General features: G+C 71.9%; 57 protein-coding genes, 1 tRNA gene and 1 pseudogene (1 of these 59 running past the window's edge). 18 read left to right on the top strand and 41 right to left on the bottom strand.

From position 1 onward, the window contains the following. The 16 genes from ACWAUO_RS14135 to prmC form a co-directional block, all read right to left on the bottom strand. Positions 1-471 carry the beginning of an FtsK/SpoIIIE domain-containing protein gene (locus ACWAUO_RS14135; RefSeq protein ID WP_460776324.1) on the bottom strand. It extends 2178 nt beyond the left edge of the window, so only the first 471 of its 2649 coding nucleotides appear in the window; it begins with the start codon at positions 469-471; its stop codon lies off the left edge, out of view. 154 nt (positions 472-625) lie between these two features. Then, a complete protein-coding gene (locus ACWAUO_RS14130) occupies positions 626-1396 on the bottom strand; it encodes a PP2C family protein-serine/threonine phosphatase (protein WP_460776322.1) in 771 nt (256 codons plus the stop codon). Positions 1397-1531: 135 nt separating this feature from the next. Next, positions 1532-2236 (bottom strand): large exoprotein, encoded by a 705-nt coding sequence (locus tag ACWAUO_RS14125; protein ID WP_460776320.1) that lies wholly within the window; start codon positions 2234-2236, stop codon positions 1532-1534. Positions 2237-2340: 104 nt separating this feature from the next. Beyond that, the gene (locus ACWAUO_RS14120) at positions 2341-3093 is read right to left on the bottom strand and encodes a YaaA family protein (protein WP_460776319.1); all 753 of its coding nucleotides are present in this window, start codon (positions 3091-3093) and stop codon (positions 2341-2343) included. Between the two features lie 67 nt (positions 3094-3160). After that, entirely contained in the window at positions 3161-3421 is a 261-nt protein-coding gene (locus tag ACWAUO_RS14115; protein ID WP_460776317.1) for a F0F1 ATP synthase subunit epsilon, read from the bottom strand. Position 3422: 1 nt separating this feature from the next. Then, complete coding sequence (gene atpD, locus ACWAUO_RS14110) at positions 3423-4877, bottom strand: F0F1 ATP synthase subunit beta (RefSeq protein ID WP_460776316.1); 1455 nt, start codon at positions 4875-4877, stop codon at positions 3423-3425. Between the two features lie 18 nt (positions 4878-4895). Next, complete coding sequence (locus ACWAUO_RS14105) at positions 4896-5795, bottom strand: F0F1 ATP synthase subunit gamma (protein WP_460776314.1); 900 nt, start codon at positions 5793-5795, stop codon at positions 4896-4898. Between the two features lie 19 nt (positions 5796-5814). Further along, entirely contained in the window at positions 5815-7455 is a 1641-nt protein-coding gene (gene atpA / locus ACWAUO_RS14100) for a F0F1 ATP synthase subunit alpha (RefSeq protein WP_460776312.1), read from the bottom strand. A 63-nt stretch (positions 7456-7518) separates the two neighbouring features. Continuing rightward, on the bottom strand, positions 7519-8310 hold the full coding sequence (locus tag ACWAUO_RS14095; RefSeq protein WP_460776311.1) for a F0F1 ATP synthase subunit delta: 792 nt from the start codon (positions 8308-8310) through the stop codon (positions 7519-7521). Continuing rightward, positions 8310-8867: a F0F1 ATP synthase subunit B gene (locus ACWAUO_RS14090; RefSeq protein WP_460776310.1), complete on the bottom strand. Its 558-nt coding sequence runs from the start codon at positions 8865-8867 to the stop codon at positions 8310-8312. The genes ACWAUO_RS14095 and ACWAUO_RS14090 overlap by 1 nt, the downstream gene beginning before the upstream one ends. 28 nt (positions 8868-8895) lie before the next feature. Next, positions 8896-9132 carry a F0F1 ATP synthase subunit C gene (gene atpE, locus ACWAUO_RS14085; protein ID WP_320435482.1) on the bottom strand — a complete coding sequence of 79 codons (237 nt, stop codon included), beginning with the start codon at positions 9130-9132 and terminating at the stop codon, positions 8896-8898. Positions 9133-9172: 40 nt separating this feature from the next. Continuing rightward, complete coding sequence (gene atpB / locus ACWAUO_RS14080; protein WP_460776308.1) at positions 9173-9961, bottom strand: F0F1 ATP synthase subunit A; 789 nt, start codon at positions 9959-9961, stop codon at positions 9173-9175. A 181-nt stretch (positions 9962-10142) separates the two neighbouring features. Beyond that, on the bottom strand, positions 10143-10610 hold the full coding sequence (locus tag ACWAUO_RS14075; protein ID WP_460776307.1) for a hypothetical protein: 468 nt from the start codon (positions 10608-10610) through the stop codon (positions 10143-10145). Continuing rightward, on the bottom strand, positions 10607-11767 hold the full coding sequence (locus ACWAUO_RS14070) for an MraY family glycosyltransferase (RefSeq protein WP_460776305.1): 1161 nt from the start codon (positions 11765-11767) through the stop codon (positions 10607-10609). The genes ACWAUO_RS14075 and ACWAUO_RS14070 overlap by 4 nt, the downstream gene beginning before the upstream one ends. Beyond that, positions 11764-12447: an L-threonylcarbamoyladenylate synthase gene (locus ACWAUO_RS14065; RefSeq protein ID WP_460776303.1), complete on the bottom strand. Its 684-nt coding sequence runs from the start codon at positions 12445-12447 to the stop codon at positions 11764-11766. Before ACWAUO_RS14065 ends, ACWAUO_RS14070 begins: the two co-directional genes overlap by 4 nt. Positions 12448-12492: 45 nt before the next feature. Next, positions 12493-13377, bottom strand: coding sequence for a peptide chain release factor N(5)-glutamine methyltransferase (gene prmC / locus ACWAUO_RS14060; RefSeq protein WP_460776302.1), 885 nt, complete (start codon positions 13375-13377; stop codon positions 12493-12495). Between the two features lie 97 nt (positions 13378-13474). Here prmC and cysK point away from each other — a divergent pair, with 97 nt between their 5' ends. From cysK to ACWAUO_RS14045, 3 genes are read left to right on the top strand one after another with little or no spacing between them, the layout of a single operon-like run. Then, the gene (gene cysK / locus ACWAUO_RS14055; protein WP_460776301.1) at positions 13475-14413 is read left to right on the top strand and encodes a cysteine synthase A; all 939 of its coding nucleotides are present in this window, start codon (positions 13475-13477) and stop codon (positions 14411-14413) included. Position 14414: 1 nt separating this feature from the next. Further along, positions 14415-14984: a serine O-acetyltransferase EpsC gene (gene epsC, locus ACWAUO_RS14050; protein WP_460776299.1), complete on the top strand. Its 570-nt coding sequence runs from the start codon at positions 14415-14417 to the stop codon at positions 14982-14984. 2 nt (positions 14985-14986) lie between these two features. After that, positions 14987-16390: an amidase gene (locus ACWAUO_RS14045; RefSeq protein ID WP_460776298.1), complete on the top strand. Its 1404-nt coding sequence runs from the start codon at positions 14987-14989 to the stop codon at positions 16388-16390. A gap of 108 nt (positions 16391-16498) precedes the next feature. On the opposite strand, the gene prfA is transcribed toward ACWAUO_RS14045, so the two are convergent. The 9 genes from prfA to ACWAUO_RS14000 form a co-directional block, all read right to left on the bottom strand. Next, positions 16499-17578 carry a peptide chain release factor 1 gene (prfA, locus tag ACWAUO_RS14040; RefSeq protein ID WP_460776511.1) on the bottom strand — a complete coding sequence of 360 codons (1080 nt, stop codon included), beginning with the start codon at positions 17576-17578 and terminating at the stop codon, positions 16499-16501. Between the two features lie 22 nt (positions 17579-17600). After that, positions 17601-19616, bottom strand: a complete 2016-nt coding sequence (gene rho / locus ACWAUO_RS14035; protein WP_460776296.1) for a transcription termination factor Rho — start codon at positions 19614-19616, stop codon at positions 17601-17603. 165 nt (positions 19617-19781) lie between these two features. Continuing rightward, positions 19782-20732: a homoserine kinase gene (gene thrB, locus ACWAUO_RS14030; protein ID WP_460776295.1), complete on the bottom strand. Its 951-nt coding sequence runs from the start codon at positions 20730-20732 to the stop codon at positions 19782-19784. After that, positions 20729-21817 (bottom strand): threonine synthase, encoded by a 1089-nt coding sequence (thrC, locus tag ACWAUO_RS14025; protein ID WP_460776293.1) that lies wholly within the window; start codon positions 21815-21817, stop codon positions 20729-20731. Before thrC ends, thrB begins: the two co-directional genes overlap by 4 nt. 1 nt (position 21818) lies before the next feature. After that, a complete protein-coding gene (locus ACWAUO_RS14020) occupies positions 21819-23174 on the bottom strand; it encodes a homoserine dehydrogenase (protein ID WP_460776292.1) in 1356 nt (451 codons plus the stop codon). Further along, positions 23171-24580 (bottom strand): diaminopimelate decarboxylase, encoded by a 1410-nt coding sequence (gene lysA, locus ACWAUO_RS14015; protein ID WP_460776290.1) that lies wholly within the window; start codon positions 24578-24580, stop codon positions 23171-23173. The genes ACWAUO_RS14020 and lysA overlap by 4 nt, the downstream gene beginning before the upstream one ends. 118 nt (positions 24581-24698) lie before the next feature. Next, a complete protein-coding gene (locus tag ACWAUO_RS14010; protein WP_460776289.1) occupies positions 24699-25505 on the bottom strand; it encodes a DUF2993 domain-containing protein in 807 nt (268 codons plus the stop codon). A 5-nt stretch (positions 25506-25510) separates the two neighbouring features. Beyond that, positions 25511-27178, bottom strand: a complete 1668-nt coding sequence (gene argS, locus ACWAUO_RS14005; RefSeq protein WP_460776287.1) for an arginine--tRNA ligase — start codon at positions 27176-27178, stop codon at positions 25511-25513. Between the two features lie 49 nt (positions 27179-27227). Next, positions 27228-28028, bottom strand: a complete 801-nt coding sequence (locus ACWAUO_RS14000; protein WP_460776286.1) for a transglutaminase-like domain-containing protein — start codon at positions 28026-28028, stop codon at positions 27228-27230. Positions 28029-28144: 116 nt separating this feature from the next. Here ACWAUO_RS14000 and ACWAUO_RS13995 point away from each other — a divergent pair, with 116 nt between their 5' ends. Then, on the top strand, positions 28145-28465 hold the full coding sequence (locus ACWAUO_RS13995) for a DUF7882 family protein (protein ID WP_460776284.1): 321 nt from the start codon (positions 28145-28147) through the stop codon (positions 28463-28465). A 6-nt stretch (positions 28466-28471) separates the two neighbouring features. On the opposite strand, the gene ACWAUO_RS13990 is transcribed toward ACWAUO_RS13995, so the two are convergent. Further along, positions 28472-28927, bottom strand: a complete 456-nt coding sequence (locus ACWAUO_RS13990) for a MarR family winged helix-turn-helix transcriptional regulator (RefSeq protein ID WP_460776282.1) — start codon at positions 28925-28927, stop codon at positions 28472-28474. A 123-nt stretch (positions 28928-29050) separates the two neighbouring features. Between ACWAUO_RS13990 and ACWAUO_RS13985 the strand changes: the two genes are divergently transcribed. Then, positions 29051-29554 carry a DUF6328 family protein gene (locus tag ACWAUO_RS13985; RefSeq protein ID WP_460776280.1) on the top strand — a complete coding sequence of 168 codons (504 nt, stop codon included), beginning with the start codon at positions 29051-29053 and terminating at the stop codon, positions 29552-29554. Positions 29555-29565: 11 nt separating this feature from the next. Here the strand turns inward: ACWAUO_RS13985 and ACWAUO_RS13980 are convergent, their stop codons facing one another. The 4 genes from ACWAUO_RS13980 to ACWAUO_RS13965 form a co-directional block, all read right to left on the bottom strand. After that, positions 29566-29808 carry a hypothetical protein gene (locus ACWAUO_RS13980; protein ID WP_460776279.1) on the bottom strand — a complete coding sequence of 81 codons (243 nt, stop codon included), beginning with the start codon at positions 29806-29808 and terminating at the stop codon, positions 29566-29568. Positions 29809-29950: 142 nt separating this feature from the next. Next, positions 29951-30023, bottom strand: a tRNA-Arg gene (locus ACWAUO_RS13975). A gap of 54 nt (positions 30024-30077) precedes the next feature. Continuing rightward, entirely contained in the window at positions 30078-30806 is a 729-nt protein-coding gene (trmB, locus tag ACWAUO_RS13970) for a tRNA (guanosine(46)-N7)-methyltransferase TrmB (protein WP_460776277.1), read from the bottom strand. Positions 30807-30842: 36 nt separating this feature from the next. Beyond that, a complete protein-coding gene (locus tag ACWAUO_RS13965) occupies positions 30843-31682 on the bottom strand; it encodes a DUF3097 family protein (RefSeq protein WP_460776276.1) in 840 nt (279 codons plus the stop codon). 167 nt (positions 31683-31849) lie between these two features. Here ACWAUO_RS13965 and ACWAUO_RS13960 point away from each other — a divergent pair, with 167 nt between their 5' ends. Genes ACWAUO_RS13960 through ACWAUO_RS13945 form a run of 4 tightly spaced genes read left to right on the top strand, consistent with a single transcriptional unit; the run spans position 31850 to position 35867 of the window. Beyond that, complete coding sequence (locus tag ACWAUO_RS13960) at positions 31850-33799, top strand: TPM domain-containing protein (protein WP_460776275.1); 1950 nt, start codon at positions 31850-31852, stop codon at positions 33797-33799. Positions 33800-33840: 41 nt separating this feature from the next. After that, a complete protein-coding gene (locus ACWAUO_RS13955; protein WP_460776274.1) occupies positions 33841-34632 on the top strand; it encodes a PspA/IM30 family protein in 792 nt (263 codons plus the stop codon). 54 nt (positions 34633-34686) lie between these two features. Further along, entirely contained in the window at positions 34687-35508 is an 822-nt protein-coding gene (locus ACWAUO_RS13950) for an arginase family protein (RefSeq protein ID WP_460776272.1), read from the top strand. After that, positions 35505-35867: a Fe-S oxidoreductase gene (locus ACWAUO_RS13945; protein WP_460776271.1), complete on the top strand. Its 363-nt coding sequence runs from the start codon at positions 35505-35507 to the stop codon at positions 35865-35867. Before ACWAUO_RS13950 ends, ACWAUO_RS13945 begins: the two co-directional genes overlap by 4 nt. A gap of 1 nt (position 35868) precedes the next feature. On the opposite strand, the gene ACWAUO_RS13940 is transcribed toward ACWAUO_RS13945, so the two are convergent. The 3 genes from ACWAUO_RS13940 to ACWAUO_RS13930 form a co-directional block, all read right to left on the bottom strand. Then, positions 35869-36333: an SIP domain-containing protein gene (locus ACWAUO_RS13940; RefSeq protein WP_460776269.1), complete on the bottom strand. Its 465-nt coding sequence runs from the start codon at positions 36331-36333 to the stop codon at positions 35869-35871. A gap of 73 nt (positions 36334-36406) precedes the next feature. Beyond that, on the bottom strand, positions 36407-37129 hold the full coding sequence (locus ACWAUO_RS13935; RefSeq protein ID WP_460776268.1) for a tyrosine-protein phosphatase: 723 nt from the start codon (positions 37127-37129) through the stop codon (positions 36407-36409). Further along, entirely contained in the window at positions 37126-37599 is a 474-nt protein-coding gene (locus ACWAUO_RS13930) for a carboxymuconolactone decarboxylase family protein (protein ID WP_460776266.1), read from the bottom strand. The genes ACWAUO_RS13935 and ACWAUO_RS13930 overlap by 4 nt, the downstream gene beginning before the upstream one ends. Before the next feature lie 58 nt (positions 37600-37657). Here ACWAUO_RS13930 and ACWAUO_RS13925 point away from each other — a divergent pair, with 58 nt between their 5' ends. From ACWAUO_RS13925 to ACWAUO_RS13895, 7 genes are all read left to right on the top strand, one after another. Further along, the gene (locus tag ACWAUO_RS13925) at positions 37658-38590 is read left to right on the top strand and encodes an alpha/beta fold hydrolase (RefSeq protein WP_460776265.1); all 933 of its coding nucleotides are present in this window, start codon (positions 37658-37660) and stop codon (positions 38588-38590) included. Positions 38591-38713: 123 nt separating this feature from the next. After that, the gene (locus tag ACWAUO_RS13920) at positions 38714-40216 is read left to right on the top strand and encodes an ABC transporter substrate-binding protein (RefSeq protein ID WP_460776264.1); all 1503 of its coding nucleotides are present in this window, start codon (positions 38714-38716) and stop codon (positions 40214-40216) included. Further along, positions 40213-41163, top strand: a complete 951-nt coding sequence (locus tag ACWAUO_RS13915; protein WP_460776262.1) for an ABC transporter permease — start codon at positions 40213-40215, stop codon at positions 41161-41163. The genes ACWAUO_RS13920 and ACWAUO_RS13915 overlap by 4 nt, the downstream gene beginning before the upstream one ends. Beyond that, positions 41160-42047 carry an ABC transporter permease gene (locus tag ACWAUO_RS13910; protein WP_460776261.1) on the top strand — a complete coding sequence of 296 codons (888 nt, stop codon included), beginning with the start codon at positions 41160-41162 and terminating at the stop codon, positions 42045-42047. The genes ACWAUO_RS13915 and ACWAUO_RS13910 overlap by 4 nt, the downstream gene beginning before the upstream one ends. Then, a complete protein-coding gene (locus ACWAUO_RS13905; protein ID WP_460776260.1) occupies positions 42044-42844 on the top strand; it encodes an ABC transporter ATP-binding protein in 801 nt (266 codons plus the stop codon). Before ACWAUO_RS13910 ends, ACWAUO_RS13905 begins: the two co-directional genes overlap by 4 nt. Beyond that, complete coding sequence (locus ACWAUO_RS13900) at positions 42841-43644, top strand: ABC transporter ATP-binding protein (protein ID WP_460776258.1); 804 nt, start codon at positions 42841-42843, stop codon at positions 43642-43644. The genes ACWAUO_RS13905 and ACWAUO_RS13900 overlap by 4 nt, the downstream gene beginning before the upstream one ends. A 202-nt stretch (positions 43645-43846) precedes the next feature. Further along, entirely contained in the window at positions 43847-45364 is a 1518-nt protein-coding gene (locus ACWAUO_RS13895) for an HNH endonuclease signature motif containing protein (RefSeq protein ID WP_460776256.1), read from the top strand. An 89-nt stretch (positions 45365-45453) separates the two neighbouring features. Here ACWAUO_RS13895 and ACWAUO_RS13890 read toward each other — a convergent pair whose 3' ends face one another. Genes ACWAUO_RS13890 through ACWAUO_RS13875 form a run of 4 tightly spaced genes read right to left on the bottom strand, consistent with a single transcriptional unit; the run spans position 45454 to position 48102 of the window. Continuing rightward, entirely contained in the window at positions 45454-46059 is a 606-nt protein-coding gene (locus ACWAUO_RS13890) for a GNAT family N-acetyltransferase (RefSeq protein ID WP_460776255.1), read from the bottom strand. Positions 46060-46069: 10 nt separating this feature from the next. Further along, positions 46070-46759: a uracil-DNA glycosylase gene (locus ACWAUO_RS13885; RefSeq protein WP_460776253.1), complete on the bottom strand. Its 690-nt coding sequence runs from the start codon at positions 46757-46759 to the stop codon at positions 46070-46072. A gap of 4 nt (positions 46760-46763) precedes the next feature. Further along, positions 46764-47276 (bottom strand): phosphoribosyltransferase, encoded by a 513-nt coding sequence (locus ACWAUO_RS13880; protein WP_460776252.1) that lies wholly within the window; start codon positions 47274-47276, stop codon positions 46764-46766. A gap of 49 nt (positions 47277-47325) precedes the next feature. Further along, on the bottom strand, positions 47326-48102 hold the full coding sequence (locus ACWAUO_RS13875) for an SDR family oxidoreductase (protein ID WP_460776250.1): 777 nt from the start codon (positions 48100-48102) through the stop codon (positions 47326-47328). A 124-nt stretch (positions 48103-48226) separates the two neighbouring features. Here ACWAUO_RS13875 and ACWAUO_RS13870 point away from each other — a divergent pair, with 124 nt between their 5' ends. Continuing rightward, positions 48227-49549 (top strand): bifunctional o-acetylhomoserine/o-acetylserine sulfhydrylase, encoded by a 1323-nt coding sequence (locus ACWAUO_RS13870; RefSeq protein WP_460776248.1) that lies wholly within the window; start codon positions 48227-48229, stop codon positions 49547-49549. 172 nt (positions 49550-49721) lie between these two features. Then, on the top strand, positions 49722-50927 hold the full coding sequence (metX, locus tag ACWAUO_RS13865) for a homoserine O-acetyltransferase MetX (RefSeq protein WP_460776247.1): 1206 nt from the start codon (positions 49722-49724) through the stop codon (positions 50925-50927). A 283-nt stretch (positions 50928-51210) separates the two neighbouring features. Here the strand turns inward: metX and mmsB are convergent, their stop codons facing one another. The 4 genes and pseudogenes from mmsB to ACWAUO_RS13845 form a co-directional block, all read right to left on the bottom strand. Further along, positions 51211-52446, bottom strand: a complete 1236-nt coding sequence (gene mmsB / locus ACWAUO_RS13860; protein WP_460776245.1) for a multiple monosaccharide ABC transporter permease — start codon at positions 52444-52446, stop codon at positions 51211-51213. Positions 52447-52469: 23 nt separating this feature from the next. Then, positions 52470-53993 (bottom strand): multiple monosaccharide ABC transporter ATP-binding protein, encoded by a 1524-nt coding sequence (gene mmsA / locus ACWAUO_RS13855; RefSeq protein WP_460776244.1) that lies wholly within the window; start codon positions 53991-53993, stop codon positions 52470-52472. A gap of 78 nt (positions 53994-54071) precedes the next feature. Continuing rightward, the gene (chvE, locus tag ACWAUO_RS13850) at positions 54072-55208 is read right to left on the bottom strand and encodes a multiple monosaccharide ABC transporter substrate-binding protein (protein WP_460776242.1); all 1137 of its coding nucleotides are present in this window, start codon (positions 55206-55208) and stop codon (positions 54072-54074) included. A gap of 69 nt (positions 55209-55277) precedes the next feature. Further along, a pseudogene (locus ACWAUO_RS13845) lies at positions 55278-55448 on the bottom strand (L-ribulose-5-phosphate 4-epimerase); the annotation flags it as partial.

Here is a 55448-nt window from a genome sequence, read left to right as displayed (position 1 = left end):
CGACGGCCCGACGACCGCGATACCGGCCGTCATCGGCACCGCGAGCGGCGCGTCGTCGAGGGTCTCGGCCTCGGCCCGGAGGACCGACACCGCCCGGTCGTCACCGGTCAGCCGGATGCCGGCGGCGACCGTGCCGCGGCCGACGACCAGCGTCTCGACGCGGGCCGGGACGGGCCGCCAGGGCTCGGCGCGGTCGGTGGTGAGCCGGAGCAGGTCGGGTTCGGCCGCCCACCGCGATGCGCGCTCGGCGTCGCGCAGTGCCGCGAGCTCGGCACGGGCGTGGGTCAGCGTCCTCCGCCGGTGCGCGTCGTCGCGCCGCCGGGCCCGCCGGGCGGCGAACCCGGCGTCGATATAGGTGGCGGCCGCCATGACCGGCGCCAGCGCGCAGAACCACAGCGCGAAAGGCGAGCCGGTGAGGACGAACAGCAGCACACCGCCCATGACCGGGACGATCGCGGCGAGGACCGGCACGCCCGACCTGGCCGGAGCGGGCGGTGGCGGGGGAACCCGGACGGTGCGCTCGTCGTGCATGCCCTCCAGTGCACCGCGGGCCGAGGGCCGCGGGCGACGACGCCGGCGGGAGGTGGACGGCGCGGGGCGTCTCGGGCGCTGGGGAGGACGGGTGTCAGGCGGGGCGGGACACGTCGAGCACGATCACGGTGACGTTGTCGCGCCCGCCGTTCTCGAGCGCGGCGTCGAGCATCGCCTCGACGGCCTCCGCCGGGTCGCGATGCTCCCGGAGGAAGTGCTGGATGCCGTAGTCCGTGAGCTCCTTGGTCAGCCCGTCGGAGCACACCACGAAGCGGTCGCCGTCGACGACGTCGAGGCGCACGTAGTCGGGGCGCACGCTCTCGCTCGGGCCGACCGCCCGCGTGATGACGTTGCCGTACGGGTGGTTCTCCGCCTCCTCCGGGCTGAGGCGCCCGGCGGCGACGAGCTCCTGCACGACCGAGTGGTCGGTCGTGATCTGCACGAGGTTGTCGTCGCGGAGGAGGTACACGCGGGAGTCGCCGATGTTCAGGGTGACCCAGTGCGGTTCGGCGCCGCTGAGGTCGAGGAAGACGCCGGTGACGGTGGTGCCGGTGCCGTCGTCGGTCGCCTCGGGGTGCGCGGCGATGTCCTTCACCGCGCGTGCGAGGGCCTTCTCGATCGCCTTGGTGCTGACGTTGCCGCCGTCGACGACGGCCTCGAGCCGCGCGACGGTGCGGGCGCTGGCGATCTCGCCGCCGATGTGCCCGCCCATGCCGTCGGCGACGACGAACAGCGGGTAGGCGGCCAGCACGGCGTCCTGGTTGACCTCCCGGCGGCGGCCCACGTCCGTCGCGGCGGCCCAGCGCAGCTCCAGTGCCCCGGACGGCAGTGCGACGTCGTGGACGCGCGTCGTCGTGTCGGGCACGGGGGTCCTCTCGGCAGTCCTGCGGGCGCCGCAGAGCACGGCGGCGTCCTCACATCCTAGTCCGACCGCGCCGGGGCGACTTCCCTCCGACACGCGAAGGAGCCCCCTGCGCGGGCAGGGGGCTCCTGGGTCGGCTCAGGGGCGGGGCGCCTCCGGGTCGGACGGCGGTGCGGGCGGCGCCGGCGGCACGTCACCGGTGGCTGCCCCACCGGCGGGTGCGGCGGGCGGGGGCGGGTAGGCACCGGGGGCGGTGCCTGCGGCCGGCGGCGGGTAGGCGCCGGGGGCGGGCGGCGGGTACGCGCCGGGGGCGCCGGCCGCCGGCGCGGCGGATGCCTGCTGCGGGATCCCCTGCCAGACGGTCTTGTCGGCCAGGAACGTGGACGCCCACGGGGCAGGACGGATCGCGCTGTTCCAGCGCGAGGAGTCGAACGCGAGGATCGCCAGCCAGATGAGGGCGCCGAGGCCGGGGATCAGCCACAGGAGCAGGAAGTACCACTCCTTGTCCAGCTTCTGGCCCACGCGCCACGCGATCACGATGTACATCGCGTACTCGACGAGCACGAGCAGCCAGCCGATGACGGGGACCTGGCTGAGGACGGCGGCACCGAGCACGACGCCCAGCGCGACCCACGGCGAGAAGTCGCCGAGCTTCGAGAAGACGAGCCAGTTGTAGACCGGCACCCAGGCGCGCCACTTGCCCTGCACGCCCGCCTTGTCGAAGATCCGCATGAGGAGGAAGGCGCTGATGACGTAGCTGATGAGCGCGGTGATCAGGAGGATGGGGATGAGGATCAGGAGGAAGGCCAGGAAGGCCGCTCCCGAACCGTCGTCGTAATACATGCGTCGTGATCCTGTCGTCAGGGCCGGTGCCCGGCCGCGGGTCGCGAGCGCACCGCTCGCGGCCCCATGCTAGCGACCCTCACGGCGTTTGTTCAGCATTCGCGTCATACGTGCGCGAACAGTCGCCACTCCCCCGCGGCCGGTTCGACCCGCCATCCCGCCTGCTCGAGCACGGCGGCGAGGGATGCCGGGTCGGCCACGTCCGCACGGAGCCCGGCGAGGTCGCGGACGAGCCGCCCCTTCGTCGCCTTGTTGAAGTGGTTGAGCGCACGCACCGCGCCGTCGGGGCCCGCCGTGACGACACGGACGTAGACGGACGGAAGGCCGGCCGGGACCGGACCCAGCGCGGCGTAGGCCTCCGAGCGGAGGTCGAGGACGAACCGGGGTGCCGTCGCGGCGAGGGCGTCGGATACGGGCGCCGCCCAGAACCGCCGCATCGGCGGGAGCCCCGGGAGCGCCGCGTTCGCCGCGAGGCGGTAGGCCGGCACGGGGTCGAGCGCGCCGACCGGGCCGAACGGGGCGGAGTGGATCATGACGTGTGCGCCGAGCCAGGCCCGGGCCGCGGCGTCGAGACCCTCCGCCGCGAGGGCGTCGTAGAGCACACCGGTGTAGCGGTCCACGGCCGGCATCGTGCGCGACGTCCGCAGCGCCGCGTTCACCGCCACCTCGCCGCGCTGTCGTGCGCTGAGCTTCAGCACCCGCGCGGCTTCGTCCTCGTCCGCGCTGAGCGCCACGAGCGCCTCGACGGCGGCCGCGCGCTGCGGCCGGAGCGACGGCAGCGCGAGCGCGTCGAGGTCGAGCGGGGCACCGTCACCGCCGGGACGCTTCGTCTCGGACGGGGGCAGCAGGATCAGCATCCGGGTCCTTCATGAAACGACGCACGCCGCCCGTGGATCACGGGCGGCGTGCGTGCGGGTGGTGGTGTCAGGAGACGAGCGCCGCGTGTCCGGCGACGATGGTCACCTCGTCGTGCTCGACCGAGACGAAGCCGTCCCGGGCGTCGGCGACGACCTTGGAACCGCTCGTCTCGGTGATCCGGACCTGGCCGTCGGCGAGGATCGCCAGCACGGGCTCGTGACCGGTCATGAACCCGATCTCGCCCTCGACGGTCTTGGCGACGACGAGCGACGCCTCACCGGTCCAGACCTCCGCGTCCGCGGAGACCAGGCTCACCTTCAGCGGCATGTCAGCCGTTCTCCTTCTGGATCTGCGCCCACTTGGCCTCGACGTCGGAGATGCCGCCGACGTTGAAGAAGGCCTGCTCGGCGACGTGGTCGAACTCGCCCTTGACGATCGCGTCGAACGACTCGATGGTCTCCTTGATCGGGACCGTGGAGCCCTCGACGCCGGTGAACTTCTTCGCCATGTAGGTGTTCTGCGAGAGGAACTGCTGGATGCGGCGTGCACGCGACACGACGATCTTGTCCTCTTCGGAGAGCTCGTCGACACCGAGGATCGCGATGATCTCCTGCAGCTCCTTGTTCTTCTGCAGGATCTGCTTCACGGCGGTGGCCACGCGGTAGTGGTCGGCGCCGATGTAGCGCGGGTCGAGGATGCGGCTCGTCGAGGTCAGCGGGTCGACGGCGGGGTACAGACCCTTCGACGCGATCTCACGGGAGAGCTCGGTCGTGGCGTCGAGGTGCGCGAACGTGGTCGCCGGCGCCGGGTCGGTGTAGTCGTCGGCGGGCACGTAGATCGCCTGCAGCGAGGTGATCGAGTGACCGCGCGTCGAGGTGATGCGCTCCTGGAGCACACCCATCTCGTCGGCGAGGTTCGGCTGGTAGCCCACGGCGGAGGGCATGCGGCCGAGCAGCGTCGACACCTCGGAACCCGCCTGCGTGAAGCGGAAGATGTTGTCGATGAACAGCAGCACGTCCTGCTTCTGGACGTCGCGGAAGTACTCGGCCATGGTCAGGGCCGAGAGGGCGACGCGAAGACGCGTCCCCGGCGGCTCGTCCATCTGGCCGAAGACGAGGGCGGTCTTGTCGAAGACGCCCGCGTCCTCCATCTCGTGGATGAGGTCGTTGCCCTCACGGGTGCGCTCACCGACACCGGCGAACACCGACACACCACCGTGGTCCTGCGCGACGCGCTGGATCATCTCCTGGATGAGGACGGTCTTGCCGACGCCCGCACCACCGAAGAGGCCGATCTTGCCACCCTGCACGTACGGGGTGAGCAGGTCGATGACCTTGATGCCGGTCTCGAACATCTGGGTCTTCGACTCGAGCTGGTCGAAGCTGGGCGCCTTGCGGTGGATGCCCCAGCGCTCGGTGACCTCGATGGCGGCGCCGTCGGGCGCGTTCAGCACGTCACCCGTGACGTTGAACACCTTGCCCTTGGTGACGTCGCCGACGGGCACCGTGATGGGGCCGCCGGTGTCGCGCACCTCCTGGCCGCGGACGAGACCGTCGGTCGGCTTCAGCGCGATCGCACGGACGAGGTCGTCGCCGAGGTGCTGCGCGACCTCGAGCGTGATCTCCTGCGAGGACTCGCCGATGACGATGGTCGTCTTCAGGGCGTTGTAGATGTCCGGGATGGCGTCGTGCGGGAACTCGATGTCGACGACGGGGCCGGTCACGCGCGCGATGCGCCCGACGACGGCGGCTTCCGTCTGCTCGGCGGGAGCGGTGGTGGTCATGGTCTTCTTCCTTGTTCTCTACTTGCCGGACGCCAGGGCGTCGGCACCGCCGACGATCTCGGCGATCTGCTGCGTGATCTCGGCCTGACGCGCGTTGTTGCGCAGGCGGGTGTAGTCGGTGATGAGCTTGTCGGCGTTGTCGCTGGCCGACTTCATCGCCTTCTGCGTCGCCGCGTGCTTGGCCGCGGAGGACTGCAGGAGGGCGTTGAAGACGCGGCTCTGGATGTACACCGGCAGGAGCGCGTCCAGGACGGTCTCCGCATCCGGCTCGAACTCGTACAGCGGGTAGACGGCGCCCGATGCCGGCTCGTCCGAGGCCTCGACGACCTCGAGCGGGAGCAGGCGGACCGTCTCCGGCGACTGCGTCATCATGCTGACGAAGCGGTTGTACACGAGGTGGATCTCGTCCACGCCGTCGTTCTCGCCGCCGCGGTTGAAGGCCTCGAGCAGGGTGCTCGAGATCTCCTCCGCCGTGCTGAACTGCGGAGTGTCGGTGTCACCGGTCCACTCGGCGGCCGCGGCCATCTTGCGGAACTGGAAGTAGCCGACGGCCTTGCGGCCGACGAGGTAGAACACCGGCTCGCGGCCCTCCTCGCGCAGCAGCGTCGCCAGCTCCAGCGCCTCGCGCAGGATCTGCGAGTTGAACGCACCGGCGAGCCCGCGGTCCGAGGTGAAGATGACCACCGCGGAGCGGCGGATCACCTCGGGCTCGCGGGTCAGCGGGTGGTCCACGTTGGAGTACGTGGCCACCGCCGACACGGCACGCGTCACCGCGCGGGCGAACGGCGAGGACGCGCGCACGCGCGCCATCGCCTTCTGGATGCGCGAAGCCGCGATGAGTTCCATCGCCTTCGTGATCTTCTTGGTGGTCTGCGCAGAAGAGATCTTCTGCTTGTAGACCCGGAGTTGTGCGCCCATGGTTACGGTTCCCGGAGGCTCAGCCTCGGCGGCCCTTGACGATCTTCTCCTGGTTCACGTCATCCTCCGACGCGGCGGCGAACTGCTCGTTGCCGGGTGCGTCGATGGCCTGGCCGTCACCGGCCTGGAACTCCAGGATGAAGGCGTCGGTGGCCTTCTCGAGCTCGGCGACGGTGTCGTCGTCGAGCACGTTGGTCTCACGCAGCGTGTCGAGCACCTTGGTGTTGCGACGCAGGTGGTCGAGCAGCTCGCGCTCGAAGCGCAGCACGTCCTCCACCGCGATGGTGTCGAGCTTGCCGTTGGTGCCGGCCCAGATCGAGACGACCTGCTCCTCCACCGGGTACGGCGAGTACTGCGGCTGCTTGAGCAGCTCGGTGAGGCGGGCACCGCGCTCGAGCTGACGGCGCGAGGCCGCGTCGAGGTCCGAGGCGAACATCGCGAACGCCTCGAGCGAGCGGTACTGGGCCAGCTCGAGCTTGAGCGTGCCGGAGACCTTCTTGATGGACTTGACCTGCGCGTCGCCGCCGACTCGCGAGACCGAGATACCCACGTCGACCGCCGGACGCTGGTTGGCGTTGAAGAGGTCGGACTGGAGGAAGATCTGGCCGTCGGTGATCGAGATCACGTTGGTCGGAATGTAGGCCGAGACGTCGTTGGCCTTGGTCTCGATGATCGGGAGGCCGGTCATCGAACCCGCACCCAGCTCGTCGGAGAGCTTCGCGCAACGCTCGAGCAGACGCGAGTGCAGGTAGAAGACGTCACCCGGGTAGGCCTCGCGCCCCGGCGGGCGGCGGAGGAGGAGCGACACGGCACGGTAGGCCTCGGCCTGCTTCGACAGGTCGTCGAAGATGATGAGGACGTGCTTGCCGCCGTACATCCAGTGCTGGCCGATGGCCGAGCCGGTGTAGGGGGCGAGGTACTTGAAGCCGGCCGGGTCGGAGGCGGGCGCGGCGACGATGGTGGTGTACTCCATCGCGCCGGCGTCCTCGAGCGCGCCCTTCACGGACGCGATCGTGGAGCCCTTCTGTCCGATCGCGACGTAGATGCAGCGCACCTGCTTGTTGACGTCGCCGGACTCCCAGTTGGCCTTCTGGTTGATGATCGTGTCGATCGCGATGGCCGTCTTGCCGGTCTGGCGGTCGCCGATGATCAGCTGACGCTGACCGCGGCCGACGGGGATCATCGCGTCGATGGCCTTGATGCCGGTCTGCAGCGGCTCGTGGACGCTCTTGCGCTGCATGACGCCGGGCGCCTGCAGCTCGAGCGCACGACGACCCTCGGACTCGATCGGGCCGAGGCCGTCGATCGGGTTGCCGAGCGGGTCGACCACGCGGCCGAGGTACCCGTCACCGACGGCGACCGAGAGGACCTCACCCGTGCGGGTGACCTGCTGGCCCTCCTCGATCCCGGCGAAGTCGCCCAGGACGACCACGCCGATCTCGTTCTCGTCGAGGTTCTGCGCGAGGCCCAGCGTGCCGTCCGCGAACGTCACGAGCTCGTTCGCCATGACACCCGGCAGTCCCTCGACGTGCGCGATGCCGTCGGCGGCGTCGATGACGGAGCCGACCTCGGCGGCCGCGGCCCCCGTGGGCTCGTAGGCCGCGGCGAAGTCCTTCAGTGCGTCACGGATGACGTCGGGGCTGATGGAGATGTCTGCCATTGTCTTCCTTCGTTCGTGGGGCCCTCGCCCCGAAAGTCTCCGCCGTGTGGGGCGGGAAGTCGTCTAGCCGGCCAACCGCTGACGCAGGTCGGCGATCCGGGTGGAGATGCTGGCGTCGATGAGGTCGTCGGCGACCTGCACGCGCACGCCTCCGACGATGGTCGGGTCGACCACGGTGTTCAGGGTGACCGGCTTGCCGTACCGCTCGGTGAGCGCGGCGGACAGGCGCTGGGCCTGTGCGTCGCTGAGCGGCGCGGCGGCGGTCACGGTCGCGACCGTGCGGCCGCGCTGGTCGGCCACCACGTCCATCGCGTCGCTGAGCAGCTGCCGCAGCCGGCGTCCGCGGGTGTTGCGCACCAGGGAGGTGACGACGAGCGCCGTCGCCTCGCTGACGCGGCCACCGAGGATCGACGAGACGAGCGCGCCCTTGGACGCGGGGTCGCCGATCCGGCTGCCGAGCGCGAGCTCCAGGTCCGGGTTCGCGGTGACGATCCCGGCGACCTGGAAGATCTCCTGCTCGAGGTCGGTCTGCGGCGCCGCCACGGAGGCCGCACGCACGGCGAGCTCCTCGATGCCGTCGACCAGGTCGGTGGCCGAGGACCACCGCTGGTCGACGACGACACCGAGCAGCGAGAGCGTCGCCGGCGACACCGAGGCGCCGAACACGGCGTTCACGACGCCGCGTCGCGCCTCGGGCGTCGCAGCGGAGTCGGCCAGGGCCGAACGCAGGTGCGAGTTGTCGCCGAGGGCACGCGCGGCCTCGAACAGCTCCCCGGTCACACCGAGGTCGATACCGGTCGTCCGGGCGAGCGCCGCGTGAGCGCCAGCCAGAGCGTGCGTGGTCGCGCTGCCCATTACTTCGTCGCCTTCTCGGATGCTTCGAGGTCGGCCAGGAAGCGGTCGACCACGTTCTGCGCGGTCGCGTCGTCCTTCAGCTTCTCCCCGATGACACCGCCGGCGAGGTCGAGGGCGAGCGAGCCCACCTCGGCGCGCAGCGACACGAGTGCCGCCTGACGCTCCGCCTCGATCTGCGCGCTGGCCTGGGCGGTGATGCGGGCGGCCTCGGCGGCAGCCTGCTCCTTCGCCTCGGCGACGATCTTCTTGCCGTCCTCACGGGCGGCCTCACGGATCTCACCGGCCTGCGTGCGCGCCTCGGCGAGCTGCGCGGTGTACTGCTCGAGCGCGGCCTCGGCCTGCTTCTGCGCCTGGTCGGCCTTCTCGATGTTGCCCTCGATGGCGGCGGCGCGCTCGTCGAGCAGCTTCTGCATCTTCGGCAGCACGACGCGCCAGAAGACGAAGAGGATGACCACGAAGCAGACGGCCGACCACACGATGTCGTACACCGCGGGGATCAGCGGGCTGGGAGCCGCCCCACCCTCCTCGGCAGCGCGGGTGACAAGAGCGTTCAGCATCCTGTCTCCTTACTTGTATCGAAAGGGATCAGAAGCCGAAGATGAAGCCGGTCGCGATACCGATGAACGCGAGGGCCTCGGTGAAGGCGATACCGATGAACATGAGGACCTGCAGGCGGCCGGCCAGCTCGGGCTGACGGGCGACGCCCTCGATCGTCTTGCCGACGACGATGCCCACGCCGATGGCGGGGCCGATGGCGGCGAGGCCGTAACCGATCGTCGCGACGGAGCCGGTCACCTGGGCGAGAACCGTAGTTGCGTCCACGGGTGTTTTCCTTTCGTTGAGGGCGGCGGAGCCGTCCCGGTCAGTGCTCGTCCGCGATCGCGAGCTGGATGTAGACCGCGGAGAGGATGGTGAAGACGTACGCCTGGAGGAAGGCCACCAGGAGTTCGAACAGGGTGAAGACGAAGCCGAAGGCGAGGGTGCCGACGCCGAGCGCCGTCCACCAGCCGCTGAGCGTGATCACGAAGAACTGCGTGGCTGCGAAGAACAGCACCAGCATCAGGTGACCGACGATCATGTTCATCAGCAGTCGCAGGGTCAGCGTGACCGGGCGGATGATGAACGTCGAGAGGAACTCGAGCGGGATGATGATGATGTACAGCGGCCACGGCACGCCGGAGGGCATCAGCGAGTTCTTGAAGAAGTTGCCGGGGCTCTTCTTCACACCCGCGTAGATGAACATCACGTAGGAGACGACCGCGAGCAGCAGCGGGACCGCGATCACGCTCGTGCCGGCGATGTTCAGGAACGGGATGACACCGGTCAGGTTCATGAACAGCGTCATGAAGAAGATCGTCGTGAGGATCGGCAGGAAGCGGTTGCCGTCCTTGCGGCCCAGCAGGTCCTGCGCGATGTTGACGCGGACGAAGTCCAGGCCCATCTCGACGACGCTCTGGAAGCGGCCGGGCACCAGCTTCATCCGGCGCGTGCCGATGACGAAGAGGATGACCAGCACCGCGGTGGCCAGCATCTGGATGAGGTTGATTCGCGTGATGGCGAACGCGGTCCCCTCGAAGAGGACGGCGTCAGGGAAGAACTCCCAGATCGACGGGGCGTGGAAGCCGTCGGACGACTCGGCGTTCGCGATCAAAGTCGCAGCTTGAGTAAACAGCACTGGCTCCAGCTTCGGGGCATCGGTACAACCGTTGCGACGACGGGCGGTGAAACTCCGCGCAGGCGAGCAGGCGCCTGCGATCGGATGCAAGGTAACCCTATCAAACTCCCGGGGTCATCCTGGCCGTCCGAGGCGGTCTACCGTCTGACGGAAGGGGTCAGTCGGTGCGCTCCCCCTCTTCCGGATCCGTCGGGAGCTCCGTGGAGATCCGGGGAAGGCGCATGCGCAGCAGCACCACCACGTCGACCGCGAGGGAGGCGAGCACGCTCACCACGAGCGCGACGAAGAACACCGGCGGATCGATCCAGGGCTGACCGCGCAGGATGAGCATGGCGACGACGAACAGCACGATCTTCAGCAGCCAGCCGCCGAGCACGACGCCGAAGAAGATCGGCACGTACAGCGGGTCGCCGAACCACCGGTTGGCGATGAGGATGCTGCCGGCGGTGATGCCGAGGAAGACCGCTGCGACGAGCACGCCGGCGAGCGCGGACGCGAGCCCCTCCCCTCCGCCGACGAGGAGGCCGATGACGGCGCCGGCGACGGCGAGGACGACGGTCACCGCGCCCGACCACAGCAGGGTCGTACGCAGGATCGGGGTGCTCGAGGGCTTCTGGTCGGTCACGGTGCCTCCGGAACGGGGGTCGGGCGGCGCCGTGCACGACGGCGGCCGGGCAGCAGGGTCACGACCAGGCAGGCGGCGATCCCGACCAGGCCGAAGGCGACGCCGATCCAGTACTGGCCGAACCAGTCCTCACGGGTCGCGATGTACATGAGCAGGACCGCCATCGAGATGACCGCCGTCCAGGCGTAGAAGATGAGCACGGCGCCGAGGTCGGAGTGGCCCATGTCCAGCATCCGGTGGTGCAGGTGCTTGCGGTCCGGGGAGAACGGCGACTTGCCCGCACGGAGCCGGCGGACCACGGCGAGGCCGAAGTCGAGGAGGGGCAGCAGCACCACGGCGACCGGCAGCAGGATCGGGATGAACGCACCCAGCAGCTGGGAGCGGCCGAGCTGGTCGGGGTCGAGCATGGCGGGCTGGATCTGTCCGGTGATGGCCACCGCCGAGGTCGCCATGAGCAGGCCCAGCATGAGCGCGCCGGCGTCGCCCATGAACATCTTCGCGGGATGCCAGTTGAACGGGAGGAACCCGACGCACGCGCCGATGAGGACCACCGCGATGAACGAGGCGATGTTGAAGTACGTGCTCGCGCCGGTGTCGCGCACGAGCAGGTACGAGTAGACGAAGAACACGCCGTTCGAGATGAGGCAGACGCCCGCGACGAGCCCGTCGAGCCCGTCGATGAAGTTCACCGCGTTCATCACCAGCACGATGGAGAACACGGTGAGGGCGAAGCTCATCCAGCTCGACCCGACGGTCATGCCGCCGATCGGGAGCGAGGAGATCTGCAGCTGGCCGAACCAGACGATGATCCCGGCGGCGAGGAACTGCGCGCCGAGCTTGATCATCCAGTCGAGGTCCCAGAGGTCGTCGGCCACGCCGATGAGCACGATGAGCAGCGTCGCCCCGAGCACCGCCAGCATCGGCACCGGGTCGGCCCAGATGAACGCGAACCCGGGGTTCTGCGAGGAGAAGAGGAAGGCGGCGGCGACCCCGAGGAACATCGCCACCCCGCCCAGCCGCGGCGTCGGCGTCTTGTGGACGTCGCGCTCCCGGATGGGCGGATGGATCTTGTACTTCAGCGCGAAGCGCCACACCACCCACGAGAGCGCGAAGGTGATGACCGCGGTGACCGCGGCGATGATCAGGTACTGCTTCACGCGGACCCGGGGATCTCGTCCGGCGCCATCGCGTCGCCGAGGATGCCGCGGAGGGTGTCTGCGGGGATGACGCCGTGCCGGAGCACCCGCACGTGCCCGGTGCCGCCGTGGGCGATGCCGGTGGCGTCGATGATCGTGGAGGGGACGCCGGTGCTGCTCGGGCCGTCGTCGAGGTAGACGGCGACGGACTCCTTCAGCATCCCCTGCGCCTCGCCGATGCTGACAGCGGCGGGCTTGCCGGTGAGGTTGGCGCTGGAGACTGCGAGCGGGCCGGTCTCCTCGAGCAGTTCGAGCGCGAGCCGGTGCGCCGGCATGCGCACCGCGACCGTGCCGGCGGTGTCGCCGAGGTCCCAGGAGAGCGAGGGCTGCGAGGGCAGCACGATCGTGAGTCCGCCCGGCCAGTGGGCCTCGACGAGCTCCTCGATGACGGGCGGCACGTCGCTGACGAGCGCGCGCACCGTGTTCAGGCCTGCCACGAGCACCGGCGGCGGCGACTGCCGGCCCCGGCCCTTGGCCTCCAGCAGCTTCGACACGGCGTAGGGGCTGAACGCGTCGGCCGCGATGCCGTAGACGGTGTCGGTGGGCATCACGACGAGTTGGCCGCGGCCGAGCGCATGGCGGGCGGCGCGCATTCCGGTGAGCAGCTGGGCTTCGTCGCTGCAGTCGAAGAGGGAGGACATGGCCCCGTCATTCTACGCACCGCGCCTCCGCGCGCCGTGTGAGGGTCAGGGGCGGACGGCCGTCGTGGCGCGGTCGCGCAGGGTGAGGTCGCGGTGGGTCGCCGGGGCGCGCCACCCGGCCTCGGCGAGCAGCCCGCGCACCGCGGCGCCTTGGACCTCGGCGTGCTCGATGACGAGCAGTCCCCCGGGGTGCAGCAGCCGCATCCCGACGTCGCTGAGGACGCGGATCACGTCGAGGCCGTCCTCCCCGCCGTAGAGGGCCTGGGGCGGGTCGAACAGGCGCACCTCCGGGTCGCGCGGGATCGCCGCATCCGGGACGTACGGCGGATTCGAGACGACGACCGCGACCGTGCCGTCGAGTTCCGGGAACGCGTGCGCGAGATCGGTGAACGCGAGGTGCGCGTTGGGGGCGCCGACCTCGTCGAAGTTCTGCCGGGTCCACACGAACGCCTCGGGCGAGTTCTCCGCGGCGTGCACGCGGGCGTGCGGCACCTCGGTCGCGAGCGCCAGCGCGATCGCTCCGGAACCGGTACCGAGGTCGACCGCGACCGGCTCGGGCGTGGGCGAGGCGATGAGCCCGTCGATCGCGAGCTGCGCCACCATCTCGGTCTCGGGCCGCGGCACGAAGACGCCGGGCCCGACCTTGAGCTCGAGGTGGCGGAACGGCGCGACGCCGGTCAGGTGCTGCAGCGGCTCGCGGGACGCGCGCCGGACGACGAGTTCGGCGAAGCCCGCCAGCCGCTCGGGCGCCACCCGGTCGCCGCGGAGCATCGCCGCCTGGAGCCCGCCCCGGCTGAGGCCCAGGACGTGCGCGAGCAGCAGTTCCGCGTCGACCTGCGGGTCGGGGACACCCGCACGGGCGAGCTCGCCCGCCGCATCCGTGAGGATCGGTCGCAGATCGACGTCGTCGGTGGGCTCGGTGACGGACACGGTCACCCAGCCTAATCCGCTCCGTCATACAGGCCGCTCCCCCGCCCCCGCTCGCTAGGCTGGACAGGCTCTGCCCGTCATCCGAAAGGCCGCCGCCATGCCCGGGATCCACTCCGACATCACCTCCGCGTTCGGCAACACGCCGCTGGTCCGCCTGAACGCCGTCACCGAGGGCCTCGACGCCCAGGTGCTCGCGAAGCTCGAGTTCTACAACCCCGCGTCGTCGGTGAAGGACCGTCTCGGGATCGCCCTCGTCGACGCGGCCGAGGCCTCCGGCGAGCTCAAGCCCGGCGGCACGATCGTCGAGTCCACGAGCGGCAACACCGGCATCGCGCTCGCGATGGTCGGCGCCGCCCGCGGGTACCGCGTCATCCTCACGATGCCCGCCTCCATGTCCAAGGAGCGTCGCGTCCTGCTGAAGGCGTTCGGCGCCGAGCTCGTGCTCACCGACCCCACCAAGGGCATGGCGCTCGCGGTCGACGAGGCCGAGCGCATCGTCGCCGAGACCCCCGGCGCCGTGTGGGCCCGCCAGTTCGAGAACGCCGCCAACCCGGCGATCCACCGCAAGACCACCGCGGAGGAGATCATCCGCGACACCGACGGCAAGGTGGACATCTTCGTCGCCGGCATCGGCACCGGCGGCACCATCACCGGCGTCGGCCAGGTGCTCAAGGAGAAGGTCCCCGGCGTCCAGATCATCGCGGTCGAGCCCAAGGACTCCCCCATCCTCACCGAGGGCCACCCCGGCCCCCACAAGATCCAGGGCATCGGCCCGAACTTCGTCCCGGCGATCCTCGACCGCGACGTGATCGACGAGGTCGTGGACGTCGAGTTCGACGACTCGCTGCGCGTCGCACGTGAGCTCGCCGCCCGCGAGGGCCTGCTCGTCGGCATGTCGAGCGGCGCCGCCGTCTGGGCCGCCCTCGAGGTCGCCAAGCGTCCCGAGAACGCCGGCAAGAACATCGTCGTGATCGTCCCCGACACGGGCGAGCGCTACCTCAGCACCGCGCTGTTCGAAGACCTCCGCGAGGACTGACGTGGGCGCGATCGCACGCCTGCGCGAGGACATCGCCGCGGCGAAGCTCCGTGACCCCGCTGCCCGCAGCGGGGTGGAGATCGCCGTGCTGTACTCCGGCCTGCACGCGATCTGGGGCCACCGGCTCTGGAACGCGCTGTGGCGGCGCCGGATGCGGTTCCTCGCGCGGGCGGGATCGCAGCTCACCCGCTGGGTCACCGGCATCGAGATCCACCCCGGCGCGACGATCGGCCGGCGGTTCTTCATCGACCACGGCATGGGCATCGTCATCGGCGAGACCGCCGAGATCGGCGACGACGTGATGCTCTACCACGGCGTCACGCTCGGCGGTCGCACCCGCGACGGCGGCAAGCGCCACCCCACCATCGGCGACGGGGTCGTCGTCGGCGCGGGCGCCAAGGTGCTCGGACCGATCGTCATCGGCGACCGGTGCGCGATCGGCGCGAACGCCGTCGTCACCAAGGACGCGCCCGCCGACAGCGTGCTCGTCGGGGTGCCCGCCAAGGCCCGCACCCGCAAGGCCGGCGAGGACACCCGGGCGATCCTCACGGCGCCCGAATACGTCATCTGACCGTGCTGCACGAGCTCACCGCCCGCGAGCAGCTGGCGGCGCTGCGCCGCGGCGAACTTCGGCCGCACGAGCTCGTCGAGCACGCCCTCGACCGCATCCGGCGGCTCGACACCGGACCGGACGCGCTCGGCGCGTTCGTCGAGGTGACGGCGGATGCCGCAAGGGAGCGCGCGGAGTCGCTCGCCGCATCCGCCCCCACCGGTCCGCTCTGGGGACTCCCGTCGGCGGAGAAGGACCTCGTCGCGCGCGCAGGGGTGCCCACGCGGTTCGGCTCGGCCGTCCGCGCGGGCTTCGTGCCCGCCGCATCCGACGAGGCAGCGCTCCTCCTCGACGACGCCGGCGCGATCTCGCTCGGCAAGACGAACACGCCCGAGTTCGGCCTCACCGGCTACACCGAGTCCGCCGTCGCGCCGCCCGCGCGCGACCCGTGGGATCCCCGGCACGGCGCCGGCGGCTCCTCGGGCGGCGCCGCCGTCGCGGTGGCGGCGGGACTCCTGCCGGCGGCGGTCGGCTCCGACGGGGGCGGGTCGATCCGCATCCCGGCCGCCACGGTCGGCGTCGTGGGGCTGAAGCCGTCGCGCGGGCGGCTTCCGGTGGGGGCCGGCATGGACGCCACCGGCGGGCTCGCCGTGCACGGTCCGATCACCCGCGACGTCGCCGACGCCGCGATGCTCCTCGACGTGCTCGTCGGCGCACGGCCGTACCGGTTCGCGACGGCGGCCCCCGGCTCGGGGCCGTTCCTGGACGCGGCGCTTTCTGCGCCGGGCGCCCTGCGCGTCGGCGTGACGACCGTGTCCCCGTGGGACGAGGCGGCCGACATCCGCCTGCATCCGGACGCCCGGGCGGCATGGGCGCACGCGACCGAGGTGCTCGCCGGGCTCGGGCACGTCGTCGAGGACGCGGCCTGGGCGCCTCGGGGGTACGCGGACCTGTTCGCCGTGCTGTGGCGGGCGAGCGCCGCCCGGCTCCCCCTCTCCGAAGCGGAGCTCGGGCGGGTGGAGCCGATCACGGCCTGGCTCGTGCGCGAGGGCCGGGCGCTCGACGCGCCGACGCTCCTCGGCGGGCTGGCCGCGGCGACCGCGTTCGAGCGCGAGACGGTGACGGCCTTCGCGGGGTACGACGCGGTCCTGACCCCCGCGCTCGCGCTGCCACCGCAGCCGGTGGGTTCGTTCGACCCGGTGGATGCCGAGCGGAACTTCATGCAGCAGGTGGAATACGCCCCGTACTCGAGCTTCGTGAACGTCGCGGGCCTCCCCGCGATCACGGTGCCCGTCACCCTCGACCCGTCCGGGCATCCGGTGTCCGTGCAGCTCGTGGGCCGTCCGGGCGGCGAGGCCGCGATCATCGCCCTGGCCGCGCAGCTCGAGGCCGCCCGCGGCCCCCTCCCGCATCCCCCCGTCTGGTGACTCCCCTCCGCGACGGATGGCGGCGCTCGCTGTTCATCCGTCGCAAATGACGGGTCGGAACGCCGAACACCCGTCATTTGCGACGGGTGAACCGGGGCGGTGAGAGGGTCAGGCTTCGCCGGCGAGGGCGGCGAGCCGCTCCTCCTCCTCGGCGGCGATGAGGGACTCGATCACCGGGCCGAGCGCGCCGTCCATCACCTGGTCGAGGTTGTACGCCTTGTACCCGGTGCGGTGGTCGGCGATGCGGTTCTCCGGGAAGTTGTAGGTGCGGATGCGCTCGGAGCGGTCCATGCCGCGGATCTGCGACTTGCGGGCATCCGCCGCGGCGGCCGCCTGCTCCTCCTGCTGCCGCGCCAGCAGCCGGGCGCGCAGCACCCGCATCCCGGCCTCGCGGTTCTGCAGCTGCGACTTCTCGTTCTGCATCGACACGACGATCCCGGTCGGCAGGTGCGTGATGCGCACGGCCGAGTCGGTCGTGTTCACCGACTGGCCGCCGGGACCGGACGACCGGAAGACGTCGATCTTCAGGTCGTTCGGGTCGATGTGGATCTCCTCCGGCTCATCGACCTCGGGGAAGACGAGCACACCGGTCGTGGAGGTGTGGATGCGGCCCTGCGACTCGGTCGCGGGCACCCGCTGCACGCGGTGCACCCCGCCCTCGTACTTCAGGTGCGCCCAGACGCCCTGCGCCGGGTCGGACGAGGTGCCCTTGATGGCGACCTGCACGTCCTTGTAGCCCCCGAGGTCGGACTCGGTGCGCTCCAGGAGTTCGGTCTTCCACCCCATCGACGCGGCGTACTGCAGGTACATCCGCAGCAGGTCGGCGGCGAACAGCGCGCTCTCCGCGCCGCCCTCGCCGCCCTTGATCTCCATGATCACGTCGCGGGCGTCGTCCGGGTCGCGCGGGATGAGCAGGCGCCGCAGCTTCTCCTGCGCCTCGGCGACCCGTTCCTCGAGGGCCGGCACCTCCTCCGCGAACGCGGCGTCCTCGCGGGCGAGTTCGCGCGCCGCGGCGAGGTCGTCGGATGCGGTCCGCCACTCCTCGTGCGCCTTCACGATCCGCGACAGCTCGGCATAGCGCCGGTTGACGCGCTTGGCGCGTGCGGCGTCGGCGTGCACCGCGGGGTCCGAGAGTTCCTCCTGGACCGCGCGGTGCTCCTCGATCAGTGCTTCGACCGAGGCGAACATGCCGTGCTCGGACACGGCCGGATCAGCGGATGGTGTTCTCGTGCGCGTGGCCGCCGGCGGCGGGCGCCGGGATCGACTTCTGCATCTGCACGAGGAACTCGACGTTCGACTGCGTCTCCTTGAGCTTGCCGAGCACGACCTCGAGCGCCTGCTGCGGGTCGAGGCCGGCGAGTGCGCGGCGGAGCTTCCAGGTGATCTTCACCTCGTCGGCCGAGAGCAGCATCTCCTCGCGACGGGTGGAGGACGCGTTGACGTCCACCGCCGGGAAGATGCGCTTGTCGGCGAGCTGGCGCGACAGGCGCAGCTCGCTGTTGCCGGTGCCCTTGAACTCCTCGAAGATGACGTCGTCCATCTTGGAGCCGGTCTCGACGAGCGCGGTCGCGAGGATGGTGAGCGAGCCGCCGTTCTCGATGTTGCGCGCGGCGCCGAAGAAGCGCTTGGGCGGGTACAGGGCCGACGCGTCGACACCGCCGGAGAGGACGCGGCCGCTGGTGGGCGCGGACACGTTGTACGCGCGGCCGAGGCGGGTGATCGAGTCGAGCAGCACGACCACGTCGCGGCCCAGCTCCACGAGGCGCTTGGCGCGCTCGATGGCGAGCTCGGCGACCGTGGTGTGGTCCTCGGCGGGACGGTCGAAGGTGGAGGCGATGACCTCGCCCTTCACCGTGCGCTGCATGTCGGTGACCTCCTCGGGGCGCTCGTCGACGAGCACGACCATGAGGTGGACCTCGGGGTTGTTCTGCGCGATCGCGTTGGCGATCTGCTGCAGCACGATCGTCTTGCCGGCCTTGGGCGGCGCGACGATGAGACCGCGCTGGCCCTTGCCGATCGGCGCGACGAGGTCGATGATCCGCTGCGTGAGCTTCTCCGGCGCGGTCTCCAGGCGCAGGCGCTCCTGCGGGTAGAGGGGCGTGAGCTTGCCGAACTCGACACGGCCGGCGGCGTCCTCCGGGGAGAGGCCGTTGACGGCGTCGACCTTGACCAGCGCGTTGTACTTCTGCCGGCCCTGCTGCTCGCCCTCGCGGGGCTGCTTGATGGCGCCGACGACGGCGTCGCCCTTGCGGAGGTTGTACTTCTTCACCTGGCCGAGCGAGACGTAGACGTCGCTCTGGCCGGGGAGGTAGCCGCTGGTGCGCACGAACGCGTAGTTGTCCAGCACGTCGAGGATGCCCGCGATCGGGATGAGGACGTCGTCCTCGCCGATCTCCGGCTCGAACTCGTCGACGGTGCTGTTGCCGCGGCGCTTGTTGCGTCCGCGACCACGACCCTGCTGGCCCTCGTCGTCGCTGTCGGCGGCAGGCTGCTGCTGCTGCTGGCCCTGACCGTTCTGGGTGTCCTTGTTCTCGCCGCCGCGCTTGTTGCGGTTGCGGCTCCGGCTGCGGCTGCGACGGCCGCCGCCCTCCCCCTCGCCCTGCTCGCCGGTCTCGGCGGGCTGGTCGCCGGTGGCCTCGGCGGGCTGCTCGGGCGCGGTCTCGGCGGGCTTCTCGGCCGACTCCGCCTGCTCGGCGGTCTCCGGCTTCTCGGCCGACTTCGCGGCCTTCGACTTCGCGGCCCTGGGGGCCTTCTCGGCCTTGGGCGCCTGCTCCGCCTGCTCGGCGGGGGCGTCCTGCTCGGCGGCCGGGGTCTCGGTGGCGGTCGGCTCCGCGGGCTGCTCGGCGTCGGCCTTCTTCGCACGCGAGCGGGTGCCGCGAGCGCGGGTCGTCTTCGCCGGCGCCGGCTCGGCGTCGGCGGCGGGCGCCTCGGCCGTGGTGGCGGCCTCCGGCGCGGCGGCGGCGTCCGCCGTGGGCGCGGCGGCCGGCGCGGCGTCCGCTGCGGGCGAGGCGTCCGCGGCGGCAGCGGCCTCGACGTCGGCGCTCTTGGCCCGGCGCGGGGCGCGCTTGCGCGGCGCCTTCGCGGGGGCCTCGGCCGCCTCCGCCGCGGGGGCGGCGGTCTCTGCGGCGGGGGCCGCGTCCTGCGTGGTGGAACCGGCCTTCACAGTCGATGCGGCGTTGTCATCGGTGCTGGGCTGGGTGGTCTGGATCTCGGAGATGGACTCCACGAGTGCTCCCTTTGTGAACGTGTGGAAGTGCGCTGATCACCGATCGACGTCGTCGGGTTCGGGCAGAGGCCTCAACTGGATCCGAGGCAGCGTGCCGGGTTCCCTCATCAGATACGGGGATGAGCGCGGGTTCGCAGAATTGCGACGGAGGCCAGATTCACGTGGTTACGTGGCACCCTCCGTGTTGTCCCTCACTGTACCACCCTTGAAGTCGACGGCGAGCATGAGCGACTCCCACGGGGTGTCGGTGTGCTCGGCGGCGACGCGGGCGGCCTCGAGGCGTCGGCCGGGGCCGTCGGCGAGCACCAGGACGCTGGGGCCCGCACCGGAGACGACCGCGGCGAACCCGGCGGCGCGCAGGGCCCGGACGAGCCGGTCGGTCTCGGGCATCGCGGCCGCGCGGTAGTGCTGGTGCAGCTTGTCCTCGGTGGCGGCCATGAGCAGCTCCGGGCTCTGCGTGAGCGCCGCGATGAGCAGGGCCGAGCGCGACACGTTGAACACGGCGTCCTCGCGCGGCACCTGCAGCGGCTGCAGCCCGCGCGCCTCGGAGGTCGACATCGTGAACTCGGGCACGAAGACGATCGGTGCGACGCCGCGGTGCACGAGCAGCTTCTTGTGCTGCGGGCCCTTCTCGTCCATCCACGCGATCGTGAGGCCGCCGAAGAGGGCGGGCGCGACGTTGTCGGGGTGCCCCTCCATCTCGGTGGCCAGGCGCAGCAGGGTGTCCGCGTCGATGTCGACGACGCCTTCGAGCAGGCCCTTGGCGGCGAGGATGCCGGAGACCACGGCGGCGCCGGAGGACCCCATGCCGCGACCGTGCGCGATGACGTTCCGCGCCTCGAGGCGCAGGCCGGGCAGCGGCTGCCCGACGGCGTCGAACGCGTACGCGATGGCGCGGACCACGAGGTTCGTCGCGTCGCGCGGCACGTCCTCCGCGCCGGAGCCGGTGACCTCGATCTCGAGGCGACCGGGCTCCAGCGCGGTGACGGTGAGCTCGTCGTAGACGCTCAGCGCGAGGCCGAGGGTGTCGAACCCGGGTCCGAGGTTCGCGCTGGTGGCGGGAACCCGGACGGCGACGCTGCGTCCCACCGGCACGGCGGGCGCGGCCTGGGTCACGCCTGCGCTCCGGCGCGTGCGAGCTCGAGCACCGAGGCGACCTCGGAGACGGTGGCGTCGACGACCGTGGGGGTGACCTCGCCGCCGTCGGCCGTGCGGAGGGCCCACTGCGGGTCCTTCAGGCCGTGACCGGTGACGGTGAGCACGACCTTCGCCCCCTGCGGGATGACGCCCGCCTCGGCGCGGTCGAGCAGGCCGGCGACCGAGATGGCGGATGCGGGCTCGACGAACACGCCGACGGTGCCGGCCAGCAGCTTCTGCGCGGCGAGGATGCGGTCGTCCTCGATCGCGCCGAACCAGCCGTCGGTCGCGTCGCGCGCCTCGAGGGCGAGCTGCCAGGAGGCGGGGTTGCCGATGCGGATGGCGCTGGCGACGGTCTCCGGGTTCTTGACGACCTCGCCGCGCACGAGCGGCGCGGACCCGGCGGCCTGGAACCCGAACATGCGGGGCACCTTCGTCGAGACGCCGCGCTCGGCCTCCTCGCGGTACCCGCGGGTGTAGGCGGTGTAGTTGCCGGCGTTCCCGACGGGGATGAAGTGGAAGTCGGGGGCGTCGCCGAGCTGCGAGACGACCTCGTAGGCGGCGGTCTTCTGGCCGTCGATGCGGTCGGGGTTGACCGAGTTCACCAGGTGCACCGGGTAGTTGTCGGCGAGCTCGCGGGCGATCTCGAGGCAGTCGTCGAAGTTGCCGCGGATCTGGATGAGCGAGCCGTCGTGGGCGACGGCCTGGCTGAGCTTGCCCATCGCGATCTTGCCCTCGGGCACGAGCACCGCGGCGCGGATGCCGGCGTGCGCGGCGTAGGCCGCCGCGGAGGCGGACGTGTTGCCGGTCGAGGCGCAGATCACGGCCTTGGCGCCGTGGTCGATCGCGCGGGAGATCGCGACGGTCATGCCGCGGTCCTTGAACGACCCGGTGGGGTTCATGCCCTCGTACTTCACCCAGACGTCGGCACCGGTCATGCGCGAGAGCGCGGGCGCCGGGATGAGCGGCGTGCCGCCCTCCCCCAGGGTGACGACGTTCGAGGTCTCCGTGACCCCGAGCCGGTCGGCGTATTCGCGGAGGACTCCGCGCCAGACGTGTGCCATCTCAGTCTCCTTCCACCCGCAGGACCGAGACGACGCGCTCGACGACGCCGCTCTCGGCGAGCCGCTGCACGGTCTCGCTCAGGTCCTGCTCTCGTGCCTTGTGCGTTCCGATGACCAGCCGCGCCCTGGTCGCACCGGTCTCGGTGTCGATCCCGGATGCTGCGCCGGTGGCCGGGTCGATGACGGTCTGCTCGACCGTGGCGATCGACACCCGTCCTTCGCTGAGGATGCCCGCGACCGTCGCGAGCACACCCGGCTGGTCCTCCACCTCGAGGGTGATCTGGTACCGGGTGACGGCGTGACCGATCTCGAGGACCGGCAGGTTCGCGCGGGTCGACTCGCCGACCCCGACGCCCCCGGCGATGTGGCGGCGGGCGGCGGAGACGACGTCGCCGAGCACGGCCGACGCGGTCTGCACGCCGCCGGCTCCGGCGCCGTAGAACATGAGCGACCCGGCCGCCTCCGCCTCGACGAACACGGCGTTGTTCGCGCCGTGCACGCTGGCGAGCGGGTGGGTGCGGGCGATGAGCGCCGGGTAGACGCGCACCGAGATGGCCTCGCCGGATGCGGACGCGACCGACTCGCCGGTGAGCCGCTCGCACACGGCGAGCAGCTTGATGACGTACCCGGCGTTGCGGGCGGCGTCCATCATGGCCTTGTCGATCTGCGTGATGCCCTCACGGTGGACGGCGTCCAGCGGCACGGTGGTGTGGAACGCGAGCGACGCGAGGATCGCCGCCTTCTGCGCGGCGTCGTAGCCCTCGACGTCGGCGGTCGGGTCGGCTTCGGCATAGCCGAGGCGCTGCGCGTCGGCGAGCACGTCGGAGAACTCGGCGCCCTCGGCGTCCATCCGGTCGAGGATGTAGTTCGTGGTGCCGTTGACGATGCCCATGATCCGCTTGACCCGGTCGCCGGCGAGCGAGTCGCGCAGCGGGCGGATGATGGGGATGGCGCCGGCGGCGGCGGCCTCGTAGTAGACCTCGGCGCCGACCTGGTCCGCCGCCTCGAAGATCTCGGTGCCGTGGGTGGCGAGCAGGGCCTTGTTGGCGGTGACGACGTCGGCGCCGGAGTTGATGGCCTGCAGCAGGTAGGTGCGTGCCGGCTCGATGCCGCCCATGAGCTCGATGACGATGTCGGCGCCGACGATGAGCGACTCCGCGTCGGTGGTGAACAGCTCCTTGGGGAGGTCGACGTCGCGCGGCGCGTCGACGTCGCGGACCGCGATGCCCGCGAGTTCGAGCGTCGCCCCGGCGCGGTCGCCGAGTTCGTCCGCGTGCCGCAGCAGCAGCGACGCCACCTGGGACCCCACGGCCCCCGCCCCCAGCAGTGCCACACGGAGGTTGCGGTAGTCGATCATGCCTTCCCTTCCCGGTCGGCGACCCCGGCGTCGCGGGCGAGGAGGTCGTCGACCGTCTCACCGCGCACGATGACGCGCGAGGTCCCTTCGTGCACCGCCACGACGGGCGGGCGGGGCACGTGGTTGTAGTTGCTGGACAGTGAGAAGCAGTAGGCGCCGGTGGCGGGCACGGCGAGCAGGTCGCCGGGGGCGACGTCGCCGGGCAGGTACTCGTCCTCGACGACGATGTCGCCCGACTCGCAGTGGAGGCCGACGACGCGGGTGAGCACCGGCGCGGCGTCGCTGGTGCGGGAGGCGATGCGGGCGGAGTACGCCGCGCCGTAGAGGGCGGTGCGGGCGTTGTCGCTCATGCCGCCGTCGACGCTCACGTAGAGCCGGGTGTGGTCCTCGTCGACGCGCACCGGCTTCGTGGTGCCGACCTCGTAGAGGGTCACGCCGGCGGTGCCCACGATGGCGCGGCCGGGCTCGAAGGCGAGGGCGGGGACGGGGATGCCGCGGGCGGCGCTCTCGCGCGCCACGGCCGCGACGATGCCGTCCGCGAGGTCCTCGATCGGGCTCGGGTCGTCGATGGACGTGTAGGCGATGCCGAAGCCGCCGCCGAGGTTGAGCAGCGGCACGTCCTCGGTCTCGGCGAGCCGCGCGTGGAGGTCCATGACGCGCGCCGCGGACTCCTCGAAGCCGCTCACCCCGAAGATCTGCGACCCGATGTGGCAGTGGAGGCCGACGAAGCGCAGGCCCGGGATCTCGCGGATGCGGGCGACCGCGTCGGCGGCGTCCTCCATCGCGAACCCGAACTTCTGGTCCTCGTGCGCGGTGGCGAGGAACGCGTGCGTCTCGGCGTGCACGCCGCTGTTCACGCGCAGCAGCACGGGCTGCACGACGCCGAGGCCGGCGGTCACCTGCGCGAGCCGCTCGATCTCGATCCGGCTGTCGACGATGATCGTGCCGACGCCCTCGCGCACGGCGCGGGTGAGTTCGGCGACGCGCTTGTTGTTGCCGTGGAAACCGATGCGGGCGGGCTCCATGCCCGCGGCGAGTGCGACCGCGAGTTCGCCGCCCGAGCAGACGTCGACGTTGAGCCCCTCCTCACGCACCCAGCGCACCATCTCGGTCGACAGGAACGCCTTGCCGGCGTAGTAGACCCGGGCGGTGGTCCCGTGGGCGGCCGCGGCCCGGTCGAACGCCTCGCGGGTGCGGTGCGCGCGGGCGCGCACCTCGCCCTCGTCGAGCACGTAGAGGGGGGTGCCGTACGTCGCGGCGAGCTCGGCGGCGCGCACCCCGCCGAGCACCAGGTCGCCGCCTGCGCGTCGGGCGGATGCGGGCCAGACCGCGGGCGCGAGGGCGTTGGCGTCCTCCGGCACGGCGAGCCATGTCGGCGCGAACGGACGAGCGGGCGAGACGGACACGGCGGGACCAATCAGGTGGGGTGGATGACGTGCACCCCGGGACGGGACACCGGGCGCGCGGATCCCTTGCAGTCTAGGGGATCGGCACACCGCACCCGAGCCGCGGTGCGCAGGCCGCTCAGCCGCAGCTGCCGCGGACGGCGAGGGCGTCCTCGGTGAGCGGGCCCGGCGCGATGCCGAAGCGGGCGACGAGGCGGTCCCCGGCGACCTCGACATCCGTGAGCGTGAGCGCCGCCGGCAGGTGCTCGGCGATGCAGACGCGCCAGTCCTGGACGACGGGCTCCGCGAGCCGGCCGAAGCGGTCCCGCAGCTGCGCCGCGGTGAGCTCGGCGTCGCCGAGGGTGAGCGCGCTCGGGCTCAGCACGAGGTCGCCGCCCTCGGCGCCGGGGGTGAGCGCCAGGCCGATCGTCGTCGTGATCCCGAACGCCCCGAGCTCCACGGATGCGGTCACGTCGGGGGCTGCGAGTCCCAGGGTGTCCGCGGGGAACCCGTCGACGGTGGACATGAGCGCCCGCAGCTGGTCGGCGCCGAGGTCGACCGTCGCCTCGCCGCCCGCGGCGGCGGGCTCGCCGCGGAGCGCGAGGTCGCGGACCGTGACCGAGACGGCGCCGGAGAGGTCGCCGACCGCGAGGTCGGGCGAGGACAGCGTCGCCTCGCCGATCGAGCCGGTGGCCAGCTGGAAGAGCAGGCTTCCGGGGATGTCGACGTCGATCTCGGAGTCGGGTGAGACGCCGAGCCCCTGCACGGCCTGCTGCTTCACGGCCTTGCCGACCAGATCGCGCGCGAGCCACTCCCCCGCCAGCGCCGCGACGACCAGCAGCCCGACGACCACGAGCAGTCCGACGAGCAGCCCGCGCCCCCGCCGTCGGCGCGGGGCCGACGGCTCCTGCGGGAGCGGGAGCGTGGGCTGGGTCGGGCCTGCCACGCCGGTCACATCCGCTCGGGTGCGCCGACGCCGAGCAGGTCGAGGCCGTTGCGGAGCACCTGGCCGGTGGCGTCGTTCAACCACAGGCGGGTGCGGTGCACCGGCTCGACCGCGTCGTCGCCCTGCGGGATGACGCGGCAGTTGTCGTACCAGCGGTGGTAGAGCCCGGCGAGCTCCTCGAGGTAGCGCGCGACGCGGTGCGGCTCCCGCACGTCGGCGGCGAACGCCACGATGCGCGGGAACTCCTGCAACGCGCCGAGCAGTGCGCTCTCGGTCTCGTGCGTGAGCGTCTCGGGGGCGAATTCACTCCGGTCGACGCCGGAGGCCTCGGCGTTGCGCGCGACGTTGTGGGTGCGGGCGTGGGCGTACTGCACGTAGAAGACCGGGTTGTCGTTGGTGCGCTTGCGCAGCAGCTCCGGGTCGAGCGTGAGCGGCGAGTCCGCGGGGTAGCGCGCGAGCGAGTACCGCAGCGCGTCGGTGCCGAGCCACTCCCGCAGGTCGTCCATCTCGATGATGTTGCCGGCGCGCTTGGAGAGCCGCGCGCCGTTGACCGACACGAGCTGACCGATGAGCACCTCGATGTCCTTCTCGGGGTCGTCGCCGGCGGCACCGGCGAGCGCCTTCAGCCGGTGCACGTAGCCGTGGTGGTCGGCGCCGAGGAGGTAGATCTTGTGCGCGAACCCGCGGTCGCCCTTGTTCAGGTAGTACGCGGCGTCGGCGGCGAAGTACGTGTACTCCCCGTTGGTGCGCCGGATCACGCGGTCCTTGTCGTCGCCGAAGTCGGTGGTGCGCACCCAGACGGCGCCGTCCTGGTCGTACACGTGCCCCTGGCGGCGCAGCCGCTCGACGGCCTCGTCGACGAGGCTGGGCGCGCCGTCCTCGCCGGGGGCGTGCAGCACCCGCTCGCTGAACCACACGTCGAAGTGCACGTTGAACTGCTCGAGCGAGGCCTGCAGCTCCCCGAGCTGCAGCTTGTACGCGATCTCCCGGGTGGTGAGCAGCCGGTCGATGGGTTCGAGCTCGAGGAGGTCGGGGCGCTCCGCGAGCACGCGCTGGGCGAGCGTGTCGATGTACTCGCCCGCGTACCCGTCCTCGGGGGTCGGCTCCCCCTGGGCTGCGGCGAGCACTGAGCGGGCGAAGCGCTCCATCTGGGCGCCCGCGTCGTTGATGTAGAACTCGCGCACGAGCGTCGCGCCGCTGGCGAGGAGCAGGCGCGCCATGGCGTCGCCGAGCGCGGCCCACCGGGTGTGGCCGATGTGGAGGGGACCCGTCGGGTTGGCGGAGACGAACTCGAGGTTGATCGAGTTGCCGCGCTGGGAGTCGTTCGTGCCGTACGCCGCGCCCGCCTCGACGATGGTCTTCGCCAGCGCGCCCGCGGCGGCGGCGTCGAGGCGGATGTTGATGAACCCGGGGCCCGCGACCTCGACGGAGGCGATCCCGGCGGTCTGCTCGAGCCCGGCCGCGATCGCGGTGGCGAGCTCGCGGGGGTTGGTGCCGAGCGGCTTCGCCAGCTTCAGCGCGATGTTCGAGGCCCAGTCGCCGTGGTCGCGGTTCTTCGGCCGCTCGAGCACGATGTCCGCGACGGTCAGCTCGGCGCCCGCCCCGTCTCGTCGCTCCTCCGCGATCGGGGCGACGACGGCGAGGAGGGCGGCGGAGAGCTGTTCGGGATCCATAGCGATCCATCCTACGGTCGCGCCCCGGGAGCCTCCTGACCGACGGGGCTCAGGCGAGCTGCACGAGTGCGGTGGGGTCCTCCGCCGGGAGCGGGGCGTCCTCGAGCCTCGCGTCGACCCGGAGACCGTTCAGCTGCAGCGCACCGCCGTGGGAGCTGAGAAAGGCGCAGTCGGCCGCATCCCGCCCCGTCGCGATGCGCACGAGCGACGCGCGCGGTGCGAGCCGGGTGGCGTCGACGACGTACCATGCGCCGTCGATGCAGGCCTCGGCGACGGCGTGGAAGTCCATCGGGTCGAGGCCGGGGGCGTACACGGCGGCGTACCGCGCAGGCACGTCCATGGCACGCAGCAGCGCGATGACCAGGTGCGCGTAGTCGCGGCACACCCCCTGCCCGGTCGCGAGGGTCGTCACGGCGCTGTCGGTGCCGCGGCTCGTGCCCGGGGAGTAGGTCACCGAACCGGCGACGTCGTCCTCGACCGCGTGCAGCAGCTCGAATCCGGCGAGTCCCTGGAACCGGCGGCGCGCCTGTGCGAACACCTCGTCGGACTGGGCGTAGCGGCTCGGACGCAGGTAGCCGATGGCTTCGAGTTCGCGCACCGGCGGGGCCGCGGCGGCCGCGCCGACGACCGCCTCGTACCGGATGCGGACGGGCCCGGGTCCCGCCTGCAGCCGGTGCAGCCGGTTGTCCGCGTCGTCGACGAGTTCGACCGGGGCGACGGGCTCGGCGCCCGCCGTGATCTCCATCCGCTCGGACGCGACCGGGACCCGGCGAGCGACCGCGACCTGCAGGATGAGGTCGACCGGCGCGGCCAGGTCGAGGTCGAGTTCTGCGGTGACGGCGCGCTGCACCGGCCAATCCTCGCACGGCCGTCGTGCGAGAGCGGACGGGGTGTGCAGGGCCCCCGAAACTGGTTCACCCGGACGAAGCATGTAGTTCATTCCGAACCGTCGTGTAGCTTGACGCCATGGGCAGGTTCATTTACGCCGACGCGGCGAGTTCGTTCGACATCGATGACCGCCTCCTCGCGCACCTGCGCATCGTCGTGATGAACAAGCTGCGCCGCAACGAGCCGTTCATGTTCCACCTGGACCGGACGGACGGCCTGGGTCCGAAGAGCGTGTGGGTCCACCCCGCGGTCCCGATGGTCTTCCACTTCTACGGCTCCCGTCAGCCGGCGATCAACCGGGCGTGGATCGAGGAGCTCATGGCCGAGGCGAGCGGCCCGAACGGTCTGACCCTGCTGCCCGAACCGGAGGCGGCGGCGAGCCCGGCCCCCGCCGTCTGAGACCGCTCAGGCGCACTCGCGATCGACCGCCTCCGTCAACCGCGCGAGGAACGCCGCCACCTCCGGTGCGGCCTCCGGCGGGATGTCGTCGGCCAGCCGCCGCAGCTGCGCGGTGAGCGGGTCGACGTCCTCGAGGTCCGCGGTGCGGTCGAACGGCACCACGAGCTTGCTCCGCCCGTCCCGCGGGTTCCGCTCGAACGCGACGACGCCGCCCGCGCGCAGGCGGTCCAGGATGCCGGTGACCGCCGGGGTGGAGATCCCGAGGTGCTCCGCGATCGCGGTCGGCGTCGGTGCGTCGCCCGCATCCGCGCGCTCGTAGACGAACCGCATGGCCGCACGCGCGTTCTCGCCGGGACCGCAGTCCTGCTGACGACGCCGTGACAGCCGCGCCTCGGCGAGCCGCAGCCGTTCGGCGGCGCGCATCACCTCGTCGCTCGCCGAGCGCTCCCGGGTCTCGGTCATCTGGTCCCCCTGGCTGCGGTCTCGACGTGGCGGTCCATTCCCCCACCGCCGGGTCGGGCGTGTCAAGGGCCGCCCGGCACGGCCGGACGCTGCCCTACCCTGGCGGCGACGAGCGGAGGGACGATGACGCGACGACGGGACGCGGCGGAGGAGGAGGCGCCGGGCACCGGCCGCGACGAGACCCCCGAGGAGCGGGCCGACCGCAACTGGGCGGAGATCCTGCAGGAGCTGCGCGCAGTGCAGACCGGCACGCAGATCCTCACCGGCTTCCTGCTCGCGATCGCGTTCCAGCCGGCCTTCGCCGAACTGCCGGGCCCCGACCGCGTCGTCTACCTGGGGCTCGTGGTGGGAGCCGGGATCGCGACGATGCTCGCCATGGCACCCGTGATCATGCACCGGCTGCTGTTCCGCCAGCGGCAGAAGGATCGCCTGGTGCGTGTCGGCAGCGCCATCCTGCTGGCCCTGCTCGGCGTGGTCTCGCTCCTCGTCGCCGGGGTCGCGGGCTTCCTCTTCGACGTGACGCTCGGCCACCCCGCGGGCGTGATCGCGTCGGCGGTGGCGCTCGTCGCCGTGGTCGCGACCTGGCTGCTCGTGCCGCGGCTCGGTCGCGACGCCCCTCGGGCCTGACCGGGACGACGTCAGGCGTGACCGGACAGGTTGAGCTCGTCCGGGTCGACGTCGACGTCGCCGGCGTCGTCGGGACCGCCGGTGCCGGGCGTCGCGCGCACCTTCGCCGGGTCGATGTCGTCGTCGACCGTGTCGGGCAGCGGATCGGCCTGCTTGCCCTGTGTCTCGGTCTCGCTGGCGGGACTGTAGGTCATGTCCTTGCGCACGCCCTGCTCCTCGGTGCGCTTGGGGTGCAGGTTCCGCTCGTCGTCCACGGGTGCTCCTTCCGGTCTGGTCCGGGCGACGTTAGACGTGCCGAGGAGCCGCGACGACCGGGTTGACATCGGTCGCCGGCGCGAGGATGCGGTGGAACGGGAGGAGGGGAGCCGATTCCTCGACTCCCCTCCTCGTACGCCGTGCCCCCGGAGGGATTCGAACCCCCGACTTTTGGTACCGGAAACCAACGCTCTATCCCCTGAGCTACGGAGGCGTACCGATCGAGACTATCACCGGATGCGGGCCGTGCCCGACGTGCGGCGCGTCGTCAGCGCGCGACGCGCCGGTACGCCAGGTCGCGGATGTCGCGGCCGGCCCGGGCGCCCTTGCGCTCGAAGGCGGTGACGACGCGGCCCTCGAACCGTTCCGCCCAGTCGCCGTCGAACGCCCGCTCGAACTGCGGTGCGTCGTCGAGCACCTCGCGCATCTGCAGCGCGTACTCCTCCCAGTCCGTCGCGAGCCGGAGCGTCCCGCCGTCACGGAGGGCCGCCGCGGCGATCCCGGCGAACTCCGGCTGCACCAGACGACGCTTGGTGTGGCGCTTCTTGTGCCACGGGTCGGGGAAGAAGACCCAGATCTCGTCGACCGACGCCGGCGCCAGCAGGTGCTGCAGCACCTCCGGGGCGTTCGCCTCGACGAGCCGGAGGTTGCGGACGCCGGCGCGGTCGGCGTCGAGCATGGTGCGGGCCAGGCCCGCCTTGAACACCTCGACCGCGAGGAAGTCGCGCTCGGGCGCGGCGGATGCGGCGTGCACGATGGCGTGCCCCTGCCCGGACCCGATCTCGACCGTCAGCGGGGCGACCCGGCCCCACGCGGCCTCCCGGTCCAGTCCCGCGTCCGCCGCGACGCTCGTCGCGGCGACACCGCGGGGCACGTCGATGAGGAACGAGGATCCGAGCTCGGACCAGGCGCGTTCCTGCGCCTCCGACATCCGGCCGCTGCGCCGCACGAACGAGACGGGCTTGTCGCGGAAGGTGGAGACGGCGGGTTCGGTCATCCCTCCAGGGTACCGAGCACCCGCCTGGGGAACTCCTCAGGCGGTCACGAAGTCGATGAGCTCCTCGACCCGGCCGAGGAGGGCGGGCTCGAGGTCCCGGTAGCTGTGGACGCGGGCGAGGATCGACTGCCAGGCGCGGGCGATGTCCGCCTGGTCCTCGGCGGGCCAGCCGAACGCCCGGCAGATCCCGACCTTCCATTCGATGCCGCGCGGGATCTCCGGCCAGCGCGGGATGCCGAGGGCCTTCGGGGTCACGCACTGCCAGACGTCGACGAACGGGTGTCCGACGATCCGCAGGTGCCGTCCGTGCGGACCGCGTTCGATCGCGCGCGCGATCCGTTCCTCCTTCGACCCGGGCACGAGGTGGTCCACGAGCACGCCGTAGCGACGCTCCGCCGTGGGCGGCTCCTGCTCCAGGAGGTCGGCGAGCAGGTCGACGCCCTGGAGGTACTCGACCACGACGCCCTCCACCCGGAGGTCCGCGCCCCACACCTTCTCGACGAGCTCGGCGTCGTGGCGCCCCTCGACGAGGATGCGGCTGGGCCGCGCGACCCGCGCCCTGGCGTCCGCCACCGCGAACGACCCGGAGGCCGTGCGCCTCGGACCGGCAGCGGCGGGCTTCGCCGGGGACGGACCGACGAGGATCACCGCTTCGCCGTCGACGAGGAAGCCCGGCCCGAGCGGGAACATGCGGCGCTTCCCGTGCCGGTCCTCGAGCTCGACGAGTCCGCCGCTCACGCCGGTCACCGCGCCGCAGAACCCGTCCCCCGCGACCTCGACGACCGTGTCGCGGTCGGCGGGGACGCGGGCGAGCTCCTTCCGCATCCGCTGCTGCCAGCCGGCTGCGAGCACGTCCGTGCCGTATCGATCGTCCATGGGGCCTCCGGGTGGGCAAGCGTAGCCGCCGTGGGACGCCCGGTCCGGCAGCCACACCGGGGACGCCCCCTCGGGCACGGCGCTCCGGGCACCCCGCTCGTGGCGCCGGTGCTCCGCCGGTGCATAGACTCGCAGCAGGGCGGTGCACGCCCCCGGAGGAGGCATTGATGCGGCGCTGGGCACTCTCGTTGATCGCGACGATCGGGATCGTGCTCGGGACGGCCCTCCCGGCGGCCGCGGAGGGCCCGGTGCCCCTCGGTCAGGGGTCCGTCACCGACACGGCCGGCGTGCTGAGCGGCGCCGAGACCGCGGCGGCCGAGGAGCGCCTCGACACGTTGCGCGACGAGACCGGTCTCGACCTGTGGGTGGTCTTCGTCTCCGACTTCACCTCCCCCGCGGACGCCGAGGAGTGGGCGAACACGACCGCCGAGCAGAACGGTCTCGGTCCGACGCAGTACCTCCTCGCAGTGGCCGTCGACGGCCGCCGCTTCTACCTCTCCGGCGACTCCGCCGGCCCGCTCACCGAGAACCAGCTCGGCACGATCGAGCAGGGCGTGCAGCCGTTCCTCCGCGACGAGGACTGGGCGGGCGCCGTGGACGCGGCCGCCGACGGCATGACCTCGGCTGCCGGCGGCGGTTCCGGCGCCCCGTCCTCGGGTTCCGCGTCCGGCGGCGGTGCAGGCACCGTGATCGCGGTGATCGCGGTCGTCGCGATCATCGTCGTCGTGGTCTTCTTCGTCGTCCGCGCCCGGCGCAAGCGCGGTGCGGTCGTGGGCGACCCCGCATCCGAACCGCTGGAGTCGCTGGCCACCCGCGCCGCTCAGGCGCTCGTGCAGGCCGACGACGCCGTGCGCACCGGGCAGGAGGAGCTCGGGTTCGCGAGCGCCCAGTTCGGCGACGCCGCGACCGCGCAGCTGCAGGCGGCGCTCACCGAGGCGCAGCAGGACCTCGACCAGGCCTTCCGCATCCGCCAGCAGCTGGACGACGGCACGCCCGACACCCCCGAGCAGCAGCGGGCGTGGCACCGGCAGACCCTCGAGCTCGCCGAGGGCGCGCAGGCGCGTCTGCAGGAGCAGGTGGGCGCGTTCGCCGAGCTCCGCAAGCTCGAGCAGGACGCCCCCGCCGCCCTCGAGCGGCTCACGGCGCAGCGTGCGTCGACCGCCGCCGGGACCGACGCCGCCGAGGGCGCGCTCGCCCGGCTCTCCGGGTCGTACACGGCGGCCGCGGTCGCCCCGGTCGCCGACAACGTCGCGCAGGCGCGCGAGCGTCTCGCGCTCGCCGACGCGCAGATCGCCGCAGCGGGGCAGGCGCTCGCGGCCGGCGACTCCGGCGCGGCCGCGGTGGCCATCCACACCGGCGAGCAGGCCGTCTCGCAGGCCGGTCAGCTGCTCACCGCGGTCGAGTCGCACGGGACGCGCCTCGCCGAGGCCGCGACGCAGCTCCCCGCGCTCCGTGCGGAGGTCGAGCGCGACATCGCGGCCGCGGCCGCGCTCCCCGACGCCGACGGACGCATCCACCAGGCCGTCGCCGCCGCGCAGCAGGCGCTCACGGCAGCCCCCGGCGGCGACCCGCTGCAGGCGCTGCAGCAGCTGCAGGACGCCGACTCGCACCTCGACACCCTCATCGGGCAGGCCCGGGATGCCGCCGAGCGCGCCGCTCGCGCCCGCGCCGTGCTCTCCGCGACGCTCACCCAGGCGAACGCCCAGGCGGCGACCGCGGCGGACTTCATCGCCTCGCGCCGCGGCGCGGTGGGCGCCACTGCCCGCACCCGCCTGGCCGAGGCGCAGACCGCGCTCGGTCAGGCCCAGGCCCTCGCCCAGGCCGATCCGGAGCAGGCGCTCGCCCTCGCGCAGCGCGCCGAGCAGCTGGCACGGCAGTCGCTGCAGGCCGCGCAGTCCGACGTCGGTTCCTTCTCGTCGACCTCGCGCGGCGGGGGCGGCGACCTCGGCGCGATGCTCGGCGGCATCGTCATCGGCTCCGCGCTCTCGCGCGGCTCCTCGCGCCCTTCGTACCGGTCGGGCCCCACGATCCGCAGTTCCGGCTCCCGCTCCCGCTCCGGGGGCGGCGGTTTCAGCGGCGGCGGCTCACGCTCCCGCCGCGGGGGCGGCCGCTTCTGATCCGCCCGACACCCACCCCGCTCCCTAGGAAAGGAAGAACGATGGCCAAGCAGTCCATCTTCGGACGCATCTCGACCCTCGTCCGCGCCAACATCAACGCGATGATCGACGCCGCGGAGGACCCGCAGAAGATGCTCGATCAGCTGGTGCGCGACTACACCAACAACATCGCGGACGCCGAGGCCGCGATCGCCGAGACGATCGGCAACCTGCGCCTGCTGGAGCGCGACTACCAGGAGGACGTCCAGGCGGCCGCGGAGTGGGGCGGCAAGGCCCTCGCCGCGTCCCGCAAGGGCGACGAGCTGCGCGCCGCCGGCGACGTCGCGGGCGCCGACAAGTTCGACAACCTGGCGAAGATCGCCCTGCAGCGCCAGTTGTCGGAGGAGAGCCAGGCGAAGGCCGCCGAGCCGCAGATCGCCGCGCAGACGGAGGTCGTCGACAAGCTCAAGGACGGCCTCAACGGCATGAAGCAGAAGCTCGAGCAGCTGAAGACGAAGCGCAGCGAGCTGCTCGCCCGCGCGAAGGTCGCCGAGGCGCAGAACAAGGTGCACGACGCGATCAAGAGCGTCAACGTGCTCGACCCGACGAGCGAGATCGGCCGTTTCGAGGACAAGATCCGTCGCCAGGAGGCGCTCGCCCAGGGCAAGGCCGAGCTCGCCGCGTCGAGCCTCGACGCGCAGTTCGAGTCCCTCGAGGACATCGGCGAGCTCACCGAGGTCGAGGCGCGGCTGGCCGCGCTGAAGGCGGGCAACGCACCCGGCGCGATCGGCACCGGCGCACCGGCGCAGGGCGCCATCGCCCAGGAACTGCCGCAGCAGCAGACCCAGCAGTGACCGGTGGGAGGGGCCGCGCGCCGCGCGGCCCCTCCTCCACCTCCAGGAGGCCCCGTGACCCGGTTCGTGATCGTCCCCCAGTGGCAGGGCTCCCCCTCGGCGCGCGCCATGCAGCTCGTCGACGGGGCCGATGCGGTCGCCGGCGACCTCCCCTCCTCCGCCGTGGTGCGCGTCGACGTCCCGCTGGAGGCCGGTGACGCGCTGGGCAGCACGGTGCACCGGTTGAGCGCCCTGACCCGGGTGCGCACCGACCTCGACGCGACACTCGCGGCGCAGGAGGACCGCGTGCTCATCGTCGGCGGCGACTGCTCCGTGTCGGTCGCGGGCATCGCGCACGCGGCCGCCCGGCACGCGCGCCTCGCGGTCGTGTGGGCCGACGCCCACCCCGACCTGCACACGCCGCACAGCTCCCCCTCGCACGCCTTCAGCGGCATGGCGCTGCGCGCAGTCCTCGGCGAGGGCCCCGACGATCTCCGGCTGCCCGAGGGCACGGTGCGTCCGGCGGACGTCGTGCTCGTGGGCACGCGCGCCCGCGACGACGCGGAGGACGGCTACATCGAGGGCTACGGCATCCGCACCGTGGACGCCGACGACCTCGCCGACCCGGATGCGCTCGCCCGCGCGGTCGTGGAGACCGGTGCCGACGCCGTCTACGTGCACGTCGATGTCGACGTGCTCGATCCGGAGCACATGCCCGGGGTGAAGCGGGCGGAACCGTTCGGCGCGACGCTGCCCGCGCTGGTCGCGTCGCTGAAGCGGCTTCGCGAGCACGTGCCGCTCGCGGGCGCGACGCTCGCCGAGTACGTGCCGGCGGATGCGGGGGCCGACCCTGCGGACCTCGGGACGCTGCTGCGGCTCGTCGGGGCGCTGGCATGACCGGCCTCGGCGAGGCGGTGCGGTTCGCCGGGTACGTCTACGGCTGCGCCGTGGGGTGGGTGTGGGGCGGGCTGCTCAGTCGCGGCCGCATCGAGCGCCGGGGACGCCTCTGGGTGTTCCGCGGGCTGCCGTCGTGGGCGTACCCACGGGGCGGTGTGTGCGTCGGGCACTGCTTCCTGACCGGCGACGGACCGGTCGACGACCGGTTGCTCGCGCACGAGTCGGTGCACGAACGGCAGTGGCGCCGATACGGGTTCCTCATGCCGGTGCTGTACGCGCTCGCGGGACGCGACCCGCTGCGCAACCGCTTCGAGATCGAGGCCGGCCTCGAGGACGGCAGATACCTGCCCAGGCGCTGAGTCAGTGCTGCGGCAGCAGGCCGAACCGCTCCGGCGCGTGGATGCGGGTCGGGTCGATGCCGCGCTCCTGCACGAGGTGGTCGACGATCTCCGCGGTGCCGAGGAACCCGCCGAGGAGGGTCACCGTGGTCTCGCAGTGGTCGTCGCAGAGCATCTCGTCGGCCCAGGCGTTCACGGCGCGCGCGAGCGCCTCCCCCTGCGTGCAGCCGCGGCCCGTGCCGGGTGCGCCGCTGCGACGGTCCCGGCAGAGCCAGGTGACGGTCATGCGCGGCGGTGCCGAGAGCGGCGTGATGGCGGAGGCGTCGGGCACCTCGACGAACACGCGCCCGGTCGAGCAGATCGGCAGGGTCGTCAGCGCGAGCTCGAGATCGGTCAACGAGGTCTCGTCGGCCGTGACGAGGTGCTGGGCGCGCGCGTGCTTGGACGCACGGCAGGCGCTGTCGTTGTGCGGGGTGGTCTCGGGCATCTCAGGCACCACTATACCCGGAGAGGGTAGGCATGCCTAACCTTCATCGGAGGGCGTGCGCGGCGACGAGGATTCAGCGCTCGTCGACGAGCACGCGACGCAGGGCGGCCACGTCGTCCTCGGACACCCCGGCGGCGAGGAGGTAGTCCGCGGCGGATCCGTACCGGCGGTCCACGTGCTCGAGCAGGTCGAGCATCGCGGACTCGGGCGAACGCGCCACGAGCTCCTCCACGTGCTGCGCGTGCGGGTGCGCGGCGCGCAGCCAGGCGATGAGCCTGCGGTTGCGCTCGGCCGGAAGCGCGGCCTCGGTGCGGGCGTAGTCGGCCACCACGGCGTCCCGGTCGACCCCGGCGGCCGCGAGGACGAGTGCGACGCTGACCCCGGTGCGGTCCTTCCCCGCCGTGCAGTGCACGAGGACCGGACCGCCGGCGACCACGGCGCGGGCGACGACGGCGATCCCCTCCCCCGATTCCCGCACGAGCTGGCGGTAGAGCTCCCGCAGGCTGATGTCGTGCACGAAGAAGGAGTCCGCGGATCCGAGGAACAGCGGGACGCGGTCCGGGACCGGCAGCCGCTCGTCGAGGGCGCTCGGCTCGCGGGCCACCTCGTCGTCGTCGCGCAGGTCGACGATGCGGCGGAGTCCGAGTGCGGCGAGGGCGTCCCGGTCCTCGTCGCCGAGCCGGTGGAGCGCCCCGGAGCGCAGCAGCACGCCGTGGCGGGTACGCCCGGACCCCGCAGGCAGCCCGCCGACGTCGCGCAGGTTCACCGCACCGGGGACGTGGAGGGCGGCGGTCATGCGCCCTCGTTCCGGGGCGGCACGGGGTAGCGACCGGCGATGGTCACCCGGTTGAACGCGTTGATCGAGACGAGGATCCAGCTCAGGGCCACGTACTCCGCCTCGGACAGGATCCCGCCGACGTGGTCGTAGACCGCATCCGGGATCCCCTCCCGGTGGATGAGCGTGAACGACTCCGTGAGTTCCAGCGCCGCCCGCTCGCGGTCGCTGAACACACCCGACTCGCGCCACGTCGCGATCTGCGCGATGACGTCGGCGTCGAGTCCCGCCTTCACGGCGCGGTCGACGTGCACCCGCACGCAGTAGGCGCAGCCGTTCAACTGCGACGCGTGCAGCTGCACGATCTCGCTGAGCCGCGCGTCGATGCCCGCCTCCGCGGCGAGTGAACCGGCCGTCTTCGCCAGCGCGTCCAGCGCCCGGTACGCCTCGGGGGCGGACTTGGACAGGTGGACACGGCGCTCCTCGCTCATGCCGCCAGCGTACCCAGCGGACGACCCGGGGCAGGCGTCCCGCGACGCCGGCCGTAGCATGTCGGGCGTGACCACCGACGCGTTCGACGAGTTCTCCTTCCTCCCCGAGCAGGCGGCCGACCTCGGCCTCACCGGCGCGCTCCCGTCCGTCCGCCGGCTGCGGCTCACGCTGCCCGACGGCCGCGACCTGTCCGCCCTCCGGTACGGCGACGACGCGCCGCGGGTGACGTTCCTCCACGGCGCTGGCCTGAACGCCCACACCTGGGACACCACCGTGCTGGCCCTGGGCGTCCCGGCGCTCGCCCTCGACCTTCCCGGGCACGGCGATTCGTCCTGGCGCGACGACGCCGCCTACGCGGCACGCATCCTGGCCCCCGACGTCGTGCACGCGCTCCGCACCTGGACCTCCGGCCCGCAGCTGCTCGTCGGCCACTCGCTGGGCGGTCTCACCGCGGCGGCGGTCGCCGCATCCGCGCCCGACCTCGTCCGCCGCCTCGTCGTCGTCGACATCACGCCCGGCGTCGACCCGGATGCGGGCCCGCAGCAGATCCGCGCGTTCTTCGCCGGACCGACCGACTGGGCGAGCCGTGACGAGCTCGTCGAACGCGCGCTCTCGTTCGGTCTCGGCGGCACCCGCCGGGCGGCCGAGCGGGGCGTCTTCCTGAACTCGCGGGTGCGCCCCGACGGGCGGGTGGAGTGGAAGCACCACTTCGCGCACCTGGCCGCCGCGGCGGCCGCCGCCCCCCAGACGCCCGCCGAAGGGACCGATGCGCTCGCGGGCGTGCTCTCGGCCGCCGGCTGGGAAGACCTCGAGGCGGTCGCCGCGCCCCTCACCCTCGTCCGCGGCGACGAGGGCTACGTCACCGAGGCGGATGCGGCGGAGTACTCACGGCGCCTCCCCGCCGCCGAGGTGGTCACGGTCGCCGCGCACCACAACGTGCACGAGGAGCGGCCCGCGGATCTCGCCGCCCTCGTCCGCGACCGGCTCTGAGTCGGTCGGCGCCGTCATGTGACGACGCCGTGACCCTTCCGTGATCCGAGCGGATCTAGGCTAGGGCAGGCACCGCCGCAACACCCTGGAATCACAAGCCCGATTTCGGGCGAAAGGACGCGCATGCTCCGCCGCACCCTTCTGGCAGCCGCCGCGCTCGTGGCCGCAGCCTCACTGACCCTGACCGCGTGCTCCGGCAGCGGCGACTCGACCGGCACCGGCGCCGTCGACCCCGACGCGACCGTCACGGTCCGGCTCGCCCTGGCCCCGAACGACCTCGACGTGCGGATCACCTCGGGCGCACCGCTCGACCAGATCCTCGTGGACAACGTCTACCAGGGCCTCGTCGCCCGCACCCCCGAGCAGGAGATCGTCCCCGCGCTCGCGACCGACTGGACCGTGTCCGACGACGGCCTGACCTACACCTTCGAGGTGCGCGAGGGCGTCACGTTCCACGACGGCCAGGAGCTCACCCCGCAGGACGTCGTGTGGTCGCTCGAGCAGCACCGCGACAACGCGGACTGGATCCGCGCGGCGGCGCTCGCCGACGTGACGTCGATCTCGGCCGAGGGGCAGGAGGTCACGCTGACCCTGTCGCAGCCGAACTCGTCGCTGCTGTGGGAGCTCACCGGCCGTCCCGGCATCATCCTCAAAGAGGGCGACGGCGTCGACTACCAGACCGCCGCGAACGGCACGGGTCCGTTCACCCTCGCCGACTGGACCCAGGGCGACAGCGTGACCCTCGCCCGTTACGACGGCTATTGGGGCGAGCCCGCCGCGGCCGCCGAGGTCGTGTTCGTGATCATCCCGGACACGCAGACCGCGCTGAACGCCGCCCTCGCCGGTGAGCTCGACGTCGTCACCGGGTTCGACGCGAGCCTCGCCGACCAGATCGAGGCGAACGGCGACTTCGAGCTGCAGATCGGCGAGTCCACCGACAAGGGCACGCTCGCGTTCAACCAGACCGAGGGACCCCTCGCCGACCAGCGCGTCCGCCAGGCGATCCGCCAGGCGATCGACCACGACGCCTTCGTCGAGGCGGCCGGCGCCGGCGAGACCCTGTACGGCCCGATCCCGTCGCTCGACCCGGGCTACGAGGACCTCTCCGACGTCGCCCCGTACGACCCGAAGGCCGCGAAGGCGCTGCTCGCCGAGGCCGGCTACGAGGATCTCGACCTGACGCTGACGATCGGCAACTGGTACTCCAGCACCATCCCGCAGTTGCTCGTGTCCGACCTCGACGAGGTGGGCATCAGCCTCAACGTGAAGTCCGTGGACTTCCCCACCTGGCTGAACGACGTGTACCTGAACAAGGACTACGAGCTGAGCTTCGTGCTGCACACCGAGGCGCGCGACTTCGAGAACTGGGCGAACCCGGACTACTACTTCACCTACGACAACCCCGAGGTGCAGGAGCTGTACGCGAAGGCGATCGCCGCGACCGACGAGGCCGAGGCGGCCGACCTCCTCGCCCAGGCGGCGCGCATCGTGTCCGAGGACGCCGGCGCCGACTGGATCATCAACAGCGCGTCGATCGTGGCCGTGGCGACGAACATCACCGGGATGCCGAGTGTGAACGTCAACGAGCGCCTCGACGTGTCGAAGCTGGCCAAGAGCGACGGGTGATCCGGTACGCACTGGCACGACTGACCCTGCTCGTGCTGGGTCTGTTCGTCGCCAGTGTGCTCATCTTCGTGACGCTCCGGCTGCTGCCGGGTGACGTGGCGCAGATGATCGCCGGCACGAGCGCGACGCCCGCGCAGGTCGCGGCGATCTCCGACCGGCTCGGGCTCGGCCGCCCCTGGCCCGCACAGTACGCGGAGTGGATCGGCGGCGTGCTGCGCGGAGACCTCGGCCGTTCGCTCGTGACGGGCACGCCGGTCGCGGACGAGCTCGCGCAGAAGGCGCGCGTCACGTTCCCCCTCGGTGCGTTGTCGCTGACGATCGCGCTGGTGATCAGCATCCCGCTCGGCGTGCTCTCGGCCATGCGCCGCGGGCACGCCTCCGGCACGGCGCTCGGCGTGGGCGCGCAGGCGCTCGCGGCGGTGCCGGTCGTCTGGGCGGGCATGATGCTCGTCGTGGTGTTCGCCGTGTGGCTCGGCTGGCTCCCCGCCCAGGGCTTCCCGCGATCCGGGTGGGCGGATCCCGGCGCGGCGTTGCGGGCGCTCCTGCTGCCGGCGATCACGATCGGCGTCGTCGAGGGCGCGATGCTGCTGCGGTTCGTCCGCAGCGCGACCCTGCAGGCGGTCGGGCAGGACTACGTCCGCACCGCCGCCGCGAAGGGACTCACCCGCACGCAGGCGCTCCTCCGGCACGGCCTGCCGAACGTGGGGCTGTCGGTCATCACCGTGCTGGGCCTCCAGGTCGCGGGCATCGTGGTGGGCGCGGTCGTCATCGAGCAACTGTTCGCGCTCCCCGGGATCGGCCGGATGCTGGTGGCCGACGTCGGCGCCCGCGACCTGCCGAAGGTGCAGGGCGAGCTGCTCGTGCTCACCGCGTTCGTGCTCGTGATCGGATTCGTCGTCGACCTCGTGCACCGGGCGATCGACCCCAGGCAGCGGGAGGCGGCATGAGCGACGCGTCGCGGCCCGGGTGGTTCCGCCGGTTGTGGGCGCTGCCCACCGGGCGATTCGGCGTCATCGTCGTCGCGCTCGTCGTCCTGACCGCCGCGGTCTCGCTCGTCTGGACGCCGTTCGACCCGCAGCGCACCGACGTGCCGAACCGCTGGGCCGCCCCCGGCTGGCCGAACGTGCTCGGCACCGATGCGACCGGTCGCGACATCGCGAGCCTGATGATGGCGGGCGCCCGCACCACGGTGCTGGTCGCGGTGGGCGCCGGGGTCGTGGCGACCCTCCTGGGGCTCGCGCTCGCGGCCCTCGGCGCCCTGACCGTCCGCCTCGTCCGGGAGTCGGTCGCGGTGCTCGTCGACATCCTCATCGCGTTCCCGGTGCTGCTCATCGCCATGATGATCGCCGCCGTGTGGGGCGGGTCGCTCTGGGTCGTGGTGTGGGCGGTCGGCATCGGGTTCGGCGTGAACGTGGCCCGGGTCACCCGCCCCGAACTGCGACGGGTGCGGCACAGCGACTACGTGCTCGCGGGCCGCGCGTCGGGGCTGTCCACCGGGCAGAACCTGGTGCGGCACCTGCTGCCGAACGTCGCACCGGTGTTCATCGTGCAGCTCTCCTGGGGCATGGCGGTCGCCGTGCTCGCCGAGGCGGGGCTGTCCTACCTCGGCTTCGGGGCGCCCGTCACCCAGCCGTCCTGGGGCGTGCTGCTCGCGCAGCTGCAGCAGTACCTCACGGCGCATCCGCTGTCGGTGGTGTGGCCGGGTCTCGCGATCGCGCTCACCGTGCTGGGGCTCAACCTCCTCGGCGACGGGCTGCGCGACGCCACCGACCCCACCCTCTCCCGCCGGCGGGGCGTCGCCCGCACCCACGTGCCGGAGGTGGTCGCATGAGTCTCAGCGTCCGCGGCCTCACGGTCTCGATCGACGGCCGCACGGTCGTCGACGGGGTGTCGTTCGACGTCCCCGACGGCGCCCGGCTCGGTCTCATCGGCGAGTCCGGTTCCGGCAAGTCGCTGACCGCGCTGGCGATCCTGGGGCTCCTCCCCGAGGGCGCCGAGGCGAGCGGCAGCGTCAGGTGGGACGACCGCGAGATCCTGAACCTCCCCGACCGCGAGCTGGCGCGCCTGCGCGGCAGCGAGCTCGGCATCGTGTTCCAGGAGCCGCAGACGTCGCTGAACCCGATCCGCATGGTGGGTCGGCAGATCGCCGAGTCGGTCCGCATCCACGGCCGGCTCGACCGGAAGGCCGCCCGCCTGCGGGCCGTCGCGGAGGCCGCCCGGGTGCAGTTGCCCGATCCGGAGCGCCTCGTCCGCCGCTACCCTCATCAGCTCTCCGGCGGGCAGCGTCAGCGGGTCTCCATCGCGATGGCGCTGGCGGCCGAGCCGCGGCTGCTCATCGCGGACGAACCGACCACGGCGCTCGACGTCACCATCCAGGCCGAGATCCTCACGCTCCTGTCGGGACTCGTGCGGGATGCGGGGATGTCGCTCGTGTTCATCACGCACGACCTGGCGGTGCTCTCGCAGATCGCGACGCACGGGATCGTGCTGGAGCGCGGGCGCGTCGTCGAGGATGCCCCCGTCGCCGAGCTGCTCACGGCCCCGCGCTCCCCCGTCACGCAGGGGCTCCTGCGCGATGCGACGGCGACGCTGTGGCGGCCCGAGGGCACGGACGGGGGTGCGGCATGAGCACGTTGCTGCGCGCACGGGGGCTGACCCGGCGCTACACCGCGCCCAGGGCGAGCCTGTTCGAACCCCGCCGCACGACGGACGCCCTCGTGGACGTGGACGTCGACGTGGACGAGGGCACCGTGCTCGGGGTCATCGGCGAGTCCGGCAGCGGCAAGTCCACCCTCATCCGGTTGCTGCTCGCGCTCGATGTGCCCACCGCCGGCACGGTCGAATTCGACGGGAAGGCGGTCGACGCGCGCTCGTCCGCGCGCGCCCTGCACTGGCTGCGGCGGCAGACCGGCATCGTGTTCCAGGACCCCTACGCCTCACTCGACCCCCGGATGTCGGTGGGCCGCATCGTGGGCGAGCCGCTGTGGGCGCTCGATGTGCCGGGCGACCGGCGGGCGCGGGTACGGGAGGTGCTCGCGCAGGTGGGGCTCGACGCCGCGGCCGCCGACCGGTATCCGCACGAGTTCTCCGGCGGGCAGCGGCAGCGGATCGCCCTCGCCCGGGCGATCGTGCACCGGCCGCGCCTGCTCGTGGGCGACGAGCCGCTCTCCGCGCTCGATGTCACCGTGCGCGCGCAGATCCTGGGGCTGCTCACGCGGCTGCGGGCCGAGGAGTCGCTGACGATGGTGATGGTGTCGCACGACATCGGCGTGGTGCAGAACCTGTGCGACGACGTGGTCGTCATGAAGGACGGCGCGGTCGTCGAGGAGGGCCCGACCGAGAAGGTGCTCCTCCAGCCGCAGGCGGCGTACACCCGGCGCCTGCTCGCCTCCATCCCCACGATCGACCCGGGCGTCGCCAGCCGCTGACCGTTCACGCGGCGCCCCGGTCGTGCGCTCCCCGTGGACGTCGAACCGCGTATCGGTGCGATCGAAGCCGCTGGTGTGCGGCGGTCTCGGGGTCGATGTCGGAGGCCCGGCGTAGTGTGTCGGGTATCAGGAACCGCCGCACACGTGCCCATTTCGTGCGACCCCGATGCCACCCGGATGGGTGGTGGGATGAGGAGCGATCATGGGCACGGGCACCGGGCATCTCGACCGGCTGAAGGCGCTGGTGCGGGATGCTGCGGCAGCGCATCGTGCGGTCGCGGTCGCGCAGGCCGCGGAAGCGCGGGTGTTCGCGGATGCGGTGGAGCTGGTGCTGGAACGGCAGGCGGCGCTGCGCGCGGAGGGCCGGCTCGGTGAGAGTGACATCCCGTTGCGGGAGGTATGCGCGGAGCTCGCGACCGCGCTGCGACTGTCGGATGCGGCGGTGCAACGCCGCCTCGGTGACGCCGCGTCGCTGCGGTCCGGGTTCCCCGCCACGACCGCGGCGTGGGAGCGGGGCGAGGTCGATGCGGGGCAGGTGGCCGCAATCCTGAACGCGGGGATCCCGCTGACCCCGGAGCACCGGGAACGATACGAGCAGATCGTGCTGGACGCGGCACGGACGGAAGCCGCCGGGCGGATGCGGCACATCACCCGGGTCGTCGCCGCCCGCATCGACCCGGACGGCGCGGCCGAACGGGTGGCGGAACGGCACGCGGAACGCCGGGTACGGGTGATCGACCTGGACGACGGGTTCGCCCGGCTGCTCGCGGACCTTCCCGCGACCCTCGCCTACGCGATCCACGACCGGCTCACCCGCATGGCCACCACCGCCCGCGACGGCGACGGCGACGGCGACGCGGTGGATGGCCCCGACGCGGCCGCCACGGACCGCGAGGCGACTCCTTCGCCCGGTGCTGGAGGCTCGGTCCCTGCCGACGACGCCGGCGACGCCAGCGGCACCACCGAGCACACGCCCCGCCCCGATAACGACCGCGAGCACGACGACGTCACCACGTTCGTGACCGACGCCACCCGCCCGGCCCGACGCGGCAGGCTCGGCACCCCACCCGTCACCGGCCGCGGGGATCCGCGGACGCTGGATCAGCTCCGGGCGGACGTGCTCGCCGACCTCCTCCTGGCCGGCGGCACCATCGCCCACGGCGACGGGCTGACCGCGGTCACCGGGCACGTGCAGATCACCGTCCCGGTCCTCACCGCCGCCGGCACCGGCACCGCACCCGCACTGCTGGCCGGGCACGGCCCCATCGACCCCGACACCGCGAAACGCCTCGTCGGGGCAGCATCCGGCTGGGACCGGGTCCTCACCCACCCCTCCGCCGGCACCGTCCTCGACGTCGACCGGTACCGGCCACCCGAAGCCCTCAAACGCCTCCTCCGCGCCCGCGACGAACACTGCCGATTCCCCGGCTGCCGGCGCCTCGCCCGCGGCGCCGACCTCGACCACACCATCGACGCCGCCCTCGGCGGGAAGACCAGCGTCCACAACCTCGCCCACCTCTGCCGACGCCACCACACCCTCAAACACCACACCGCGTGGACCGTGCGACAACGCCGTGGCGGCGTCATCGAATGGCGAAGCCCCACCGGACGCACCCACCACGACCGACCACCCGCCACCGTCACCTTCACCCCCGACACCGGCACGGACACCCGCACCGGCACCGGCACCGACACCGACACCGAGCCGCCACCGTTCTGAGGCGGGCATGTCGTTCCATCCGTTCCGCCGATTCAACGATCAGCGGGCACCGGGCGCCGGCAACGGCAACGCCCGGCCGCGGCCGCTCGTCAGCGGCCGAACAGGCGACGCTTCTTCTGCGGCTTCAGCGACTTCTGCAGGTATACCGTGCCGAGCCAGCGGCCGAACTTGAAGCCGACGCGACCCATCCGCCCGACCTCGACGAAGCCCATCTTCTCGTGCAGCGCGATCGAGGACTCCGCACCCTTGTCGCTGATGACGGCGACGATCTCCCGGATGCCCTTCGCCTCGCACGCGTCGATGAGCGCCTGCAGCAGGGCACGGCCGAGGCCGCGACCGGATGCCGCCTGCCCGAGGTAGATCGAGTTCTCCACCGTGTACCGGTACGCCGATTTCCCGGCCCACGGCTGCACGAGCGCGTAGCCGAGCACCTGCCCGGATGCGGACTGCGCGACGAGGAACGGCAGGTCGAGCTTCGCGAGGTGGTCGAACTTCTCGCGCCACTGCTTCAGCGTCCAGCGCTTCTCGTCGAAGGTGACGACCGAGTTGGTGACGTAGTAGTTGTAGATCTCGCGGATGTCGGGGATGTCCGCGGGCTTCGCGGGACGGATCTCGTACGAGAACTCCGGTTCCGGACGCGCCGGGCGCAGGTGCCGCGGCAACCGGCGACGCTTCTCGTATTCCTCCTCGAGCATGGCGAAGATCCTACGCCGGGATGCGCCAGTCGACCGGCGCAGCCCCCTGCTGCTCGAGCAGCGCGTTCACCTGCGAGAACGGGCGCGACCCGAAGAACCCGCGGGATGCGGACAGCGGTGACGGATGCGGCGACTCGACCACCGGGGTGGCGCCGAGCATCGGCTTCAATCCACGTGCGTCGTTGCCCCAGAGCACCGCGACCAGCGGCGCGTCCCGGGCGACGAGCGCACGGATGGCGTGCTCGGTCACGCGCTCCCAGCCCCATCCGCGGTGGGATGCGGGGGTGCCGGGGGCGACGGTGAGCACTCGGTTCAGCAGCATCACACCCTGGTCGCTCCACGCCGACAGGTCGCCGTGCGGCGCCGGCGGGATGCCGAGGTCGTCGGAGAGCTCGCGGTAGATGTTCGCGAGGCTCCGCGGCAGCGGACGGACGTCCGCGTCCACCGCGAACGACAGGCCGATCGGGTGCCCTGGGGTCGGGTACGGGTCCTGCCCGACGACGAGCACGCGCACGTCCGCCATCGGCCGGCGGAACGCGCGCAGCACCCGGTCGCCGGTGGGCAGGTACCCGCGACCCGCCGTCTCGGCGCGCAGCCGTTCCCCGAGCGCCGCGATGTCGTCCGCGACGGGCGCGAGCGCCGCCGCCCAGCCGGCGTCGATCAGGCCGGCCTCGGCGAGCTCGGGGAGCGTCTTGGGCATGCGATCAGGCGGAGGCCTGCAGGCCGGCGTCCTCTTCCACGACCGACCCCTTCCACGACCACGGGAAGTCGATCCACAGGTCCGTGGCCTTCCACGAGTAGTCGGGCTGGATGATGGTGGTGGGCTTCGTGTAGATCACGGCGGAGCGCACGTCGGCACCCTGCTCGGTGAGCAGGCGGACCGCGAGGTCGAGGGTGCGGCCGCTGTCGGCGACGTCGTCGACGAGGAGCACGCGGCGGCCATTGAGGTAGGTCATGTCGAGCTCGGGTGGGAGGAGCTCGGGCGCGTCCAGCACGGTGCCGATGCCGGTGTAGAACTCGACGTTGATGGCACCGCAGTTCTTGATGCCGAGGCCGTAGGCGATCGCGCCGCCGGGCAGGAGCCCGCCGCGGGCGATCGCGACGACGACCTCCGGCACGAACCCGTCGGCGATGATGGCGCGCGCGATGTCCCGCGAGGCCTCTCCGAATGCGTCCCAGGTCAGATGTTCGCGCTCCTGCGCAACCGCTTCACTCACCACCCCAGCTTAGGGCGCGCGCACCCGCGCGAATGCGCGTCCCCGCCGGTCACGCCTCCCGCACGCGGAGCGGTCCGCGGGCCAGCAGATGCTGCGCGGACTGGGCCACCGGACGCATGGTGATGAGGTCGAGGTTGACGTGCCCGGGGGCGTTCAGCGCGTACACGACGACGTCGGCCACGTCCTCCGCAGTGAGTGGCGCCTCGACGCCCTCGTAGACCGCCTCGGCGGCGTTCGCGTCGCCACCCAGCCGGCGCAGCGTGAACTCCGGGGTCTGCACCATGCCCGGCGCGACCTCGATCACCCGGATGGGCTCGCCGTTCAGTTCGAGCCGGAGCGCGCCGGCGATCATCGACTCCCCCGCCTTCGACGCGTTGTAGCCGGCACCGCCCGGGTAGGCGGTCTGCGCGGCGGTCGAGGTGAGGAACAGGGTGTCGGCGTGCCCGTCGGATGCGGCAGCCCGCCGCAGCTGCGGCAGCAGGTACGCGACGAGTCGCTGCGCGGAGAGCACGTTCGCCTCGAACATCCAGCGCCACTGGTCGGGGTCGCCGTCCTCGACCCGATCGGCGCCGCGGGCGCCGCCCGCGATGTGCACGAGCGCATGGACCGGACCGCTCTCCTCGAGCCAGGTGGCGAGCGCCTCGACGTCCGCCTCGACGGTCAGGTCCGCGGCGAATGCGACCGCGCCGGTCTCCTCCTCGAGGGCCGCCAGCCGGTCCGCGCGCCGCGCGACCGCGACGACGTCCCAGCCGCGCTCCCGCAGCATCCGCGCCGTGGCCTCCCCGATGCCCGAACTGGCCCCCGTCACCACTGCGCGTCTGCTCATGCCCCCACCGTAGCGGCGTGTTACGCACCGTGTCCGCCGCGTTGTCGCGGACCGGCGGCATCCGTAGTCTCGGTGACGGCCGCGGACACCCGCCGCGCCGACTCACGAACTTCAGGAGTACGCAATGTCCGCACCCGAGAACTGGCGTTTCGAGACCAAGCAGGTCCACTCCGGCGCTGCCCCGGACCCGACCACCAAGTCGCGCGCCACGCCGATCTACCAGACCACGTCGTACGTGTTCGACAACGCGGACCACGCGGCGAACCTGTTCTCGCTGGCCGAGCCGGGCAACGTGTACACCCGCATCATCAACCCGACGCAGTCGGTCGTCGAGGAGCGCATCGCTGCGCTCGAGGGCGGCTCGGGCGCGCTGCTGGTCGCCTCCGGCCAGGCGGCGGAGACCTTCGCGGTGCTGAACATCGCGGGCGCCGGCGACCACATCGTCTCGTCCAGCTCGATCTACGGCGGCACCTACAACCTCTTCAAGTACACGCTCGCGAAGCTCGGCATCGAGACCACCTTCGTCGAGAACCAGGACGACCCCGAGGAGTGGCGCCGCGCCGTCCGCCCGAACACGAAGCTGTTCTTCGGCGAGACCGTCGGCAACCCGAAGATCAACGTCCTCGACATCAAGACGGTCTCCTCGATCGCGCACGAGGCGGGCGTGCCGCTCATCGTCGACAACACGATCGCGACGCCGTACCTCATCCGTCCGTTCGAGCACGGTGCCGACATCGTCGTGCACTCGGCCACGAAGTTCCTCGGCGGCCACGGCACCACCATCGGCGGCGTCATCGTCGACGGCGGCACGTTCGCCTGGTCCGAGCACGTCGAGAAGTTCGCCGAGCTGACCGAGCCCGACCCGTCGTACCACGGCCTCAGCTACACCGGCGCGCTGGGCGACGCCGCGGCCTACATCACCAAGGCCCGCGTGCAGCTGCTCCGCGACCTCGGCGCCGCGATCTCCCCGATCTCGGCCTGGCTGCTGCTGCAGGGCATCGAGACCCTGTCGCTGCGCATCGAGCGTCACGTGCAGAACGCGCAGGAGATCGCCGAGTGGCTCGAGAACCGCGACGACGTCGCCTCGGTCAACTACTCGGGTCTGCCCACCTCGCCGTGGTACGCGAACGCGAACACCTACGCGCCCAAGGGCGTCGGCGCGGTGCTCTCCTTCGAGCTGAAGGGCGGCGTGCAGGCCGGTCGCGAGTTCGTGAACAGCCTGCAGCTGTTCAGCCACCTCGCCAACATCGGCGACGTGCGCTCGCTCGTCATCCACCCCGCGTCCACGACGCACTCGCAGCTGACCCCCGAGCAGCAGCTCACCGCCGGTGTCACCCCGGGCCTGGTGCGCCTCTCGGTCGGCATCGAGAACGTCGACGACCTCAAGGCCGACCTCGCGCAGGCGCTCGACGCCGCCCGCCAGGTCGTGGAGGCCGCCCGCGCCTGATCGCGCACGCGGGCTTGTCCCGCATCCGGATGCCCCGGAACCCCGCCACGGGTTCCGGGGCGTCCGTCGTTCCCGCAGCATCCGCCGAACCGTCGAGCGCGCGGCGGATGCGGCGGCAGCCGCCGTCGTAACACGGACGGGATGCGGCGCCCGCTCCGGGAGAATGGAGGTCATGGATTGGCAGACCTCCGAGGACACGGTGCCCAGCGCCCCGGTGACGGAGGCCGACGCCCGGCTGCTGCGCGGCCGCCCGCCCGCGACCGGCGCCTGGCGTGACGGCGACCCGATCGGTGACCGCCGCTTCGCGACCTTCCGCGACTTCCGCGCCGAGGGCGGCGGGCACCTGCCGCTGTTCCGCATCGCCTACGAGACCTGGGGCGAGCTGAACCCCGAGCGCGACAACGCGATCCTGCTCCTGCACGCCCTCACCGGCGACAGCCACGTCCGCGGCGACGCGGGCCCCGGCCATCCCACCGCCGGCTGGTGGCAGGACATCGTCGGCCCCGGGGCCGCGATCGACACCGACCGCTGGTTCGTGGTCGCCCCGAACATGCTCGGCGGCTGCCAGGGTTCGACCGGTCCCGCGAGCATCGCCTCCGACGGCTACGAGTGGGCGCAGCGCTTCCCCTACCTCACCGTCCGCGACCAGGTCGAGGCGCAGCGCCGCCTCACCGAGCACCTCGGCATCGACCGCTGGGCCGCCGTCGTCGGCGGCTCGATGGGCGGCATGCACGCCCTCGAGTGGGGCGTCACCCATCCCGAGATGCTCGAGCGCCTCGCCGTGCTCGCCGCTCCCCCGGCGAACACCGCCGACCAGATCGCACTGAACTCGGTGCAGCTCGAGGCCATCCGGATCGACCCGGGATTCGCCGGCGGCGAGTACTACGACGCCGCCCCGGGCGACGGCCCGCACCGCGGCCTCTCCCTCGCCCGCCGCATGGCGCTCCTGAACTACCGCAGCCCCGCCGAGCTGAACGTGCGGTTCCAGCGCTCGTGGCAGTCGGGGGTGAGCCCGTTCGGCGCGGGCGGACGGTTCGCCGTGGAGTCCTACCTCGACTTCCACGGCAACAAGTTCACCCGCCGGTTCGACGCGAACAGCTACCTCGTGCTCGTGGAGGCGATGAACTCGCACGACGTCGGCCGCGACCGCGGCGGCGTCGAGGACGCCCTGGCCCGGGTCACCGCGCGCACGCTCGTGCTCGGCATCGACAGCGACCGCCTCTTCCCGGTGGACGGGCAGCACCGCATCGCCCGCGGCATCCGGAACTCCCTCGACGGCGACGAGGCGGCCGTCATCACGAGCGACTTCGGCCACGACGGCTTCCTCATCGAGACGGATGCGGTCGCCCACCACCTCCGCCGCCTGCTCGACGCCTGAGCCGGCTCCGCGCGCAGCGTCCGCCCGCCCGCGCCCCCGCGCCGCAGCATCCGCCCCTCGCCGCCCGCCGCAGCATCCGGGCCCGCGCGTGCACAACTGCGGAGGTCGTGCCCGACACGCCGCCCTGCGACCGCGCCGACACGGCGTGTCGCGCGGCATCTCCGCAGTTGTGCACGGGCGCGATGAAGCACAGGGCCGAGTACGGGCGCGGATGCGGCGCCCACGCCGCACACGACGAAGGCCCCGCCCGTGGGGGCGAGGCCTTCGTGCGCGAGGTCGCGGCTCAGTTGCCGGTGCGACGCTTGTTGTAGACGTCGAACGCGACCGCGAGGAGCAGCACGAGACCCTTCACGGCCTGCTGCCACTCGATGCCGATGCCCATGATGGACATGCCGTTGTTCAACACACCGATGATGAGACCACCGATGATGGCGCCGCCGATCGTGCCGACACCGCCCTGCACCGCCGCGCCGCCGATGAACGCGGCCGAGATGGCCTCGAGCTCGAAGCCGTCACCGGCCTTGGGGCCGGCGAGGTTCAGGCGCGCGGTGAAGATGAGACCGGCGAGGGCGGCCAGGAAGCCCATGTTCACGAACAGCCAGAAGTCCACGCGGCGGGTCTTGATGCCCGAGAGCTCGGCGGCGTGACGGTTGCCGCCGATGGCGTAGATGTGGCGGCCGAACACGGTGCGGTTCATCACGAGGCCGTACGCGAGCACGAGGATCGCGAGCACGATCAGGGTGACCGGGATGCCCTTGTACGAGGCCAGCGAGTAGGCGAAGAACGCGATGACCGCGGAGATGAGCACGAGCTTCACGATGAGCCAGACGAGCGGCTCCACGTCCTGGCCGTACTTCAGGCGGCCGGCGCGGGTGCGCAGCTGCTGCACGATGAGCGCGACGATCGCGACCGCGGCGATGGCGAGCGTGAAGACGTCGACGTCACCGCCGCCGAACAGGCCCGAGAGGAAGCCGTTGCCGAGGGCGCGGTACTCGGTCGGGAAGGAGCCGATGTTCGCGTTGCCGAGCACGACGAGCGCGAGACCGCGGAAGATGAGCATGCCGGCGAGGGTCACGATGAACGCCGGGATGCCGACGAAGGCGATCCAGAAGCCCTGCCAGGCGCCCACGGCGGCGCCGATGACGAGCGAGAGCACGATGGCGAGCCACCACGGCATCCCCCACTGCACGGCGAACACACCGGACACGGCGCCGACGAACGCCGCGACCGAACCGACCGACAGGTCGATGTGGCCGGCGATGATCACCATGACCATGCCGATCGCGAGGACGAGGATGTACCCGTTCTGCACGACGAGGTTCGAGATGTTCTGCGGGCGCAGCAGGATGCCGTTGGTGAGCACGGCGAAGAGCACCACGACCGCGATGAGCGCGATGAAGATGCCGTTCTTGCCCAGGTCGCTGAGCACGGTGCTCAGCCAGCGGGTGAACTTGTTCTCCGCCGGGTTGACGAGGCCGCCGGCGGCCGTCGAGTCGGTCTTGAGATCGGTGTTGGACATGAGCGTGTCTCCTGCAGGCCGCGTCAGCGGGCCTTCTCCATGGTCATGAGCTTGAGGACGGATTCGGGGGTCGCCTGCTCGATCGGCAGTTCACCGGTGATGCGCCCCTCGGAGAGGGCGTACACGCGGTCGCTGATGCCGAGGAGCTCGGGCAGCTCGGAGGAGATCACGATGATCCCCTTCCCCTGCGCCGCCAGGCGGTTGATGATCGTGTAGATCTCGTACTTGGCACCGACGTCGATGCCTCGGGTGGGCTCGTCGAGGATCAGCACGTCGGGGTCGGAGTAGATCCACTTCGACAGCACGACCTTCTGCTGGTTGCCGCCGGAGAGCTTGCCGGTCTTGGCCAGGACGCTGGGGGCCTTGATGTTCATGTCGCGACGGAAGTCGTTCGCGACCTTGTACTCCTGGTTGTCGTCGACGAGGCCCGCCTTCTCGAGCTTCTTCAGCGACGCCATCGAGATGTTGCGCTTGATGTCCTCGATGAGGTTCAGCCCGTAGGTCTTGCGGTCCTCGGTCGCGTAGGCGAGGCCGTTGGCGATCGCCTCGGAGACGGTGCGCGTCTTGATCTCCTTGCCGCGCATGAACACCTTGCCCGAGATGCGCGAGCCGTAGCTGTGCCCGAACAGGCTCATGGCGAACTCGGTGCGGCCGGCGCCCATGAGGCCGGCGATGCCGACGATCTCACCGGCACGGACCGTGATCGACACGTCGTCGACGACGACGCGGGTCGGGTCCTGCGGGTGGTGGGCGGTCCAGTTCTCGACGCGCAGGAGCTCCTCGCCGATGTGCGGCTCGTGGTCCGGATAGCGGTGCTCCAGGTCACGGCCGACCATGTCCTTGATGATGCGGTCCTCGGTGACGTCGTCCTTGGCGATCGTCTCGATCGTCTTGCCGTCGCGGATGACGGTGACGGTGTCCGCGATCTTCTTGATCTCGTTCAGCTTGTGGCTGATGATGATCGACGTGATCCCCTGCTCCTTGAGCTGCAGGATGAGATCGAGCAGGTGGGCGGAGTCCTCGTCGTTCAGCGCGGCGGTCGGCTCGTCGAGGATGAGCAGCTTCACCTCCTTGGAGAGCGCCTTGGCGATCTCCACGAGCTGCTGCTTGCCGACACCGATCTGATTGATCTTCGTGGTGGGGTTGTCACGCAGGCCCACGCGCTCGAGGAGCTTCGCGGCCTCGAAGTTCGTGTGGTTCCAGTCGATGAGGCCGAGCGGATTGCGGCGCTCGTTGTTGAGGAAGATGTTCTCGGCGATCGACAGGAAGGGGCTCAGCGCCAGCTCCTGGTGGATGATGACGATGCCCTTCGCCTCGCTGTCGCGGAGGTTCTTGAACGCCACCTCCTCGCCCTCGAACACGATCGCGCCGTCGTAGGTGCCGTGCGGGTAGACCCCGGAGAGCACCTTCATCAGCGTCGACTTGCCGGCACCGTTCTCGCCGCAGATGGCGTGGACCTGGCCGCGCGCGACCGCGAGGTTGACGTTCGAGAGCGCCTTCACGCCCGGGAACGTCTTGGTGATCCCCCGCATCTCGAGGATGTTCATAGGTCTCGTGTCTCCTTGTCGACCGCCCGGACCGGGCGGCGAGGGGATTCCTCGCCGCCCGGTCGGTGTGTGTCGTTCTTAGCCGTTGATCTCTTCTTCGGTCCAGTAACCGGAGTCGACGAGGACCTCGGTGATGTTGTCCTTGACGACGATCTGCGACTCGAGCAGGTACGACGGGACGACCTTCACGCCGTTGTCGTAGTCCGTGGTGTTGTTGACCTCGGGCTCCTCGCCGTTCAGCAGCGCGGTGGCCATGTCGACCGCGACCTCCGCGAGCTTGCGGGTGTCCTTGAAGATGGTGGCGTACTGCTCACCGGCGACGATGGCCTTCACCGAGTCGAGCTCGGCGTCCTGGCCGGAGATGATCGGCCACTCGGCGCCGACGGTGTACCCGGCGTCGGTGAGGGCCGAGATGATGCCGCGCGAGATGCCGTCGTAGGGCGAGAGCACCGCGTCGACCTTCGTGCCGTCGGAGTAGTTCGCCGTGAGGATGTCCTCCATGCGGCTCTGGGCGGCCTCGCCGTCCCAGCGCAGCGTCGCCGCCTGCTGGAAGCTGGTCTGACCCGACTGCACGACGAGCGTGCCGTCGTCCAGGAGCGGCTCGAGCACGTCCATCGCGCCGTCCCAGAAGAACGTGGCGTTGTTGTCGTCGGGCGAACCGGCGAACAGCTCGATGTTGAAGGGGCCCGCGGGGGCGCCCTCGATCGCGGTGCCGTCGAGCTCGGTGAGGCCGAGACCGTTGAGCACCGACCACGCCTGCTGCTGGCCGACGACGAAGTTGTCGAACGACGCGTAGTAGTCGACGTTCTCGCTGTCGCGGATGAGGCGGTCGTACGCGATCACCGGGATGTCGGCGTCGGCGGCGTTCTGCAGCACCTCGGAGAGCGTGGTGCCGTCGATGGAGGCGATGATCAGGGCCTCCGCGCCCTTGGTGATCATGTTCTCGATCTGCGAGACCTGGGTGGGGATGTCGTCCTCGGCGTACTGCAGGTCGACGGAGAAGCCCGCCGCCTCCAGCTGCTCCTTGACGGCGTTGCCGTCCTGGATCCAACGCTCGGAGCTCTTGGTCGGCATGGCGACGCCGATGAGGCCGCCGTCACCGCCGCCCGAGGAGTCGCCGCCGGCGTTGGAGCAGCCGGCGAGGGCGAGGGCACTGACCGACACGGCTGCAGCCGTGAGCAGGATCTTCTTGCCGTTCACTGTGTTTCCTTTCATGGACATCGTCGTCATGGTGCGATGTTCAGTTGTGCTCGGGTGTTCAGTTGTGGGAGCGGATGCGGTGCGTCAGCGCCGCGGATCCGAAGCCTGTCCGTAGACGTTCTGGTACCGGTCGTAGAGCCGGTCGATGGATTCCTGCGGGATCGGGATGAGCTCGCCACCCTGCTTCGCGATGTGCACCGTGCGGGCCACGTCCTCGAGCATGACCGCGGCCTTCACCGCATCCTTCGCGTCCCG

The sequence above is a fragment of the Microbacterium sp. GXF7504 genome (assembly GCF_054798235.1).
Note: the sequence above shows the minus strand (reverse complement) of the source record. Positions and strands in the feature narration are given on the sequence as shown.

What these genes read in the sequence shown, in the direction of transcription:
- ACWAUO_RS13995 (WP_460776284.1), top strand. Translation starts at nt 28,145, where the DNA reads ATGGGCAGGTTCATTTACGCCGACGCGGCGAGTTCGTTCGACATCGAT.
- ACWAUO_RS13985 (WP_460776280.1), top strand. Translation starts at nt 29,051, where the DNA reads ATGACGCGACGACGGGACGCGGCGGAGGAGGAGGCGCCGGGCACCGGC.
- ACWAUO_RS13870 (WP_460776248.1), top strand. Translation starts at nt 48,227, where the DNA reads ATGTCCGCACCCGAGAACTGGCGTTTCGAGACCAAGCAGGTCCACTCC.
- ACWAUO_RS13890 (WP_460776255.1), bottom strand. Translation starts at nt 46,059, where the DNA reads ATGCTCGAGGAGGAATACGAGAAGCGTCGCCGGTTGCCGCGGCACCTG.
- ACWAUO_RS13910 (WP_460776261.1), top strand. Translation starts at nt 41,160, where the DNA reads ATGAGCGACGCGTCGCGGCCCGGGTGGTTCCGCCGGTTGTGGGCGCTG.
- ACWAUO_RS14115 (WP_460776317.1), bottom strand. Translation starts at nt 3,421, where the DNA reads ATGCCGCTGAAGGTGAGCCTGGTCTCCGCGGACGCGGAGGTCTGGACC.
- ACWAUO_RS13945 (WP_460776271.1), top strand. Translation starts at nt 35,505, where the DNA reads ATGACCGGCCTCGGCGAGGCGGTGCGGTTCGCCGGGTACGTCTACGGC.
- ACWAUO_RS13895 (WP_460776256.1), top strand. Translation starts at nt 43,847, where the DNA reads ATGGGCACGGGCACCGGGCATCTCGACCGGCTGAAGGCGCTGGTGCGG.
- mmsA (WP_460776244.1), bottom strand. Translation starts at nt 53,993, where the DNA reads ATGAACATCCTCGAGATGCGGGGGATCACCAAGACGTTCCCGGGCGTG.
- metX (WP_460776247.1), top strand. Translation starts at nt 49,722, where the DNA reads ATGGATTGGCAGACCTCCGAGGACACGGTGCCCAGCGCCCCGGTGACG.
- mmsB (WP_460776245.1), bottom strand. Translation starts at nt 52,446, where the DNA reads ATGTCCAACACCGATCTCAAGACCGACTCGACGGCCGCCGGCGGCCTC.
- ACWAUO_RS13930 (WP_460776266.1), bottom strand. Translation starts at nt 37,599, where the DNA reads ATGAGCGAGGAGCGCCGTGTCCACCTGTCCAAGTCCGCCCCCGAGGCG.
- ACWAUO_RS13885 (WP_460776253.1), bottom strand. Translation starts at nt 46,759, where the DNA reads ATGCCCAAGACGCTCCCCGAGCTCGCCGAGGCCGGCCTGATCGACGCC.
- thrC (WP_460776293.1), bottom strand. Translation starts at nt 21,817, where the DNA reads ATGGCACACGTCTGGCGCGGAGTCCTCCGCGAATACGCCGACCGGCTC.
- ACWAUO_RS14065 (WP_460776303.1), bottom strand. Translation starts at nt 12,447, where the DNA reads ATGTCCTCCCTCTTCGACTGCAGCGACGAAGCCCAGCTGCTCACCGGA.
- ACWAUO_RS14020 (WP_460776292.1), bottom strand. Translation starts at nt 23,174, where the DNA reads ATGATCGACTACCGCAACCTCCGTGTGGCACTGCTGGGGGCGGGGGCC.
- atpD (WP_460776316.1), bottom strand. Translation starts at nt 4,877, where the DNA reads ATGACCACCACCGCTCCCGCCGAGCAGACGGAAGCCGCCGTCGTCGGG.
- ACWAUO_RS13905 (WP_460776260.1), top strand. Translation starts at nt 42,044, where the DNA reads ATGAGTCTCAGCGTCCGCGGCCTCACGGTCTCGATCGACGGCCGCACG.
- prfA (WP_460776511.1), bottom strand. Translation starts at nt 17,578, where the DNA reads ATGTTCGCCTCGGTCGAAGCACTGATCGAGGAGCACCGCGCGGTCCAG.
- ACWAUO_RS13965 (WP_460776276.1), bottom strand. Translation starts at nt 31,682, where the DNA reads ATGGACGATCGATACGGCACGGACGTGCTCGCAGCCGGCTGGCAGCAG.
- ACWAUO_RS14125 (WP_460776320.1), bottom strand. Translation starts at nt 2,236, where the DNA reads ATGTATTACGACGACGGTTCGGGAGCGGCCTTCCTGGCCTTCCTCCTG.
- ACWAUO_RS13935 (WP_460776268.1), bottom strand. Translation starts at nt 37,129, where the DNA reads ATGACCGCCGCCCTCCACGTCCCCGGTGCGGTGAACCTGCGCGACGTC.
- ACWAUO_RS13920 (WP_460776264.1), top strand. Translation starts at nt 38,714, where the DNA reads ATGCTCCGCCGCACCCTTCTGGCAGCCGCCGCGCTCGTGGCCGCAGCC.
- ACWAUO_RS14120 (WP_460776319.1), bottom strand. Translation starts at nt 3,093, where the DNA reads ATGCTGATCCTGCTGCCCCCGTCCGAGACGAAGCGTCCCGGCGGTGAC.
- ACWAUO_RS13960 (WP_460776275.1), top strand. Translation starts at nt 31,850, where the DNA reads ATGCGGCGCTGGGCACTCTCGTTGATCGCGACGATCGGGATCGTGCTC.
- argS (WP_460776287.1), bottom strand. Translation starts at nt 27,178, where the DNA reads ATGGATCCCGAACAGCTCTCCGCCGCCCTCCTCGCCGTCGTCGCCCCG.
- chvE (WP_460776242.1), bottom strand. Translation starts at nt 55,208, where the DNA reads ATGAAAGGAAACACAGTGAACGGCAAGAAGATCCTGCTCACGGCTGCA.
- ACWAUO_RS14090 (WP_460776310.1), bottom strand. Translation starts at nt 8,867, where the DNA reads ATGCTGAACGCTCTTGTCACCCGCGCTGCCGAGGAGGGTGGGGCGGCT.
- ACWAUO_RS13955 (WP_460776274.1), top strand. Translation starts at nt 33,841, where the DNA reads ATGGCCAAGCAGTCCATCTTCGGACGCATCTCGACCCTCGTCCGCGCC.
- trmB (WP_460776277.1), bottom strand. Translation starts at nt 30,806, where the DNA reads ATGACCGAACCCGCCGTCTCCACCTTCCGCGACAAGCCCGTCTCGTTC.
- ACWAUO_RS13900 (WP_460776258.1), top strand. Translation starts at nt 42,841, where the DNA reads ATGAGCACGTTGCTGCGCGCACGGGGGCTGACCCGGCGCTACACCGCG.
- ACWAUO_RS13990 (WP_460776282.1), bottom strand. Translation starts at nt 28,927, where the DNA reads ATGACCGAGACCCGGGAGCGCTCGGCGAGCGACGAGGTGATGCGCGCC.
- ACWAUO_RS13875 (WP_460776250.1), bottom strand. Translation starts at nt 48,102, where the DNA reads ATGAGCAGACGCGCAGTGGTGACGGGGGCCAGTTCGGGCATCGGGGAG.
- ACWAUO_RS13925 (WP_460776265.1), top strand. Translation starts at nt 37,658, where the DNA reads ATGTCGGGCGTGACCACCGACGCGTTCGACGAGTTCTCCTTCCTCCCC.
- ACWAUO_RS13940 (WP_460776269.1), bottom strand. Translation starts at nt 36,333, where the DNA reads ATGCCCGAGACCACCCCGCACAACGACAGCGCCTGCCGTGCGTCCAAG.
- cysK (WP_460776301.1), top strand. Translation starts at nt 13,475, where the DNA reads ATGCCCGGGATCCACTCCGACATCACCTCCGCGTTCGGCAACACGCCG.
- ACWAUO_RS14105 (WP_460776314.1), bottom strand. Translation starts at nt 5,795, where the DNA reads ATGGGCGCACAACTCCGGGTCTACAAGCAGAAGATCTCTTCTGCGCAG.
- ACWAUO_RS14095 (WP_460776311.1), bottom strand. Translation starts at nt 8,310, where the DNA reads ATGGGCAGCGCGACCACGCACGCTCTGGCTGGCGCTCACGCGGCGCTC.
- atpA (WP_460776312.1), bottom strand. Translation starts at nt 7,455, where the DNA reads ATGGCAGACATCTCCATCAGCCCCGACGTCATCCGTGACGCACTGAAG.